This window comes from Hydrogenophaga sp. (assembly GCF_018780075.1).
GTDB lineage: Bacteria > Pseudomonadota > Gammaproteobacteria > Burkholderiales > Burkholderiaceae_C > Hydrogenophaga.
The window spans coordinates 1-56,524 of sequence record NZ_JADMKB010000054.1 but is presented as its reverse complement, the minus strand read 5'-3'; the positions used below and the strand labels follow the sequence as shown (position 1 = coordinate 56,524).

The following is a 56,524-nucleotide window of genomic DNA, read 5'->3' as shown; positions in this document are numbered from 1 at the left end:
CCTGCTGCTCGGCGCTGGCGGCGGGCATCGCCAGCAGGCGGCGGTGGGCGTCGCCCTCGTAGCAGACGCGCACACGTTCGCCGTCTTCGATGCTCTCGAAGCCCACACCGTGGCGCCGCGCCACGTCGAGGTGGGCGGTCAGCATGGCCTGGTCCTGCGAACGTTGCGCGCCTTGCGAGGCGCGCTCGGCGAGGCGTTCGGCCTGGCGGCCGATGGCGTCAAGCACGTTGGCGCCGTCGGCACCTTGCAGCGCGGCGGCAGGCAGGGCCTGGATCGCGGCGGCCGCGAGCGCCAAGCCCAGGGTTTCTGAGCCTGGCTGTTCGCTCACGAAGCCCAGCAGCGCCAGCAGCTCGGGCGCGGCCTGCTCGCCGTTGCCCACGCGCAGCAGTTGCGAGCGCTTCACGTAACCGCCGCGCTCGCGCTGGTGGTCCCAGACCTGCACGAAGTCGCCGCGCTCGGCGCGGATCTCCATCACCTCGCCGCGCCAGAGCACGGTCTGTGCGGCGGCGCTGTCGCGCGGCGCGGCGCGCAGGGTGACGGCGTCGCGGGTGACGAGGGCCACCCCCGCCACCGGCTCGGCGGCGCGGGCCGAGACACACACCACACCGGCCAGCGCCGCGACCACCGCGGCGGCCAACAGGAAGTTGCCAAGCTGTTTCATGGTCACTGCTCCGCGCTGTCGGCTTGCGCTTCGGTCGAGGCGGTCTGCGCCTGCGCCACGCTGCCCAGCAGGTTGTTGCCGATGAAACCCCCGGTGTGGGGCGAGGCGATGATGACCTGCACCTTGTCGCTCAGGCGGTCGGCCATGGTCTTCTGGATCAGCAGCGGGTGCTTGGTGATCAGTGCGCCCTCGGCCGCCATCTGCTCGGCGTTGGCCTTGCCCACGCGGGTGAGACGGTAGGCCTCGGCGTCGGCGAGCTTCTGCCGCGCCTCGGCCTCGCCCGCGGCCTCGATGCGGCGCGCCTGGGCTTCGCCCTCGGCCTGCTGCACGCGGCTCACGCGCTGGGCCTCGGCTTCGAGCTTGCGCTGCTCGATCTGGCGCTGCTTGAAGGGCAGCACGTGTTTCATCGCCTCTTCCTGCGCCTTCGCGGCGATCACCTGTTCGCGCCCGGCGGCTTCGGCGGCGATCTCGCGGCGGGCCTTGTCGGCGCTGGCGGTGAGTTCACTTTCTTTCACCTGCTTCTCGCGCAGCTCCAGCGTGTAGCGCATCTTCTCGGCCGAGAGGCCTTCGGTCAGCAGCACCTCCATGCCGCGGCGGTAGTCCTCGGGCAGGTCGATCTTGCCGATGTGGATGGAGCGCAGCAGCAGGCCGTCGGCCGCCAGCTTGACGCGGACCTGCGCTTCGATGTCCTGCTCGATCTGGGTGCGCTGCGACGAGAAGATTTCGCGCACGGTGTGGCGCGCGATGATCTTGTAGACCGTGGCCTGCACCGCCGGCTCGACGATCTGGGTGTCGAGCTGCGCCGGCAGCGACGCGGCCCTGGCCGCCGTCAGGCGCGCCGGGTCGATGGCGTAGCGCACGCTCAGGTCGAGTCCGATGGACAGGCCCTCGACCGACTGCGCGGGCGAGGGGCCGTCGGCGCTGGCCATGCTGGCGGCGTGCCAGGTCTGGTCCTGCAGCGGGTAGCGGGTGACCTGGTACAGGCCGGGCAGGGCCCACACCGGGCCGCTGCGCCAGACGGTGGTGTCGCCGGTGAGCTGGTTGGTGCGCAGCGCGAGGTGGCCGGGGGCGAGCTGCTGCACCGGCGGGTGCTTCACGATCACGTAACCGGCGCCCAGCGCCGCCGCCGTCACGCCCAGGGTCAGCAGGACGGGGCGCAGGGACACAGAAGGCAGGGCGCGCAGCGGGCGCACAGCGGACGCGTCGTCGCCCGACGACACCCCCGGGGCGGCGCGGCGGACCAGGCGGGCCAGGGCGATCCGGACGGAACGGGTCAGGGACTTGAGACGCAGCAACATGGAATTTCTCCTGTGAACCGGAGCCGCCCACCGTGGGCTTCTCCATGACCTGCATCGTTCCGGGAAGGCGCGGAAGTCTCAATGCGGTCGCCGGGTGGTTTCGCCGCCGGCCCCGGAAGAAAAACTCACAGCGGCCGGCTCGGTGGCGCTTCGATAATGGGCGCCATGCACACCATCGCCGTCATCGAAGACGACCGCCCCACCAGCCACCAGCTCGCGGGCTGGATCAGCGCCGCGCGCCCCGAGCTGACGGTCCACCAGTGGTTCGACCGCGACAGCGCCGAGGCCGCGCTGGCCCGCGAGCGCTACGACCTGGTGGTGCTGGACATCGAACTCGGGCGCGAGCGGCACGCGGGCGTGGCCATCATCAACACCATCAACAAGCTGCACCAGGGCACGCCGGTGCTGGTGGTCTCGGCCATGCCGGCCGCGATCTACCGCAGCATCATGAAGGCCCTCGACGCCTGGGACTACCTGCAGAAGACCAGCTTCGACGAGGCCGAGTTCGTCGAGACCTTTCTCGACATCCTGCGCACGGCCAAGGCACAGAAAACCGCCGAGCCCGCGCCGGCCGCCGACGAGCTGAGCCTGGACCCGCTGTGGCAACGAAGCCCCACCTGGCGCGGCCAGCGCATCAACCTGCCGCTCACCGCGCAGCGCATCCTCGCCACGCTGGTGCAGAAAAAGGGCCAGACCGTGAGCTACGAGGAGCTGTACGAGGTGGTCAAGAGCGGGCGCAACCGCGACAACGTGCGCAAGCACGTGAGCAGCATCCGCGACGCCTTCCGCGACCTCGACCCAGCGTTCGACGCCATTGAAAACGTCCCCATGCGCGGCTTCCGCTGGACAGGGAAATGAACACCCCCTGCGCCGCTTCGCTCGCCTTGCAGGCCGCGGCATCGCCAGAGGCGATACCTCTTCGTCCCGTCCAAGCCTGCGCAGGCAGGCTTGGGAGCCGCGGTCCTCAGCCCCCTCTCTCGCCTTCGGCGGGAGGGGGACCGCACCCGCGGCCCGGCAGAGCCGGTTCCGCGGTGCGACTGGACGGATGCCAGCGCTCCGACGGCCGCCGGGCCAATTGAAATGAAATTTGGCCCGCTGGATCTTCCTTCGCTGCCCGCGCTGGCGCTGCCGCGGCTGCCGCTGTCGGCGTTCCGCCGCCGCATCGTTTTTCACGGGGTGTTCCTGCTGCTGGCGCTGGCCGTGGTGGTGCTGGCGCTGACGCTGCTGGCCGAAGAGAAGCAGCGCGCCCGCGAGCGCTACGAGGCGGGTTTCCGGCAGACGCTCTCGACCATGGCCGCACAGCTGCGCCACCCCACGGGGCAGCTCGCGCTGATCAACGCCGACGCGGCCGCGCCCTCGGGCGCCGGGCTCACGCCGGTGGTGCTGCCGTTTTCGGCGCTGGACTATTCCGACCCGTTCAAGGCGCGGCAGGCGGTGGAGATGAGCGGTTGCGCCGTGCACTGGCCCGACGACGGCGGGCAGCTCTGCGTGGGCGTGGGCAACAGCGCCTACGCGGGCGGCGTGGTCTACCTGGTGGCCGACCTGGTGCTGCCGCCGGCCGTGGCGCGCGAGCCCGGCACGCTGGACCTGGGCGTGGTCAGCCACGCGGTGATCCGCGCCGACACCGCCCAGGGCACGGAGCGCTGGGTGGCGCCCTTCGAGGCCCCGGGCGACGCGCCCGCGCAGGACGGCGAGGGCGGCCTGCGCGGGCGCCTGACCGGCTTCCGGGGCGAGGGCGCTGCGCTCGTGAAGGGCTCGCTGCCGGTGCGCGATTTCCGGGGCTGGCTGTGGCAGGAGCCGGGCTGCGCCCTGCCGGCCGAGGCGCTGCCCGGCTGCACGCGGCGCACGCTGCTCTCGCTGCGCGTGCCCATCGAAAGCTGGCGCCAGGCGCTGTACACCGCGCTGTCGCGCCACTGGCCGCCGGCGGACCTGAACCAGACCCGGCTGCGGCTGCAGTGGCTGGGCGCGGACGGGCGGATGCTGTTTGACAGCGCGCGCGCCGACGCGGTGTTGCCCTTTTCGCTGCAGCACCTGGGCTCCACGCTCGCGGGCGGCGAGGTGCTGCGCATTGAGCGCCTGGGCAGCGGGGCGCCGCAGCTGGTGACGCAGCTGCGCGGGCAGGACAAAGGCATCGAGGTGGCGGCGCCCTGGCTCACGCGCCTGATCCTGCGGCTGCCCTCGGCCGACACCCGCACGCAGGTGCAGGCGCAGGAAACCGTGGCCACCTCCAGCGGGCGTTACCAGCTCAGCCTCAGCGGCGAGCTGGCCAGCGTGGACCGGGACTTGAGCGCGGGCGCCACGCGCATGAGCGGTTTCGTGGGCGCGATGCTGGCGGCGATCGCGCTGGCCTGGCTGGTCATCGAAGTGGGCCTGATCCGCCGCGTGGCCACGCTCACGAAACGCGCCGCCGCGCTGCGCTACAACATGCAGGACCCGCAGATCGAGCGCCGCCTGGGCGAGCTGGACGTGAGCGACCTGGGCGGGCGCGACGAGCTGGGCATCCTGGCCAACACGCTGGCCACGCTGCTGGAGCGCATCAAGGAGGGCGCGCGGCGCGAGCACATCCGCAACGAGCAGGAGCGCGACATGTGGCACGCCGTGGGCCACGAGATCATGTCGCCGCTGCAGTCGCTGATGGTGCTGCACGGCGACGCCGCCGACCCCAGCCACCGCTACGTGCACCGCATGCAGCAGGCCGTGCGCGTGCTCTACGGCAGCGCGTCGCCGAGCGAGGCCATCACCTCGGCCTCGGTCGAGATGGACACGCTGGACCTGAACCATTTCCTCACGCACGTGGCGGTCAACGCGCCCTACGCGGGCATCCAGAACGTGGTCTTCGACGCCGCCGGCGCGCCGGTGTGGGTGCAGGCCAGCGAGCACTCGCTGGAGGACGTGGTGACCCACGTGCTGCGCAACGCCGACCGCTACCGCCCGGCGGGATCGCCCATCACCCTCACGCTCGACGACCGCGGCGCCATGGCCGGCTTCGCCATCCACAACACCGGCCCGGCCATCGACCCCGAGCGGCTGGAGTCGATCTTCGAATACGGCGTGACCGACGCCAGCGCGCCCGGCGAGAGCCGGGGCCAGGGCCTGTTCGTGGCGCGCACCTACATGGCGAAAATGGGGGGCACGATCACCGCCGCCAACGCCAACGCCGACGGCGGCGTGCGCTTCGTCCTTCAACTGCCCCGCGCCACCCCACGAGCTTCCGCATGAACCGCATCGCCGTCATCGACTTTGAAACCACCGGCATCTCACCCGGCATGGGCGACCGCGCCACCGAGGTGGCCATCGTGATCACCGAGGGCGACCGCATCGTGGACCGCTACCAGAGCCTGATGAACGCGGGGGTGCACATCCCCGGTTTCATCACGCAGCTGACCGGCATCACCAACGCCATGGTGCAGGCCGCGCCGCCGGCGGCGACGGTGATGGTCGACGCGGCACGCTTTGTCGGCGAGGTGCCGATGGTGGCGCACAACGCGTCGTTCGACCGCCGCTTCTGGCAGGCCGAGCTGGCGCTGTGCGGCCAGCCGGCGTTGCAGCCCTTTGCCTGCACGGTGCTGCTGTCGCGCCGGCTCTACCCCGAGGCGCCGAGCCACAAGCTGGGTTCGCTGGTGGACCGCTTCGGCCTGCCGCGCACCGGCCAGGCCCACCGCGCGCTGGCCGACGCCGAGATGGCGACCGAGCTGCTGCACCGCATGCGGCACGACCTGCGCACACGCCACGGCGTGGCCGACCCCGACCACGGCTACCTGATGGGCCTGCAGCGCTGCACCAAGGCGGCCGTGGCCAAGCTGCTGGCCCGCCCCGCCGCGCCACGCGGTTCGCGCCCCCGCTGAGCCGCCCTCGCGTCGGGCGAGAGCGCCCAGCGAGCGCGCGAACCGCGCCGCCCATCCGCCGGTGGGCCTTCCCCCAAAGGCCCGTGCTACGATTTGCGCCATGCAACGCCGCACGTCCCTGTCCACCCTATCGCTAAGCCTAGTGCTCGGCCGGGGTCTGCCTGCGTTCGCCTTTCCTGTTGCCTGAAGCGCAACACCCGACTTCCCCCTGACCCCGGCCCACGAACCAGCCTCCATGACCATGGAGGGCTGCAGGGGATGTCGCCTTTGTTTTTTCAGATCCCCCGATTCGTGGAGCCGTTCATGATTGCCCAGCCCGCCCGCAAGTACCAGGCCTTTGCCCCCGTCGAATTGCACGACCGCACCTGGCCGTCCCAGTCCCTCACCCACGCCCCCGTCTGGCTGTCCACCGACCTGCGCGACGGCAACCAGGCGCTGTTCGAGCCCATGAACGTCGAGCGCAAGATGACGCTGTTTCAGGAGCTGGTGCGCATCGGCTTCAAGGAGATCGAGGTGGGTTTTCCGGCGGCCTCGCAGACCGACCACGACTTCGTGCGCCGCCTCATCGACGAAGACCTGGTGCCCGATGACGTGACGCTGATGGTGATGACGCAGGCGCGCGCCGATCTCATCGAACGCACGGTGGACGCCGTGCGCGGCGCACCGCGCGCGATCGTGCACCTCTACAACGCCACCGCCCGGGTCTGGCGCCGCGTGGTGTCCGGCATGAACGTGACGCAGGTGATGGCCTTCGTGCAGGACCACGTGTCGCTCCTCAAGCGCCTCACCGACGCCCGGCCCGAGACGCGCTGGACCCTGCAGTACTCGCCCGAGACCTTCAGCGCCACCGAACTGGAGGTGTCTCTCAAGGCCTGCCAGACGGCCATCGCCGCCTGGGGCACCGGGCCGGGGCGCGAGGTGATCATCAACCTGCCCAGCACGGTGGAAAACGCCACGCCCAATGTGTTCGCCGACCAGATCGAGTGGATGCACCGGCGCCTGAGCCCGCGCGAGCACATCGTGCTCTCGGTGCACCCGCACAACGACCGCGGCACCGGCGTGGCCGCGGCCGAGCTGGCGATGCTGGCCGGGGCGCAGCGCGTGGAAGGTTGCCTGTTCGGCAACGGCGAGCGCTGCGGCAACCTCGACCTCGTCACGGTCGCGCTCAACCTCTACACCCAGGGCATCCACCCGGGCCTCGACTTCTCCGACATCAACGGCGTGGCGCGCGTGGCGGAGGCCTGCACGGGCCTGCCCATCCACCCGCGCCACCCTTACGCGGGTGACCTCGTGTTCACCTCGTTCTCCGGCTCGCACCAGGACGCGATCAAGAAAGGCTTCGCGGCGCACGATCCCGAGGGCCTGTGGCAGATCCCCTACCTGCCCATCGACCCGGCCGATCTCGGCCGCACCTACGACAGCGTGATCCGCGTCAACAGCCAGTCGGGCAAGGGCGGCATCGCCTTCCTGCTGGAGCGCGAACGCGGCGTGGTGATGCCGCGGCGCCTGCAGGTGGCGTTCAGCGCGGTGGTGCAGCGCCACACCGACGCCAGCGAAACGGAGATGAGCGGTCCGGCGCTGTGGGCGCTGTTCCAGGCCACCTACCTCGACCCGGGCATGGCGCAGCCTGCGGCGGCGCAGGCCATCACCTGCCATGCGCACCGGCTGTCGGAGGACGGCCAGGGCATCGAGCTGGACGTCACGATCGAAGGCGTTCGCCAGACGCTGCAAGGGCAGGGCAACGGCCCGATTGCCGCGACCGTGGACGCCCTGGGCCTGCCGCTGGAGGTGCATGGCTACGAGGAGCGGGCCACCGGCGCGGGCGCCCAGGCGCAGGCGCTGGCGATCGTGGAAGCGGGGCTCGCCGGCACCCCGGGCGCGACCTTCGGCGTGGGCCTGGACAGCAACATCGTCACCGCCTCGGTGCGGGCCGTGTTGAGCGTGGCCAACCGGCTGGTGGCGCCGCCCCGGACGGTACCGGCGGTGGCCGCTACCGCGGAGGGCTGATCTGATGGGGCGGCACGCTGGGCCGGCGACGGCCCATCCGTTACGCTTGGCACCCATGACCCGCCGTGTCCTGCCCAGTCTCGCCCTGACCGCCGCCCTGCTGATCGCGGGCTGCGGCAGCACGCCACCCTCGCGCGGTCCGGCGTACCACGCGCTCTCGGCCGAGCAGTCGAGCGACATCGCCATCCACGCGCTGGGCCTGGTGGGCACGCCCTACCGCTGGGGCGGCAACACGCCGGAGAGCGGCTTCGACTGCAGCGGGTTGATCGGCTACGTGTACAAGCACCGCGCCGGCGTCGCCCCGCCGCGCACGGTGGCGCAGCTGTCCGGCTTCGGCGAGTCGGTGGACGCCGATGACTTGCGCACCGGCGACCTCGTGATCTTCGGCAGCGGCCGGCCTTTTCACGCCGGCATCTACGTGGGTGAAGGCCGCTTCGTGCACGCGCCGTCCACCGGCGGCACGGTGCGGCTGGACCGCCTGAACAACGCCTACTGGGCACGCCTGCCCACCGCCTACCGCCGTCCCTGAGGCCGGCCCATCAGCGCTTTGCGCTGCGCTGTGGGGATCTTTTCTTTCGAGGCATGTGTGCAGAGCCGAGGGTGCGGGCAGACGTTCTCCGGCCCACGCTCGCGGGCTGGCGCGCCTGTTCGTTTGCACCCTTTCGCGAACACCTTGTGGGGTTTGCTTGCGCGCTGGCAGCCGCGAATGAGGCGTGGGCCGGAGAACGCAGATGGCGCCATCGGCCTGGCGCGAGGTCTTCGCACGCCCAGCGCAACGGGCGACACGACACCCCACGAGAAGCAAGATTCAGTCGCCCAACAACCCCGCCAGCGACAGGTTGCCGGTGACCGCCGGCAACGTCGGGGCCTGCCACTGCAGGCCGCTCTCCTGCGCCCAGCGCTGCAGTTCACCGCTGGCGCCGCTGCGCTGGACCACGCGGTTCACTGTGTCCAGCAGGTCGGCTTTGCCCGAGAGCGCGACCCAGCCCAGGTTGATGCCCAGCGGCCGCGCCGGGCCCGCCTGCAGGGTGCTGGCGGGCCGGCGCAGGCGGTGTGCGTCGAAGGCCGCCGTGGGCACGAGCATCGCGTCCACGCGACCGCTCTCCAGCGCCGCCCAGACGTCGTCGCGCTGGCCCATCGACACCATGCCCGGCGTGAGCGCGCCGCCCCGGTACATGGCCACCAGCGTGCCTTCGAGCGTGCCGGCCACAGCGCCGACCTTGCGCCCAACGAGATCGCCCAGCGAACGCGCGGCCGGATCCCCGGCGCGCTGCACCAGCGCCAGCGCGGTGCCCTGGTAGGGCTGGCTCGCCACCAGCGTGCCCAGCGTTTCGAAGGGCCGCTCGCGGGCGCGCTTGGCGCCGGGGTAATCGGGCGTTTTGAAGCGTTCGCGCGTGGGCGGTCCGAGGTCGGACTTCAGCAGCGGGAACCCGCTCGCCAGATCGCACAGCCCGGCCGACAGCAGGGCGTTGACCTCGTGCGTCAGCATCGCCTCTTTCTCCAACTCCGGCTCGAAGGGCAACACCTTCAGCTCGCGCCCCAGCTCTCGCGCCACGGCCTCGGCGATCTTCACGTCGAAGCCCGTGACCTGCCCCTTGCGCGCCAGCGAAAACGGCGGGTTGTCTTCGGCCATGCAGACGGTCAGCGGCTCAGCGCTCGCGAGCGCGCCCACAGCCGACAAAGCCACGGCCACACCCCAACGCCGCGAACGAAGAAGCACCGCCAAGAAGCGTCGCGGAACCGGCTTCGCCGGGCCGCTGACGCTGCCCCCCTTGAGGGGGGTGACGCCGAAGGCGGCGCGGGGGGTGTTTCCTGCTTGGCGGAGGGTGCTCACAATTCTTTGCCTCCACGGGTCGCGACGTAGGTCCACAGCAGCTCGATGGACTCCAGCTCCAGCGCCCCTTTGAACGACGGCATGTTGCCCTTGCCGTTGATCACGGAGGTGTAGAAACGCTCGCGCTGCTCGGTCGGGAACTTGCGCAGGTCGTAGACGGTGGTACCGGCGTTGACCATGTTGCGACCGTGGCACTGCGCGCAGGTGCGGTGGAACTGCTCACGGCCCTTCTCCACCGCCTCGGCGGTGAAAGGGACGGCGGGTGGAACGCTCACGGCCTGGGCATCGGGCGTGCCGGCCGACTGCGCCAGCACGGAGCCCGACAGCATCAGGGCCAGTGCACAGAAAACAAATCGAATCATCAATCGGGTTCCAGAAAGAAGAGCGCCGCGGTCGCACCGACCGGCGCACGTGTCTGCGTCAAGGATGCCGTGGAACCGGCTCCGCCGGGCCACAGGCGTCACCCCCCGGGGGGTGACGCCGCAGGCGGCGCGGGGGGGACGTGGTTACTCCAAAGCGAAGGTCCACACCGAGCCGCCCGCCGGGACCTGGCTCATGCGCTCGTCGCCCAGCAGCGCCCACACGCCGCCGGCACCCGAGACGATGCTCACGTACTGCTTGCCCTTGTGCTCGAAGGTCACGGGCAGGCCGATGATGCCGCTGCTGGTCTGGAACTCGTAGAGCTTCTTGCCCTTGACCGCGTCGACCGCGATGAACTCGCCCGTGGCCGCGCCGGTGAACACCAGGCCGCCGGCGGTCGAGAGCGTGCCGGCCATGCTGGGCTGGGCGGGCCAGGGCATCTGCCACTTGCTCTTGCCGGTCATCGGGTCGATGGCGCTCAGATACCCGTGCGGCTCGTTCTTGGGCATGTTCACACCGCGGAAATTCACGCCCAGGTACCACTCGCCCTTCTTGTACTCGGGCTTGGCCAGCTGGTAGGGCCAGCTCATGTTGAGCGTGTTGGCGTAGGCCAGACCGGTCGCAGGGTTCCAGGACATGGGCGTCCAGTTCTTGCCGCCGACCACGCTGGGGAAGATTTCCACGTCCTCGCCTGCGCGGGCCTTCTTGTCGATCTCGGTGGGCACCGGGCGACCGGTCTTGAGGTCGATGCGCTCGGCCCAGTTGACCTTCACGTAGGGGTTGGCCGCCAGCAGCTCGCCGTTGGCGCGGTCGAGCACGTACATGAAGCCGTTGCGGTTGGCCTGGGTGAGCACCTTGCGGTCCTTGCCGCCGATCTTCATGTCGACCAGCATGCCGACCTCGGTGGCGTCGTAGTCGTACGGGTCGTTGGGGCTGAACTGGTAGTGCCACACGAGCTCACCGGTCTTGGGGCGGATGGCCACGACCGAGGCGATGTAGAGGTTGTCGCCCTTGCGCGCGTTCGGGTTCCAGGGGCCGCCGTTGCCGGTGCCCCAGTAGACGATGTCGAGGTCCGGGTCGTAGGCGCCGGTGAGCCAGGTCGGCGCGCCGCCCTTCTGGTGGGTGTCGCCGGGCCAGGTGTCGCCGCCTTTCTGGTCGGGCGCTGCGGTGGTGTAGAACTTCCAGAGGTGCTTGCCGGTGGCCGGGTCCCAGCCGTCGATGAAGCCGCGCGTGCCGTACTCGCCGCCCGCGATGCCGGTGATGACGACGCCGTTGGCGATCAGCGGCGCGCTGGTCATGGCCTGGCCGTTCTGGTAGTCGGCGGCCTTGCTCTTCCAGAGCTGCTTGCCGGTCTTGGCGTCCATGGCCATCACGTGCGCGTCGAGCGTGACGCGGTAGAGCTTGCCGTCGAGGATGGCGGCGCCCCGGTTCAGGATGCCGCAGCAGGCCATCTTGAACACGTCCTGCGGCAGCTCGATGTCCTGCTTCCAGATCTGCTTGCCGGTGGCCGGGTCGAGCGCCACGGTGCTGTTGTGCGTGGTCACGTACATCACGCCGTTGTGCACGATGGGCTGCGACTCCTGGCCCTGCGGGTTGTTCAGGCTGTAGGCCCAGACCGGGCGCAGCTTGCCGGCGTTCTTCGCGTTGATCTGCTTGAGCGGGCTGTAGCGCTGGTTGTTGTAGCCCATGCCATAGGTGAGCACGTCGCCGGGCGTGGCGTTGTCGCGCTGGAGGTCCTGAAGGCTCTGGGCCTGGACCGAGCCGATGAGGGCCGCCAATGCGACGCCTCCCAGAATCCGGGATGTCGTGACCATGCGTTGTCTCCTGTGGGGATGGTGGAACCGTCGTTGTTGTGAAAGCCCTCTCATTTTGGGAAATTGCACCTTTGCGCACACGCCCGGGTTTTCCCGGTCATGGAAGTGTTCTGCCGTGGAACACCCGCTGCCCCCGCGACAGCGCTGCGGGTTTACCCGCTTGTTTCAGGCCGCCCCGCTTTGGAAGCTCGGGCTCTCCGCCCCCCTGTTCCCCACACCCATGCGCACCGCACCCCGCACGCTGTCCACCGAAGGTCTGCCCGCGCAACCGTTTTTCCAGACCCCGGAGCAGCGCGCCGCGCTCGCGCGCCAGCGCTTCTTCGACGAGGATGTGCGCCCTTCGGGTCTGGTGAGCGAGGCGGTGATCCAGTCGTGGGGCCGCAGCCGGTCGCTCGGCCACACCCGCCACAAATGCCCCTCGCTGGACCCGGTGAGCCGCGCCTCGCTCAACGCCACGCTGGCGCGCAACCGCGAGCTGCTCGATGCGGCGCAGCTGGAACTGAACCAGCTCGAAGCGTCGCTGACGGGCACCCAGTGCCGCGTGCTGCTGACCGACGCCACCGGGGTGATCGTGCACGTCACCCACGGTGCGCGCGAGCCCGGGCAGGGCACGCTGGACGTCGCCTCGCGCGTGGGCGTCAACCTCGCCGAGGGCCACATCGGCACCACCGCGCCCGGCATCGTGGTGCGCACCGGCCTGGCCAGCACGGTGCTGGGCTGCGAACACTATTACGACATGTTCCAGGACATGCGCTGCGCGGCCGCACCCATCCGTGACGTGCAGGGCCGGCTGGTGGGCGTGCTCGACCTGTCCACCGAATCGCGCGGCTTCGGCTTTGACGCGGCCTCGGTGGTGGGCGTGTTCGCCACCTCGATCGAAAACCGCCTGCTGCAGGCCCAGTCGGACCGGCACCTGGTGCTGCATTTCCAGGCCGCACCGGCCTTGCTGGGCACGCCGATGGAGGGGCTGGCCGGCGTGTCCACCGACGGCGAAGTGGTCTGGCTCAACGCCACCGGCCACAGCCTGCTGGGCCGCAGCCCCACGCAGCCGCCAGGCGGCGTGGGCGAGCTGCTCGGGCTGGAGATGCGGCAGCTGCTGTCGCTGTGTGGCGCGCACAGTGCGCGCCTGGTGCAACTGCCCAGCGGGCTGGGCATCTGGATGAAGGCCGAACTGCGTGTGCCCGACGGGGTGGACGTCCCACACGGCGTCGGCTGGTCGGCCGCTCCGGCACCCGTGGCACCGGCGACGTCGGTACCGCACGAACGCGACGCACCCGCGCAGCGCCATGAAGCCGATGAGGCCGCCGAGGCGAACGGTACCGCGCCTGCGCCGGCCGCAATCCCGCCCGAAGGTGCGCCGTCGCTGGCCGAAGCCCAGCAGGCGCTGATCGTTCGCAGCCTGCAGGCCAACGGCGGCAACGTCGCCAGGACCGCCCGCCAGCTGGGTGTTTCCCGGGGCCTCGTGTACCGGCACCTGCGCAAACCGGCGGCTGATTGACGCCACCGGGTGCACCGGGTGGGCTGCGACAATCTCGGCATGCCCCACCACGTCCACACCGCCACCCCCCTGTCCACCCACGACACCACCCGCGTGGACGACCTGCGCATCGGCGCGGTGCGCCCGCTGATCACGCCCGCCCTGCTGCAGGAGTGGCTGCCCACGCCGCCGGCCGCTCAGGCGCTGGTGGAGGGCAGCCGCGCCGCGCTCTCGCGGGTGCTGCACGGGCAGGATGACCGCCTCATCGTCGTTGTCGGCCCCTGCTCCATCCACGACCACGACCAGGCCATGGCCTACGCGCAGCGGCTGAAAGAACAGGCCGAGGCCTTGAAGCACGAGCTGCTCCTCGTCATGCGCGTGTATTTCGAAAAACCCCGTACCACGGTGGGCTGGAAGGGCTACATCAACGACCCGCACCTGGACGGCAGTTTCGCCATCAACGAAGGGCTGGAGCTGGCGCGCCAGCTGCTGCTGGACGTGCTGGCCGCGGGCCTGCCGGTCGGCACCGAGTTCCTGGACCTGCTTTCGCCACAATTCATCAGCGACCTCGTGAGCTGGGGCGCCATCGGCGCGCGCACCACCGAGAGCCAGAGCCACCGCCAGCTCGCCAGCGGCCTCTCGTGCCCGGTGGGTTTCAAGAACGGCACCGACGGCGGCATCAAGGTCGCGAGCGACGCCATCCAGGCCGCGCAGGCACCGCACGCCTTCATGGGCATGACCAAGATGGGCCAGGCCGCGATCTTCGAGACGCGCGGCAACGCGGACTGCCACGTCATCCTGCGCGGCGGCAAGGCGCCCAACTATTCCAAGGCCGACGTGGACGCGGCCTGCGCGCTGCTCCGGGCGGCCGGCCTGCGCGAGCAGGTGATGATCGACGTCTCGCACGCCAACAGCAGCAAGCAGCACCGCAAGCAGATCGAGGTGGCGGCCGAGGTGGCGCAGCAGATCGCGGCGGGCGACGCGCGCATCACCGGCCTGATGATCGAGAGCCACCTCAACGAAGGCCGGCAGGACATCGTGCCCGGCCAGCCGCTGCAAGCCGGCGTGAGCGTGACCGACGCCTGCATCGGCTGGGAGCAGACCGTGCCGGTGCTGCAAGGCCTGGCCGCGGCGGTGCGGGCCCGGCGCGCGCTCACACCGGGCTGAACCACCGCTCGCCCTGGCGGGCGGCTGCGTCAATGTCGACAGGGGGTTTCGCCCCCGACGCCCACGTTCTGGCTAGAGTGCCGTCGGCCCGGGCAACGCCTGGGCCTTCGTTCATTCAGACACAGGAGGGTTGCATGCCAGTTTTCGATCTCAGGGGCCGCAAGGCCTTGGTCACCGGAGGCGCGCGGGGCCTCGGCGCCGGCATGGCGGTGGCGCTGGCCGCCTCCGGGGCCGCGGTGATGATCGGCGACGTGCTGGAGGACGAGGGTCGGGACACGGCGAGCGCATTGACCGCCACCGGTGCCCAGGCCGCGTTTGTGCAGCTGGACGTGACCGACGAAGCCGGCTGGCTCACGGCCGTGAGCGCCACGCACGCCGCCTTCGGTGGTTTCGACATCCTGATCAACAACGCCGGCATCGAGGTCACCGCCCTGGTGACCGAGATCGACCCCGACACGCTGCGTCGCATGCTCGACGTCAACATCGTGGGCACGGCGCTGGGTCTCAAACACGCCTTTCGCGCCATGCGCCCGGGCGGCATCGCCGGGCAGGGCGGCGTGGTGGTCAACGTGTCGTCGGTGGCGTCCACCATTGCGTTCCCCGCGATCGCGGGCTATTCGGCCACCAAGTCGGCCGTGGACCGGCTCACGCGCGTGGCCGCGATGGAGTCGGGCAAGCTGGGGTACGGCGTGCGGGTGAACTGCGTCTACCCGGGGCTGGTGCCGACCGACATGGGCATGCAACTGGCCGGCGACGTGGTCACGGCCGGGCTCTTCGCCACGCCGGAAGAGGCCGTCGGCGCCATCATCGGACAGACACCACTCGGTCGCCTGGGCACCGTGAGCGACATGGCCGACGCGGTGGTCTTCCTGTGCTCCGACGCCTCGCGCTTCATCACCGGCGCGGGCCTGCCGGTGGACGGCGGCATGGGCATGTGAGCCCGGCCGCCGTCGAAAGGGGCGGCTCGATCAGCGCGGCTTGCGCGGAACGATCGGGCCGCGGCCTTCGATGTGGCGGAAATTGATCCGGCCCTTGGTCAGGTCGTAGGGCGAGAGTTCGAGCGAGACCCGGTCACCCGCGAGGATGCGGATGTGGTTCTTCTTCATCTTGCCGGCGGAGTAGGCGATCAGCTGGTGACCGTTGTCCAGCGTCACACGAAAGCGCGTGTCGGGCAGCACCTCGTTGACGATGCCCATCATGTCGATCAGTTCTTCCTTGGCCATGTGTGGCTCCTTTGCTTCAAATACAAATCTGAGGCGCCGCAACGGCACCGGGTCGGGCACGGGCGCGCAGTGCGTCGTTCACCCAGTCAATGCCCTGTGCCACGGCGTAGTCGGCCGCGGCGTCGTGGGTCGCGAAATCATCGTGGAAACGCATGACACGGGCGGTACAGGCGCTGCCGGAGCCGCTAGCGATGGACACCTGAGCGGCAAAACGCCCGCTGTCCAGCGGGCGAGAGCCAGCCGCAATACGGTACTGGCCCAGGGTGAGAGAAGAAAGACCTTGCGAAGGCGTGGTCGTGGAAATCGTATGAATCATCAAAAACATCAAAGGGCTGGGACCACCGCCAAAGCAGCAGAACCCGTCAGCGCCCATACAAACACATGTGGCAGCCCCAGGCGCCGGGGTGCCCAACTGAAAAACCAGGGACCGCCATGTTGCAAGACCAAGCAGGCAACCCGTCGGGACCAGCGCACGACCCTCGGCAGGGGCATCGGCACAACAGCAGGGAAAGGTTTTGCGACGTTACCGCCCTCGAAGGAGGGAGCGGAGCAGGCGCGGCTCGCGATGGAGGGGCTGGACCGGCCACCCCTCTGCCGGGGGTGGTGCGCCAGGGCATCTTCAGACGCTTGACGTGCTCGGTCGCCCAAGGCGAACCCGCTAATGTACCACGATGCGGAATATCTGTGTCAACAACGCAGGCGGAAATGCCGATCCGTGGCGGTTCTTCGCTCAAAACGCACCCGGTCCTGTTCACCCGGCGGCAAAGGCTGCCGGGCGTAGGCGTCCAGCGCGGCGATCTCTTCCTTGAGGCGCTTGCAACGCCAGGCCTTGTCGTCGTCGGGTGCCCGGGCCGCCACGGTCGCGCCGCCTTGAGGGGCCGGTGGGGGGGAAAGATCGGCCATGCGGTGGTCCGCAAAGGCAATCTGGTCGGCCAGGGGCATGTCGGCCGGCACGGTGTAGGCCCGGACCACGTAGGCGCCGCGGTGCTGGCAATGCACGCGGGACCAGAATTGCTCCGCCCCTTTGCAGCGGTAGAGCGTGATGCTCTCACCGCCAGCGTTGAGCGGGTCGGAGACGTCCACGCCACGGGACGTCGATCCGCCCGGGCAAGGTTGGTCGGTGTAGAGCACCAGGCCTGTGCGGTCGCAACGCTGCGGGCCCGCCGGTGGGGGGGCTGCGTTTGAGGTGTCGGGTGCGGGCGCCGAAGCGGCCGCAAGCGGGGCCGGCGGGCCGGGGGTCAATTCCGCGGTGACCCTCTGGGGTGACGGCGACGGAGCGGGCACGGGGGTCTTTGGCGAGACCTGCCAGTTGAACGCCGCGTAAGCGCCGAACACCAGCGCCGCGAGCACGAGACCGATGGTCAGGCCGCTGGGTCCGTCGTTGGCCGGCGGACGGAACAGGGTCGGGGCGTCCGGTCCCTCCTGGTGTGCGCTCCCGCGGTCTGGCGCAACGCTCATTCTGCGGTCACCACCTTCACCACCTGCCCCAGCGGCGGGTCGGCGCGGCCATAGGTGCCGTTGAGCAACTGCAAGCGCTTTTCAGACACGACCGACTGGCGCGCCAGCTCGGCGAAACCGCCGCGCGGGAAAGGCACGAGCCGCACGGCCCAGGGGCGGGCGGCCTGCCGGTCGGCGGCGTTCATCGCCCGGAACGATTTTTCGGCGGCCATCATCCCGGGCATGGCGCGCTGGCGCGCGGCCGGGTCGGCCGAGAGGTAGAGCATCACGAAGGTGTTCTGCTTCGGCCCGGTCACGAGCGTGGCTTCAAGCGCCTGTGATTGGCCGTTGCCCCCCTTGCGCGCGCCCACGAAATGGGTGGCCGCGAACCCGTTGATCTGGCCGCGCGTCGTGGTGCCTTCGCTGGGCTGGAGGGCGTTGCGGATGATGTCGTCGTGGGTGTTGCCGGCGTTGGGCGGCACGGCCAGCACGCGCAGCGCCGCGTCGCCCTGGGGGCTGGTGAAAGTGAGGGCGTCGGCGGCGTTTTCGATGCGCCAGCCGGTGGGTGCAGCCATGGTGATGCCCATGGCGGGGTGGTAGAAATTCTGCCCGCGCGTGAGGCCTTGCTCGGGACTTTCGCCGAAGCGCAGGCCCTCGATCAGCTGCATGAAACGCTGGCTGCCATCGGAGGCGTAGGTGCCCTGGTACTTGGCGGCGTTCTGGCGGATGGATTGCAGGCGCTGGTCGTTGCTGGGGTGGGACGAGAGCCAGCTGTCGCGCTCTGGCACGGGCTGGCCGGCGGCACGGGCTTCGTCGATGGCGAAGGCTTCCTGCAGCTTGAGCACGCGGATGACGTCGATCATGTGGCGCGGGTCGTACTGGCTGCGCGCGAGGTATTCGGCGCCGAGCGCATCGGCCTGCAGCTCCTGCTCGCGGCTGTATTTCGCCACGTAGCCGGCGGCCACACCCTGGGCCATCTGGCCGAACATCTCGGTGCCACCGCTCACACCAGCCTTGCTTTCGAGCACGGCGCCGAGCACGGTGGCGGCGAGCACGCCCAGGCCGGCCGTCTGCTGCCGTGTGGCGCGCTGGGCGCCGTGGCGCGCGGTGACATGGCCGATCTCGTGGCCGATCACGCCGGCCATGTCGGCCTCGTTTTCCATGTAGGCCAGGATGCCGCGCGTGACGTAGACGTAGCCGCCGGGCAGCGCGAAGGCGTTGATCTCCGGGCTGTCGAGCACGGTGAAGGTCCAGGGGATGTGGGCGCGGTGCGATTGTTTTGCCAGCTTCTGCCCGACCTCGTTCACATAGGCCTGCAGGCGGGTGTCCTGGTAGACGCCGTACTCCTTCAGTACCTCGGCATGGGCCTTCTGGCCTTCGGCGAGCTCGGCGGACTCGTCCATGGTGGTGCGCTCGGCCTGGCCGGTGACAGGGTTGACCACCGTGGTGCCGCAGCCGGCCAGCAGGCCCAGCGCCAGCACAAAGGGAAGCATGTGTTTCACGATCATCGGCGGTGACTCCTCGGTGGGGGTGGGGCGGGACCGGGCGTCAGTCGCCGTCGGGCAGATCGCGCCCCTTGCTGCTGCGCCAGATGGCGCGCACCAGCCACAGGCCGCCGGCAAACGCACTGGCGAAGCCGATGAAACCGAACGCGGGCAAGCCGAACAGCGTGGGGCCGCCCTGCACCGTCATGACGATGGACGAGCCGATGATGAGCGCGGCGATCACCAGCGCCATGGTCAGGCGGTTGGCGGCGCGGTCGATCTGGTCACCCACGCGCTTGAGGTGCGCGATGTCGATGCCCACATGCACCTTGCCGCGGCGCGCGTTGCGCAGCAGGCGCGACACGTCGTGCGGCAGCTGCTCGGCCACGGCCAGCGTGCGCCGCAAGGTCTGCCACGCGCGGCCCGCCACCACCTTGGGCTCGTAGCGCGCGCGCACCACCTTCTTGAGCAGGGGCAGGGCCTCGCTGGTCATGTGAAAGCCCGGGTCGAGCCCGCGGCCCATGCCTTCGAGCGTGATGAAGGCCTTGATGAGCAGGGCCATGTCGGACGGCAGGCCGAGGTGGTGCTCGCGCAGGATGGTGGTCACGTCGGCCAGCATCTGGCCGAGGTTGAGCTCGGCCAGCGGCGCGCCGTGGTACTGGTCGACAAAGGTTTCGATCTCGGTTTCGAGCAGGCTCAGGTTGAGGCCGTGGTCGTCGCCGGTCCAGTCGAGCAGCACGTCGGCCACCGTCTGCGGGTTGCGCTCCACCAGGCCCAGCAGCAGCTGCAGCAGCTCCTCGCGCCGGTGCGCCGAGAGGCGGCCGACCATGCCGAAGTCGATGAAGGCGATGCGGTTGCCGTCGAGGTAGAACACGTTGCCAGGGTGCGGATCGGCGTGAAAAAAACCGTCTTCCACGATCATCTTCAGCACGGCCTGCGCGCCGCGCTTCGCGAGCAGGTTGCGGTCCAGCCCTTCGGTGTCGAGCCGGGCCAGGTCGTGGCCGGCGATGCCGCCCACGAAGTCCTGCACGTTGACGCGCTCCTTGGTGTGCGCCCAGTGCACCTTGGGCACCACGATCCAGGGCAGGGCGACCATGTTGGCGGCGATGCGCTCGGCGCTGCGGCATTCGCTGGCCAGATCGAGCTCGCGCTGCAGCGAGCGCGCGAGTTCGCGCACCAGCTGCTGCGGGCGGTAGGGCTTGAGGGCCGGCAGCTCGGCTTCGGCCAGCGCGGCCAGGCGCGCGAGCAGGCGCAGGTCGGCCTCGATGATGTCGGTGATGCCGGGGCGGCGTATCTTGACGATCACCTCGCGGCCGTCGTGCAGCTGCGCACGGTGCACCTGCGCGATGCTCGCAGCGGCCAGCGGCTCCACATCGAAGCGCGCGAACACGTCTTCGGGCTCACCGCCCAGGTCTTCGCGCAGCTGGGGCCGCAGCTGCTCCAGCGGCAGGGCGGGCACGTTGCTGTGCAGCTTTTCGAACTCGGCGATGTAGTCGGGGCCGAACAGGTCGGCGCGGCCGGCCAGGATCTGACCCAGCTTGACGAAGGTGGGGCCGAGCTCTTCGAGCGTGAGGCGCAGCTGCACCGGCGGTTCCAGACGGGCGAGGTCGGCGGCGTGGTCCCACTTGATGGCGTGGCCCGCCTGCTCCAGCCGGTCCGCGAGGCCAAGGCGGCGCACGCTGTCGCCAAAGCCGTGCCGGATCAGCACGCCGAGGATGGCGTTCAGACGGCCCATGTCGCGGGCGGCACCCAGGGTTTCGATCAGCATGCGGCCATGATAGACCGGCCCATCGGTCTGCCGAAGCCGCTCAGGCCACCGGCTGCAGCGCGGCGAGCTGGGCCAGGAAAGCCGGCGGTACCGGGGCCGGTTTGCGCGCCGCGCGGTCAATGAAGACGATGCCGATCTTGCCGCGCGCCACCTCGCGACCGGTCTCGACGCAGTCCATGCAATAGACCAGGTCGAAGCCGCAGCGGCTGACGTCGTGCGGCAGCATGCGCACCCGCATGGTTTCACCGTGAAACCCCTCGGACTTGTACTGCGCCACGAGGTCGCCCACCACGATGGGGCAGCCCGCCACATCGGATTCCCGGTGGCCGAGCGACTGGAAGAAACGCACCCGCGCCTCGGACACCAGGGTCAGCAGCTGGGCGTTGTCCAGGTGCCCGCCCTGGTTCACGTGGCTGATGTAGATCTGGATCTCCGTCGCGAAGACGAAGCGGTCGGGCAAATCGAACTGGATGCGGGGCATGCGGAAAATGAAAACGGGGCCTTTGGAGGCCCCGGGACTCACTTGCGGTCGGGCAGCTCGATCTTGACTTCCAGCACGTCGAGGTTGTCCTGGCGGTCGAGCTGGACCTTGATGTCGTCCTGGTTGATCTTGATGTACTTGCTGATCACAGCCACCAGCTCGCGCTGCAGCGCCGGCAGGTAATCGGGCTCCGAAGCGCTGCGACCGCTGCGCTCGTGCGCCAGGATGATTTGCAGCCGCTCCTTGGCGACACTGGCGGTCTTCTTTTTCTCGCCCAGAAAGAAGGACAGAAAGGACATGGCTCACTTCCCCCCGAACAGGCGCTTGAAGAAGCCCGGCTTGTCGGCGTCGATGAAGCGCAGGGGCTTCTCGCCGCCGAGGAATCGGTCGATCACGTCGCTGTAGGCCTCGGCCACGTCGGTGCCCTTGAGGTGGATCGCCGGCATGCCCTGGTTGGACGCGGTCAGCACGTTCTCGCTCTCGGGGATCACGCCGATCAGCTTGATGCGCAGGATGTCCTGGATGTCTTCCAGGCTGAGCATCTGGCCGTCGGCCACGCGCGTCGGGTTGTAGCGCGTGATCAGCAGGTGTTCCTTGATCGGCTCCTTGCCTTCGATGGCGCGCTTGGTCTTGCTGCCCAGCATGCCCAGGATGCGGTCGGAGTCGCGCACGCTGGAGACTTCAGGGTTGGTCACGATCAGCGCTTCGTCGGCGAAGTGCATGGCCATGAGCGCGCCGGTCTCGATGCCGGCGGGCGAGTCGCAGACGATGTATTCAAAACCCATCTCCGACAGGTCGGACAGCACTTTTTCCACGCCGTCCTGCGTGAGCGCGTCCTTGTCGCGCGTCTGGCTGGCCGCGAGCACGAACAGGTTGTCGCACTGCTTGTCCTTGATCAGCGCCTGGTTCAGGTTGGCTTCGCCCTGGATCACGTTGATCAGGTCGTACACCACGCGCCGCTCACAGCCCATGATCAGGTCCAGGTTGCGCAGGCCGACGTCGAAGTCGATCACGGCGGTCTTGTGGCCGCGCAGGGCGAGGCCGGAGGCGAAGCTGGCGCTGGTGGTGGTTTTGCCCACGCCACCTTTGCCGGAGGTGACGACAACGATTTTGGTCATGGTGAGGGGGTCTTTCTGGATCGGGGAGGAATCGGGGGTCGGAGGCATCGGCCTCAGACCGAGATGGCGTCAACAACGAGCTTGTCGCCGTCGGGGCCGGGTGTGAGGCGCACCTGGGCGGGTTTGCCCTGCACCTCGGGGGGCAAGGGTTTCTCGCTGGTGCGGTAGATGCCGGCGATGGAAATCAGCTCGGGCGACATGGCGAGTGCGAAGATGCGCGCGTCGGCGTTGCCGCGCGCGCCGGCGATGGCTTTGCCGCGCAGCGGGGCGTAGACGTGGATGTGGCCGTCGGCGATCACCTCGGCGCCGGGGTTCACCATGGCCATGACCACCAGGTCGCGGCCGCGCGCGTAGACCTGCTGGCCCGAGCGCAGGGGCTTGTCGATCACCATCGCGCCCGCGGCGGGCGCCGGGGGTGCGGCGGGCTCGGGCGCTGGCGCCACCTCGACGGGCGCGGCCGGCATCGGGCGGTGCACCGTCGCGTCGGGCGCCGCGATCAGGCCAAACGACGCGGCTTGGGCCATCTGGTCGGCATCACCGCCGCGCACGGCCAGCGGGCTCAGGCGGTGCGCCTGCAACAGCCCGACCAGCGCTGCGAAGTCGACGGCGGCGCCGGGGTCGGCGGCCTGCAGGGGAAAGAGGTCGATGACCAGCGGATCGTGGTCAAAAAAGTCGGGAATGTCGCCGAAACGCTGGGCGAACTCGGCGCTCAGGCGGGACAGGTCGGCCGATTTGAGCAGCAGGGCCACCAGCGGCAGGTTGGCGCTCTTGATTTCGAAGGCGGTGGGAGCGCTGGCGCTGAGGATGGTGGACATGTATCCGTGCGGAGGCTGGATGACGCCGGAGACCCTCCGGCGATGCAGCGGGCAGTTTACCAGCCACCCCCTGCGCTGTTGGCACGGGCGCGTGTCCACATGTGACGGGGGTCGGCGCCGGCGTGCCGCAGGACAAACGTCAAGGCCAACCGGCCCCGGACCGCCCATACTGGCGTCGCATGACACCCGCCGCCGCGCCACCCCGCACCACACCCGCCTTCCGGACCTGGGTGCGCATGACGCGCCCGGCCTTTCTGCTGCTCACGGTGGTGGGCTGTGCGCTGGGCACGGCCACCGCCGCCGCCTGCGGTTGCGGCTTGGACCCCTGGCTGGCGCTGGCCGCCACCGGGCTGGCGGTGCTGGCCCACGCGGCGGGCAACGTGCTCAACGACCTGCACGACGCGCGCAACGGCGCCGATGCCACCAACACCGGGGGCATTTTTCCGTTCACGGGCGGTTCGCGGCTGATCCAGAACGGGCACGTGAGCGAGCGCGACACCGCCGATCTGGCCAAAGGCCTGCTGCTGCTCCTGGTGCCCGCCGGCCTGCTGCTGGCGGTGAAGACCGGGGGCGGCGTGTTGGGGCTGGGCATGGCCGGGCTGCTGCTGGCCTGGGCGTATTCGGCCCCGCCGCTCAAGCTGATGTCGCGCGGCCTGGGCGAGCTGGCGGTGGCGCTGGTGTGGTTTCTGGTCGCGATCGGGGCCGATTACGTGCAGCGGCGCCAGTTTTTCGTGATCCCGGCCAGCGCGGCCCTGGGTTTTGCGCTGATGGTGGCGGCGCTGCTGCTGATCAACGGGTTTCCCGACGCGCGCGCCGATGCCCGGGTGGGCAAACGCACGCTGGTGGTGCGGCTGGGCCCCACCTGGGCCGCCGGGCTGTACACCTGGCTGGTGGTCTGTGCCCACTCATGGCTGGTGCTCAGTGTGGGGCTGTTGATCCCGCCCCGGGAAGCCCTCTGGGGCCTGGTGTCGCTGCCGTTCTCGCTGGGCGCCACGTGGCTGCTCTGGCGCCACCGCCACCAAACCGAACGCCTCAAGCCTGCGCTGGCGCTGACCGTGGCCGCCACCCTGCTGCACGGCCTGGGTATGGCAACCGGTTTTGCGCTGCTGGCTCGCCTTCACTGACGTTCGGCCAGTTTGACACCGCGCGGGGGTGACCGGCGTCAGCTCGGGGCACGTCTTAACGCCAGACCAGCGGTTTTTTGCACAAAGCTGTGCATAACTTTTTAAGAAGCATGTAGTTATCCACATCGCCTGGACACATTCGCGAGTTGTCCCCGTTGGGGCGCGCCAGCAACAGGGCCCTCTGCACACGGTTTCTGGCGACGCAAGTGCTTGATTCCGCGAAAGAAAAGCCGCTTGTCCACAAAAAATGACGCCCTCTACTACTACGACTATTTATAAATAAGACAGTAAGAGCTAGTAGCAGAACAACCCGAAAACCGAAACCCCATCGTTGGCCTGAACACTGTTTTTTGAAAAACGGGGCTTCGACAGGTTCCGAAGTCCCCTCAGAGGGTTCTGCACAAGGCTGTGTATAAATTTCCAACAACCCATTGGTTATCCACAGAGTGTGGGCAAAACCGGGATTTGTCCCCGTTTCAAGACACGGGCAACAGCCCCCGCTCAACAGCCTTTTTTGCGGTGCAAGTGCTTGAAAAATTTCAGGAAAACCCGCTTGTCCACAAAAAAACGCGCCCTCTACTACTACTGCTATTTTTATTAAAGCTATAGAGAGATAGCAGAGGGATAAAAAAAACGCCCACAAGGCTTGCCTTGGGGCGTTTTTAAACGGCGTTCAGTTTTTCATGGGGTGTTGACCACCCCTGCGCATGAAGCAACGCCACCAGGGCACCGCCGGGCCGGCTTCGCCGGACGGCCAGTGCCGCCCCCTAGGGGGGTCGCGCAAAGCGCGGCAGGGGGGCTTTCAAAGCGTGTGCGTGACCAGCTTGAAGTCCGGGTCTTCCGGGAAGGGCTTGATCTGGTAGCCCAGGCCCTTCATGAGCTTGAGCATGCCGGGGTTGTTGGCCAGCACCAGGCCCTCGATCTCGGCCAGTCCTTTGTCCCTGGCCTCTTCCATGATGCTGAGCATCAGGCGCGAGCCCAGACCCTTGCCGTTGAAGTCGTCGGCCACCACCAGCGAGAACTCGCAGCTCGACTTGTCGGGGTTGGTGATGTAGCGCGACACGCCCACGATGCGTTCGGTCTCGACCATGTCGCCGTCTTCGCCGGCCTGCCGGGTGCGGTGGATCGCCACCAGCGCCATTTCGCGGTCGTAGTCGATCAGGGTCAGGCGCGAGAGCATGGAGGCCGGCAGTTCGGTCATGCTGGAGACAAAACGGTAGTAGCGGCTCTCGGGCGAGAGGTTCTGCACCAGGTCCTGCAGCATCTGCGCGTCGTCGGGGTGGATCGGGCGGATGGTGTACTCGCCGCCGCCGCGCAGCGGCCACACCTGCTCGTAACGCGCCGGGTAGGGGAGGATGGCCAGGTGGGCGTAGTTGCGGGCCGTGGCGGGCGCGCTCTCGATCACGATGCGCGCGTCCACCGCCACGGCGCCGTTTTCGTCCACGATGATGGGGTTGATGTCCATCTCGCGCAGCTGGGGCAGCTCGCACACCATTTCCGAGACGCGCAGCAGCACGTGCTCCAGCATGTCCATGTCCACCGCGCTGGCGCCGCGCCACTCGCCCAGGGTCTCGGCCACGCGCGAGCGCTCGATCAGGCGGCGCGCCAGGAACTGGTTGAGTGGCGGCAGCTCCATGGCGCGGTCGTTGATCAGCTCGATCATGGTGCCGCCGGCGCCGAAGGCGATCACCGGGCCGAAGGGGTCGTCGGTCACCAGGCCGATGCAGAGCTCGCGCCCGCGCTTGCTCTGCGCCATCTTCTGGATCGTCACCCCGTTGATCTTGGCGCCCGGCTGCAGCTTGGCCACGGCCTGCAGCATGGTGTTGTAGACGTCGCGCACGGCGGTGGCGTTCATGACGTTGAGCGCCACGCCGTTGACGTCGCTCTTGTGGCTGATGTCGGGCGAGTCGATCTTGAGCGCCACCGGGTAACCCAGCTGGGTCGCGATCATCATGGCCTCGTTGGCGCTGCGCGCCAGGATGGTCTGGGTGACCGGGATGTGGAAGGCCGAGAGCAGGGCCTTGGACTCCATCTCGGTCAGCACCTTGCGGCGCTCGGTCAGCACGTTTTCGATCAGCAGGCGCGCGCCCTCGATGTCGGGCTGGGCCAGGGTGGACAGCGGCGGCGGCGTCTGCTGCAGCAGCTGCTGGTTCTGGTAGAAGCTGGCGATGTTGCCGAAGGCGCCCACGGCGGCCTCGGGCGTGCGAAAGCTCGGGATGTTGGCCTTGGCCAGCACCTCACGCGCCTCGCCCACCGAGGCGTCGCCCATCCAGCAGCACAGCAGGGGCTTGCTCAGCTGCGTTTTCAGCTCGGCCATGGCCTGGGCCACGTCGGCGGCGTTCACACCGGCCTTGGGCGAATGCACGACCAGCACACCGTCCACCGAGCGGTCGCGGCCGGCGGCGTCGATGGCCGCGCGGTAGTGCTCGGCGGTGGCCTCCTCGGACACGTCGATCAGGTCGTGGAGCGTGGCCAGGGCCGGCATCTGGGGCTGCAGGGCCGCGACCGCCTCGGGCGAGAGCTTGCCCAGCTGCAGACCGATCTCGCTGGCCCAGTCGGCCGCGAGCACGCCCGGGCCGCCGCCGTTTGTGACGATGGCCAGGCGCTTGCCCACCGGGCGGTAACGCGAGGCCAGGCATTTGGCGGCGGAAAACAGCTCGACGAAGGAACGCACGCGCACCGCGCCGGCGCGGCGCAGGGCCGAGTCGAACACGTCGTCGCTGCCCACGATGGCGCCGCTGTGGGTCTGCGCGGCCTCGTTGCCGGCGGGCTTGCGGCCGGCCTTCAGCACCACCACCGGCTTGGCGTTGGCCGCCGCGCGCAGGGCGCTCATGAAGCGGCGCGCGTTGGAGATGCCTTCCATGTAGACCACGATGCTGTGCGTCTGCGCGTCGGAGGCCAGGAAGTCGAGCACCTGGGCGATGTCCACCGCCGTCTTGGGCCCGAGCGAGACCACGGTGGAAAAGCCCACGCCGTTCTGGCTCGCCCAGTCGAGGATGGACGAGGTGAGAGCGCCCGACTGCGACACCAGGGCCAGCGGGCCGACGCGGGTCAGCGGGCCGGCCACGCTGGCGTTCAGGCCGATGCGCGGGCGCTGGAATCCCAGGCTGTTGGGGCCGAGCAGCTGCATGCCGTGGCGGCGCGCCACCTGGTGCATGTCGGAGGCCACATCGGCGTTGGCGCCGCTGCCGATCACCAGCGCGGCCTTGCACTTGATGCGCCCGGCGATCTCCAGCGCCGCCACCGCCTCGTTGGGTGGCAGGGCAATGATGGCGAGGTCGGCGCGCGTCTGCGCCAGCTCGGCCAGCGTGCCGCTGGTGTGGATGTCGAGAAAAACGAACTTGCCGGTGAAGCGCTGCGCGGTCAGCGCGGCGGTCAGGTTGCGCGCGTGGGCGGTCTGCCCGTCGGGGTTGTCGTGGTGGCCCACGAAGACCGCGATGGTGTCGGGTTGAAACAGCGGGGTGAGGTAGTGTTTGTCCATAGGAGGTGTTGTTGTCAACGGAGCGCGTGACCGGATTCAGCACACGCCGAAGATCCGGCTCTGCCGGTCCCAGGGCGTGGTCTCCCCGGGGGGGAAGACGCGAAGCGGCGCAGGGGGGCGCATCAATCTGCACCGATCAAAACCCTGACATGTGCGGCCACGCTGCGCGCCAGGGGGCTGAGCACGTAGCCGCCCTCCAGGCACGAAATCACGCGGCCCTGGCAGTGTTTGTCGGCGACTTTCATCAGTTCTTTGGTGACCCAGGCGTAGTCGGCCTCGACCAGGCCGAGGTTGCCCATGTCGTCTTCGCGGTGGGCGTCGAAGCCGGCCGAGATGTAGATCAGCTGCGGCGCAAAGGCGTCGAGCGCGGGCAGCCACTGGCTGGTCACCGCTTCGCGGAAGGCGTCGCTGCCGCTGCGGCTGGGCAGGCCGACGTTGACCATGTTCGGACCGACAGCGTTTTCGCCGTTGAAGGGGTAGAGGCCTTTTTCGAAGATGGAGCACATCAGCACCCGCTCGTCGCCGCGGAAGATGTCTTCGCTGCCGTTGCCGTGGTGCACGTCGAAGTCGATCAGGGCCACGCGCTCCAGGCCGTGCACGTTGAGCGCGTGGCGCATGCCCACGGCGACGTTGTTGAAGAAGCAGAAACCCATGGCGGCCGAGCGCTCGGCGTGGTGGCCAGGCGGGCGCACGCAGCAGAAGGCGGTGGGCGCGTCGCCCGCGAGCACCAGGTCGGTCGCCTGCACCGCCGCGCCGGCCGCGCGCAGGGCGGCGGTCAGTGTCTGGGGGCACATGTTGGTGTCGGGGTCCACCGCGTGCAGGCCCTCGGCCGGTGAGGCCTCGAAGATCTCGCTCACGTAGAGCGAGGCGTGGGCGCGGCTGAGCTGCTCTTTGGTGGCCAGCGGCGCGTCGTAGGGAATCATGTAGTCGAGCAGCCCCTTGACCAGCAGATGGTCGTTGATGGCGCCCAGGCGCTCGGGGCATTCCGGGTGGTGCGCGCCCATGTCGTGGCGGGCGCAGTCGGCGTGGGTGATGTAGGCGGACAGCATGTCGTTGTGGTCTCCTCGGGCGGTGATGAACGGCCAGGTGGCTGCGCACCCGTGCCGATTGACTTGCATCAATCTAGACCCGAATGCTGACGCGCGTCTTGATGCAGGGCAACAAGACTTTTCAAAGCGATGGTTCGGGAGCGCGACCGCCATCCAGAACGCGGCCAAACGCACATCGGCCACTGAACGGAAATGCGAAACGGCACTGGACTGTTCAAAAACAGTTGCCGGAGCGCGTGCCTTCGTCGCAGGATGCGGTGGAACCGGCTCCGCCGGGCCACTCGCATCGCCCCCTGGGGGGTGACGCCGCAGGCGGCGCGGGGGGGGGGCCTACCGAAGCCCCGTCAGGGACCCAGCCACCAAACGTTTGAACGGTGTGAAGCGTTCACCCGCCTGCACCAGCACCTGGCGCAGCACGCGTGCCGGGGTCTGTTCGCTCGTGTAGAGCGTGGCCAGGGCGTGCGTGGCCATGTAGAGGCCGCGGCTGGCGCGCTGGTGGGTCCGCTGGTAGCGCGCCAGCAGCTCGGGCGAAGCGATGTCCTGGCCACGCTGCTGCGCCCGGATGAGCGCCCCGGACAGGGCCTCGATGCTGCGCAGGCCGAGGTTGAAGCCGTGCGCGGTGACCGGGTGCATGCCCACGGCGGCGTCGCCCACCACCGCGAAGCGCTGCGCGACCAGGCGGCGGGCCCAGACGCCCACCAGCGGGTAGGCGTGGCGCGTGCTGGCCAGGGTCATGGGGCCCAGCAGGCCGCCGAAACGCTGGGTCATCTCGCGGTTGAAGGCGTCTTCCGGCAGGTCCATCAGCGGCTGCAGGGCCTGGCTGGGCAGGGTCAGCACGACGGACGAGCGCGGCAGGCCGGTCTGCGGGCAGGGGTTCATGGGCAGCAGGGCCAGGGTCTGGCCGTGGTCGAACCACTCCCACGCGGTCTCGTGGTGGGGCAACGCGTGCGTCATGTTGCAGACCAGCATGGTGCGGCCGTGGTCGTGCATGTCGGCGGCGATGCCCATGGCGCGGCGGGTGCTGGAGTGGCGGCTGTCGGCCGCGACCACCAGCGCGGAGGTCAGCGTTTCACCGCTGGACAGGGTGAGCTGCGCTGAGTGGGCGTCGGTCTGGATGCGGGTCACCTGCTCGCCGCAGCGCAAGGTCGGCTGGCCCGGACCCTCTGCCATCGCCGCCTCGAACGCGGCGCGGCGGATGTGGTGATTGGCGACCAGGAAGCCCAGCTCGGGTTGGGTGCTGAGCGCGTGGCTGATCGTCATGCGCGACTGCCGCGTGCCCACGCCACCGTCGATCACCAGCGCGTCCTTCAGCGGCGCGATGTTCGCGTCGCCGAGCAGCGGCCAGAGACCGAGGCTGCGCAGCAGCGCTGCGCTGTGCTGGGTGAGGGCGATTTCGCGGCCGTCGAAGGCGGGGTGCTGCAGGGCGTCGAGAGATTGCTGTTCGATCAGGCAGATCCGCAGACCGCTGTCGCGCAGGGCGCGCGCCAGGCACAGGCCCGCCGGGCCGGCGCCCACGATGATGAGGTGAAAGTCCATGGCGGGGCAGCTTACGCGCCGACCCTGCGCCGGGGCTTGACTCAGGTCAAGCGGGCAACGCCCGCCGGGCGCCCACAAAAAAGCCCCGGACGGGCCGGGGCTTGGGAGCGGCGCTGAGCGGATCAGCCGCGTTTCTGCATCGGGCCTTCACAACCCGGCTCACCACCCTGGCCGCGCATGCCGTGGTGACCGCCGTGGCCACCTTGGCCGCCCATGCCGTGTTCACCCTTCATGCCAGCGCGGTGGAAGCCGTTGTGGCCCTGGGTGTCGAACACCTTTTGCTGCTCGGGCGTGAGCGCGGCGTAGAAGGTCTTGACGGCGTCGATGCGCTTGGTCATCTGGGCGTCGCGCTCGGCCTTGTGGGCCTGCATCTTGTCCAGGCGCTGCGGCGTGGTCAGCTTGGACCAGTCTTCGCCGGCGGTCTTGCCCATGCGCGGTGTGGGCGTGGTGCTGGCCACGTAGGCGTTCCAGGCGGGTTCCTGGGCCGCCGTGATCTTCAGCGTGGTCTTGAGTTGCGCCTGGTGTTCGGCGTGGCGCTTTTGCATCTGCTCCATGCGTTGGGCCATCTTGCCGGCCATGTCGCCCTGGCCCTTGCCCGCTTCGGTGGCGCGCTGGGCCATGTGCTGGGTGTGCATGTCGGGTGACATGCCCGGGCCGCCGGCGTTCTGGGCGATGGCGGTGGCCGAGAGGCCGACGAAGGCGGCCGCGAGCGAGGCGGCGATGAGGGTGCGTTTGTTGAACAGTTTCATGGATCACTCCTGAGAGGTGGAAAAAGCCGTTCCAGGGATCTCAGCGAGGGGCTGTCTCTGGAATGGCTCCAGTGTGGAAGTGCCGTGTAAGCGCTTTGCGGCCTTGTGCTGCGGGTTTGTAAAGATATGTTCCGTTTTCGCAGCGGCGGAGCCCCAGTCTGCGCCGAAAGGCGCGGGACGCGTGGGGGTCAGCGATCCGGCGCCGGGCCGCCCCAAGCCGGATCAGCCCCCTCGGGGGGCAGCGACCCGCGCAGCGGCGGAGTGTGGGGGCATGGTTTCGTCGCCGGGCCGCCCCAAGGCGAAACAACCCCCTTGGGGGGCAGCGACCCGCGCAGCGGCGGAGCGTGGGGGCGACATCCCTCAGGGATGGGCCAGGTCGTCCAGGATGGGACAGTCGGGGCGGTCGTCGCCGGGGCAGTGGCAGACCAGCTCGCCCAGGGTGCGCTGCATGGCCTGCAGCGCGGCGATGCGCTGGCCCAGCTCGTCGAGGTGCTTCTGTGCGATGCGCTGCACGCTGGCGCTGCTGCGGCGCCGGTTGTGCCACAGGCCCACGAGCTCGGTGATCGCGTCCAGCCCGAAGCCCATGTCGCGCGCGCGGCGGATGAAGCGCAGGCTGTGCACGTCGGCCAGGCTGTACTGGCGGTAGTTGCTGTCGGTGCGCGCCACCTCGCCCAGCAGGCCCAGCGATTCGTAGTGGCGCAGCATCTTGGGCGAGATGCCGCTGAGCGAGGCGGCGGTGCCGATGCTGACCGGCCAGGCCATGCCGCCGTCGAGCGCGGGCTCATCGACCGCTGACGCTGCGCCAGTCTTCATGCCGCGACCGCGTAGCCTTCTTCGCGGATCGCGGCGGCGAGCGCCTCGCGTGGCTGATCGCTCTGCACCTCGACGCGGTTCTGGCTGCGGTCGATCGTCACTTCGGCTTTCGGGTCCAGCGTCTTGATGGCGGTGGTGACCGCTTTTTCGCAGTGGCCACAGGTCATGCCTTGCACGGTGAGGGTCTGGTTCATGGTGAAACTCCTGGGTTGAAAACCCGATGCTGCAGCTTGACATGGTGTCAAGGTCAAGCCTTGGTCGCCGGAAGATACACCTTGTGGCTTGACCTTGCCATGGGGGTAAAGCTTATAACTCAGGGATTCCCCCCGCGCCGCTTCGCGTCACCCCCCAGGGGGTGATGCCTGTGGCCCGGCAAAGCCGGTTCCCCGGCATCCTCGAATGAAGACACGTGCGCCGGAGCTGGACTTCCTTTCTTCTGAGAGGCCAGCTGCTTGCTACCCCTCTGATTTGTTTCCATGAACACAGCCACCTTAGAAACCTCCGACCCCTCCGCCTTCCAGATCGACCTGGGCATTGGCGGCATGACCTGTGCCTCCTGCGTGTCGCGGGTGGAGAAGGCCCTCAAGAAACAACCCGGCGTGAGCGAAGCGACGGTGAACCTGGCCACCGAGTCGGCGCGCATCCGTGTGAGCGGCAGCGACGCGACCCACGCGACCGCCCTGCTCAAGCGCGCGATCCGCGACGCCGGCTACGAGCCGCGTGCCATGGACGCGATGGACCACGAGGAGCGCGAGCGCTGGCACGGCATTCCGCTGGACCTGCTGCCGGTGCTGATGGGCGCGCTGCTGTCGGCGCCGCTGGCGTTGCCCATGGTCGGTGACCTGTTCGGGAAGCACTGGATGCTGCCGGCCTGGGTGCAGTTCGCGCTGGCCACGCCGGTGCAGTTCTGGCTCGGCGCGCGCTTCTACAGGGCGGGTTGGCACGCGCTCAAGGCGCTCACCGGCAACATGGAGCTGCTGGTGGCCATCGGCACCACGGCGGGCTGGGCGCTCTCGACCTGGCTGTGGCTGAAGGCCGAGCCGGGCGAGATGGTGCACCTGTATTACGAGGGCTCGGCGGTGGTGATCACGCTGGTGCTGCTGGGCAAGTGGCTGGAAGCGCGCGCCAAGCGCCAGACCACCAGCGCCATCCGCGCGCTGCACGCGTTGCGCCCCGAACGCGCGCACCTGCTGCCGGACGGCATCAAGCGCATCGAGATCACCGACGTGGCGGTGGACGAGCTGCTGCCGGGCGACATCATCCGCGTGTTGCCGGGCGAGCGTTTCGCCGCCGACGGCGAGCTGCTGCTGGGCCAGACGCAGGCCGACGAATCCATGCTCACCGGCGAGGCCATGCCGGTGCCTAAGCAGCCGGGCGACCACGTCACCGGGGGTTCGCTCAACGGCGAAGGCTCGGTCGAGGTGAGCGTGCGCGCGGTGGGCGCGCAGAGCGTGCTGGCGCACATCATCGCGCTGGTGCAGGACGCGCAGGCCGGCAAGGCGCCGGTGCAGCGGCTGGTCGACCAGGTGGCGGCGGTGTTTGTGCCGGTGGTGCTGGTGATCGCGCTGGTCACGCTGGGCGCCTGGCTCTGGAACGGCGCGCCCGTGGAAGTCGCGCTGCTGCACGCCGTGTCGGTGCTGGTGATCGCCTGCCCCTGCGCGCTGGGCCTGGCCACGCCCGCGGCCATCATGGCCGGCACCGGTGTGGCGGCGAAACACGGCATCCTGATCAAGGACGCGCAGGCGCTGGAGATCGCGCACCGCGTGGACACGGTGGCCTTCGACAAGACCGGCACGCTCACGCTCGGGCGTCCGCGCCTGCTGTCGATCGAGGCGGTGCCGGGGGTGGACGAAGAGGCGGTGTTGCGCGCGGCGGCCGCGCTGCAGGCGCAGAGCGCCCACCCGCTGGCCCGTGCGGTGATGGACGCGGCCGGTGCACGCGACTGCCTGCCCGCGCCCGACGCGGCCCAGGACGTGCAGGCCGTCACCGGGCGCGGCAGCCTGGGGCGGGTGGGCGGCGTCACGCTGGCGCTGGGCAGCCTGCGCTGGATGGACGAGCTGGGCGTGCCCATGGGGCCGCTGGCGCTGGCGGTGCACCAGCGCCAAGGCGCGGGCGCCACCGTGTCGCTGCTGGCCAGCCAGACCGACGAGACCTCGCCCTGGACCCCGCTGGCCTTGCTGGCCTTCGGCGACGAGCCCAAGCCCGGCGCCCGCGAGGCGCTCGCGCAGTTGCGCGCCAAGGGCATGCGGCTGTTCATGGTGTCGGGCGACAACCAGGGCGCGGCCGACGCCATGGCGCGCACCCTGGGGCTCAACGCCGACGGTGGCGAGGTGATTGCCGAGGTCTTGCCGGGCGACAAGGCGGCGGTGGTGCAGCGGCTTCGGGAAGGACGGACCGACCCGGCGCCGGGCCGCCCCAAAACCGACCAGCCGCTGGAGGGGGCCGCGACCCGCGAAGCGGTGCAGCGCGGGGGCCATGTCGTGGCCATGGTGGGCGACGGGGTGAACGACGCGCCCGCGCTCGCCGCGGCCGACGTGGGCATGGCCATGGGCGGCCGCGAGGGCGGCTCCGACGTGGCGATGCACGCCGCCGGCATCACGCTGATGCGCGGCGATCCGATGATGGTGGCCGCCGCGCTCGACATCTCGCGCCGCACCGTCAGCAAGATCCGCCAGAACCTGTTCTGGGCCTTCGCCTACAACGCGGCGGGCATCCCGCTGGCCGCGCTGGGCTACCTGAGCCCGGTGCTGGCGGGCGCGGCGATGGCGCTGAGTTCGGTGAGCGTGGTGAGCAACGCGCTGTTGCTCAAGCGGTGGAAGCCGGGGCGGTGAGGGGAACCAGGCGCTGGCTCAGTGGCGGACGGCTTCGGCCGTGCGCTCCGTTGCCGGCGTGGGCCCAGTGACCGGTGCCTCGACCAGGGGCCGTGCGGGCACATGACCGTTGAGCGCCTGCTGGGTGTCGAGTTCGCGCATCTGCTTGAAATCGTTCAGAAACAGGATCTTCTGCCCATCGTTGCGGAGCTGGATGTGGGTGACTTCGCCCAAGGCCGCGCGGTGCTCCAGCAGGTAGTTCCGGGACGACTCGGCGATGTGGGCGATCTGGTTGTTGGTGAAGCGCCCACCCGCTTGCAGTGAATCGATCATGCGGTCCAGCGCGGCACTGCTTTGGGCGTCCAGTGCCGGCGCCAGGCCCAGTGCTTTCAGGGTGGCGTGGTCGCCGAAACCAGAAGGCGCCAGCCGGTGCTCGCGCTGAAAGTCGGTGAGCGTGCGCTCGGTTCCTGCGCCGAAGCCGCCATCGTCTTTCAACGCCTTGCCCTCCCGCTGCAGGGCCTGCTGAAGCAGCCTCACATCGTCGCCCTTGTCGCCGCGGTCGAGCACCGACGGGTCGTTGACGTCGCGCCGATAGGCGGCGAGAGCGGTCTGGATCTCGGGGATGTTGTTTTCATCGGAGGGTCGGTAGCCACTGCTCGCAACCTGGCGGTGCGCCTCTTCCATCGCGACGGCGTTGCCGGGTTTCTGGAAGTTCTCCTGGTATTGGCGGGCGAGTTCGCCGGCTTTGTCACCGTGATAGCCCTTGTATTTCTTGGTGCTCGAATCGACGACCTGAATGATCCCTTCGTAGTCGGCACCGCTTTTGAGGGACTCGACCAGCTTGTTGTATGTCAGAGGGTGTTGGTTGGCAGATTTGGCCAAGATGCACATCACCTCGAATTTGCGCTCTTCGGAGATGTTTGACCCATAGCGGTCGATCACCTGCTGTGAAGAGTCTGCGATCGCTTGGATCTGCGGAAAGTCGATGTTTTGATGAATCCATTGCTTACCGGTGTCCGAACTGGCCCAGGCATTGAACGTGGCACGGTGTTCGTCTGAGATGAACCGGATCTCTGTTCGGCCCTCAAGACCGTTGCCATGGGAGAGTAGGTCGCTGCGCAACGCAGCCAGCCCTGTGGCATCTCTTGGAAAAGGCAGCTGGTTTTCTCTGGCGAAAGCAGATGCGCGGCCAATGATGGCGTCAACATATGTCGTTTCGCCCGGATTCGAGGCTCGCTGCTTCACGGACCCAAGAGGCCATGTCCCGCGTTGTCCAAGATCCACCTGAATCGTTCCGAGGGAATAGCCACTGTTGGCAATCACCGAGGACGGATCGCCCCATTTGTTCGCAGCCACGGACAGCCGGAACGCCGCGTTGCCACCTTCTGTGCCTCGCCCCACCACAAAGTACATCGCGCCGTTACGTTGCGCGGGGTCTTTGATATCAATTTGACGCATGTTTTCCCTCCTCTGATTTTCAGTTTCTCAGCCCACATGCGATTTCAAAGATCAAGGTGGTGGTACAGCTGCTGGCGACGCTGGGTGATCCACAGGATCTTGTTGGTGCCGACGGTCAGGTCTGAATCGCCTCCCAGTGGGTCATAGAAGGACACCGAAAACCGGCTTTCAGCATCCAGAAACACTTCCCATGCCTTCTGTGATTTGGCCAGTTCAACACGCTGTGCTTCATTGAGTTTGGCCGACAGGCGTCCAAAGAGTTGGTTCATCTGGGTTCGTTGCCACTTGATCTCTTCGTTGATGCAGTTGCCTTGCTCCAGCCGCCCATTGGCTTTTTTCATGCACTCCAGGTAAGTCTTGCTCTCCAGCTGGCCCAGTGCGGGTGGGGCTTCAAGCGTTTCGTTGGCCACCGTGGCGCAGCTGGCGGCACCGAGGGACAGGGCAAGGAGGGCGATTCGGATCGGCTTCATGGTGTGGGTGTGTGACAGCAGAGACAGGGCCAGCGGCGGCCCGGAGTGGGCGAAAATGCTAACACTTTGGTTTGCAACCGGATGTAAAAGCAACCCCTGTCAGGGGCAGGCTCAGGGGCAGGCTTGACATGGGTCAAGGCTGAGGGGAGCGTGCTCGGGCACAGTCCCGGAACCATTCACCGACCGAACGGTCGGGACCGCCTGCCGGAGACAACACCATGACCCACGAAGCCCTGCGCGTCATTCGCGAAGAACACGCCACCCTGGCCGCCATGTTGCAGTCGCTCATGCAGATGGTCCGGCGCGGGCCGGTGCACGAGGGGCAGGACGATTCGGCGCGGTTCTTCGATGTGCTGCGGGCCATGCTGTTCTACATCGACGAGTTCCCCGAGACCCACCACCACCCCAAGGAATCGGACCTGCTGTTTCCCCGGGTGGTGCGCGCCGCGCCCCATGTCATGGCCACCATCGACCAGCTGGAGCGCGATCACGCCAGCGGCGAGGCGCGGGTGCGCAAGATCATGCACCTGCTGCTGGCCTGGGAGCTGCTGGGCGAGGCGCGGCGCCCGGTCTTCATCGACGAGGTGACGCGCTACGTGGATTTCTACCTGGAGCACATGCGGCTGGAAGAAACCATCGTGCTGCCCGAGGCCGAGCACCACCTGAGCGAGGCCGACTGGCACGCGCTCAACGCCGCCTTTGCGACCAACCAGGACCCGCTGAACCACCGCGTGCCGCGCGACCCGCAGTTCGACCGCCTGTTCACCCGCATCGTGATGATGGCGCCCGCGCCGGTCGGCCTGGGCCAGTAGGCGCTCCCCGGCGGAGGCGGCCCGCGCTGTCCCGCAGACCACACGCGGGCGCGCCGCCCTGGCCCACAATGGCCCGGCCATGCCACGCAGCACCCTTTCCGCCGCCCTGACACCCGAGCCCCCGGACCGCACGCCCTACGTGCGCCTGGCGCTCGCGCTCTCGCTCGGCGCCGCCGTGTCGCTGGGCATCACCCGCTTTGCCTACGGCCTGCTGCTGCCGCCCATGCGCGACGACCTCGGCTGGAGCTACACGCTGGCCGGCGCCATGAACACCGCCAACGCCGTGGGCTACCTGATCGGGGCGCTGGCCATGTCGTGGCTGCTGCGGCGCACGTCGCCCACGCGCGTGCTGATGGCCGGCGCGCTGTTCGCCACCCTCTTCATGGCGGCCAGCGGTTTTTTCACGAGCGCGGGGGCGCTGATGGGGCAGCGTGCGCTGGCGGGTGTGGCGAGCGCGCTGGTGTTCAGCACTGGCGGTTTGCTGGCGGCGCGCCTGGGCGCACGCCAGCCCGCGCGCAGCGGTTTCCTGCTCGGGCTCTACTACGGCGGCACCGGCCTGGGCATTGTGGCCTCGGCGCTGGTCGTTCCCCTGGTCTTGCAGGCGGCCCGGGGGCAGGCCCACGCCTGGGCCTGGGCGTGGTGGGCGCTGGCGCTGGTGTGTGCGCTGGCCACCGCGCTCATGGTCTGGCCGGCGCGGGTGCTCGCGCGGCACGAGGCCGCCACCCCGGCGCAGGCCGCGGCGGCAGGGACGCCGGACCGGCGCGTGTTCCGCCTGAACGACTTTGCCTTCGGCCTGCTGGGCTACGCGGGCTTCGGCGTGGGCTACATCGGCTACATGACCTTCGTGATCGCGCTGCTGCGCGAGCAGGGCGCCAGCCCGGGCGCGGTGACCGCGTTCTACGCGCTGCTGGGCGTGGCGGTGGTGGCGTCGTCGCGCATCTGGGCGGGGCTGCTGGACCGCCACCGGAACGGTCGCGCGCTCGCCCTGCTCAACGCCCTGCTCGGTGTTGCCGCCATCCTGCCCGCGCTCACCAGCGCCTGGCCGCTGGTCATGGCCTCGGGCCTGCTGTTTGGCGGGGTGTTCCTCTCGGTGGTGGCGAGCACGACGGCGCTGGTGCGGCACAACCTGCCGCCCTCGCAATGGGCCGCGGGCATCAGCGCGTTCACGGTGGTCTTCGCGGCCGGCCAGATCGCGGGCCCCACGGTGGTGGGGCTGATCGCCGACGGTGCCGGCGGCCTGGCGCGTGGCCTGGTGTTTTCGGCGGTGGCGCTGTGGGCGGGCGCGGCGCTGGCCTGGCGTCAGCGGGCGCTGTGACCGGTCGGGGTCAGGGTGCGCACACGGGCTCGAATTCGGCCCGGACGGACAGGCCCTGGCTTGCCGTGACGCGCGCCGTGGCGCTGGTTGCGCCGATGCCCTGCCAGCGCTTGAACGCGTAACAAGGCTTGGCCACCGCTTCGAGTTCGAGTGGCACCCCGGCGAAATAGGTGCCGGTCCACGCGCCGTCCTGGCCGCTGCGCTCCGACAGGTCGCGGGTCTGGAGGGAGTTGACCCGGATCGAGCCCTGCGTGGCGTCGGGCGAGGCCACCGTCAGCTGGTAGGTGCCTGTCAGCCCGAACTGCCCCATCAGCTGCGCGCGCTGGATGGCGGGGCGCTGCTGCACAAAGCTGCGCATCTTCTGCACGTGCTGATCCCATTCGTCCACTGTGGCGGGCACTTTCCAGCGCGCCAGGTGGCGCGGCATCTCCGGCCGGATGTGGTCCTGCATGCGCTGGATGACGGCGGAGGTGCGCCGGGGGTCGAACACGGTGTTGAGCAGGTCGGCGAATCGGTTGATGAAGCGGGCCTTGAAGTCCGGGTTCTCCATGAGCCTTCGCAGCAGCAGGGTGGACCACTCGACACCATCGAGATTCTTGGTGCCTCTCGGGTCCAGCGCGCCGGCCAGGGTGTTGGTGGCGGGCATCGTCAGGGCCAGGTCGGCGTCGTACTGCAGCCAGCGCCAGCGCCCGTCGAGCACGCCTTTGCTGGTGTATTGGGCGCTGTCGCCCCGGTAGCGCCAGGCCTTGACGTTGTTGTGCGGCCAGTCCACGTTGCCCATGAAGATGTTGGCGATCTGGTAGTCGATGAAGCTGTCGATGTCGATCAGGCTGCCGGCCTGCCGGTACGACGCCTCGCGCCGCAGATCGGACTTCTCGAAGAAGGTCATCACCTGCTTCCAGTGCGCCGGGTCGCCCTCGATCACCGCGTTGTTCTCGACCAGCTCGATGTCCTTTTCGGGGATGGCGTACTTCTCGGAGAAGTAGTCGGTGTCGAAGTGCTCGCGCACGTTCAGGATGCCCCAGTACTCGCCGTTGAGAAAGGTCACCACCGGCTGGTAGCCCTGGGTCTCGATGTTCAGGCTTTTCACCACGGCCTGCGCGGCGGCGTCCTTGAACATGGTTTTCTGGAAGTCGTTGCCCGAGTTGCGCAGGATCAGCTTCTTGTGGTTGTAGTCCTCGCCGAACACCGGGTGCTGGAACTTGTTTTTGCCATAGCGTTTGCGGGCGTAGAGCCGCAGCGATTTGCTCGCGTTGGAGCGGCTGAAGCCGCCGTGCACCCGCACGCCGACGCGCTGGTCCATGCGGGCTCTTTCAGGCTCGTCGGTGGCGGAAAAAAACTGGAAGTGGGCGGGCGTGTCGTCGCCCCGCGCGTGCCAGTTGGCGGGGGCGTTGCCCCCGCGGATGGGTTGCCCCGGGTGCTGGCGGCGAAAGTCGTCGAAGGCCTTGCCCGCCACCAGGATCCCTTTGTCGTGGTCGAACAGCAGGTCCTCCTGCGCCACCAGCGAGACCACGGGCAGGGTGAAGGTGTCGCGCGGCATGACGAAGTAGGTGGCGGTGGCCACGGCGCTGCGCGCGCCGCCCTTTTTGACCGCCATGGCCCGGAGCACCGTGCCTTTGAGCAGGCGCGCCTGGGGGCGCGGGGCGATGGTGGGCAGCTGAACCGGCCCCGGCAACGCCCGGTTGATCGAACCGACCAGCCCGTTCAGGCGCTGTTCGCCGGCGCTCAGGTCCGCCAGGGGGGTGACGTAATAGGGCTCGACGTCGTGGTGCGTGGTCGAGATCCGGGCGATCCGGTCGGGCTGCGTCGAGCGGTCGGCGATGGCGATGCGGTGTTTGTAGCGGAGGCTCTGGTAGGTCTGCTCGTGGAACGCGCCGAACGGGTCGCCCGGCTCTCTGGGGTACTGGAGCTTGTAGCGGTAGGTGGTGCCGTTGACGTTGCCCGGGTCGGGCTCGGAGCCGTCGAGCGTGTAGTACACCGCCACCGTCGGATCGGGGTGCGACAGGCCGACGCTGATGTCGGCCTCGTAGAAGCCGCTGTCGTGCGAAAAGCGGGGCTCGTCCAGCGGCAGGGGGTTGGCCGTGGGCTCGCTGGCGCTGAAATCGACGCAGGCCGACAGCAGCAGCGCGGCGAGCAGGGCGATGGCGGGGCGGTGGAGGGTCATACAAGGGGGGTCGAGCGACCGCCGGGGCTGGGCCGGCCGCGGGGGCACATCAGCCCAGTGCCGCGATCTTTTTGAGGGTGGGGGTGAAGCGGCTGGACCGCTGCGCAGGCGAGGTGAGCGACAGACCCACGCAGTACTTGGAGCACAGCGACGCGGGCCGCGCGCCCAGGTCCTTCAGCACGCGGTCGGTCGCCGACACGCCCTTGGGCGACTTCACCTCGACCACCCAGAGCGATCCGCTCAGGGCGATCTCGCGGTGGCTCTGGGCGAAGTGCAGCTGGTTGTCGAGCGTGACCCGCTCGGGGCTGGCCTGGGCGATCAGGGTGGTGCGCTGGTAGCGCACCTGCAGCGTCTTGCGGTAACGGTGCGGCAGCTCGCGCTGGTGGTGGTCTTTCGCCACCGACTTGAGGTATTGGTCCAGCTCGGCGGGCAGTTCGTGCGATTCAAAATGCGCCGGGGTGATGGCCCGGCGCAGCTTGGACGTTTCGCCCCCGTTGCCCTTGAGCTTGACCTCCATGAAGAACTGCTGCGTGTCTTCGTAGTGCCGGTAGCGCACCTTGAGGCGCTTGCGGCGGTTCTGGTTGTGGTCGCGAAAGCAGTGCAGCGAGTCCGAATCGAAGTAGGCGCTGTGGTAGCTGAAGGCGGTCTTGCCGCCAATGTCCAGCGCATCGAAGCGGTCGCCGACCTGTCCCAGAAAACCGAGCACCTGCGCCCCGGTCAGCAGGTACTTGTTGTCCTTGCGGGTCATCAGCGCGGCGCGCTGGTTGAGCTCGGCGAGGCCGATCCGCTGGAACGCGGCGAGGCGGTCTTCGATGGGGCTCATTTGGGGCGGAAGTCCACTTCGGCCTGGATGACCTCGGTCACGTAGCACACGCTGCGCACGCGGTAGGACAGCACCTCCACCCCCAGGCGCTCCGACAGCAGCGTCTTGAAGCCCTCGGGGTTGGACATGAAGTTCTCGGGGATCGAATCGAGCTTCACGTCGATCTGGTTGACGGACTTCAGGATCTCGGGGTGGTCGATGATGAACACGCCCAGCAGCACGGCGGCGGTCAGCATCGCGGTCAGCGTCAGGCTGGTGCCGTCGATGGCCGAGATCACGGCGATGGAGATGCTGCCGAAGAAGTACGCCATGTCCGATTTGCTGATCGGCTCGGAGCGCAGCGTGAACAGCGCGAGGATGGCGAACAGGCCGAAACCGGCGGCCATGCCGAACTCCAGGTTGGAGAGGATCGCCAGCACCGCGAAGATGAAGATGTTGAAGAGCGCCGCCGAGATCGCGGTTTCCTTGTGTTTGTACCGGGGGTAATAGATCAGGAAGATCAGGATCAGCATGGCCCCCAGATCAAACAGGAACCGGGTCAGCAGTTCGACGTAATTCATCAGGTTCATGGGTGGCGCTCGGTGGGAGGGGCAGGTCCGTTCGGACCGGCTCACTGGGACGGGGAGGGTGCAGAACCCCGTCTTCGGGCGGGTCTGCGGGTGCACGCCGGCCTGTGCTGGCGTGGTTCGCGGCCCGCGGCAAAAAACCCGAAAGTTTAAGGTGCCGTTAAGGTGACCGTGGCAACGCCGGTGGCGGTGCCGTGAACAGTGTGGCGGCCTGGCCATGAAAAAGGGGCTCCGCGGAGCCCCTGGTGGTTTCAATCGGCGGCGGCGTACTTGGCTTACTTGATCAGCCCCTCGGCCTTCATGGCCGCCAGCACCGCCGGGCGGGCGCCCACGCGGGCGCGGTAGGCGGTCAGGTTCGCCAGGGCGCTGATGTCCAGGCCGACGGGCTTGGCCCAGTTGGTGACGGTGAACAGGTAGCCGTCGGCCACGGTGAAGGTGTCGCCCATCAGGTACAGCTTGCCGGCGAGTTCGCCGTCGAGCCAGGTCAGGCGGCTTGTTAGGCGCTGGACGGCGAGGGCCTTGGCTTCGGCAGGCATGGCAGGGTTGAACATGGGGCTGAAGCTTTTGTGCAGCTCGGTGCCGATGAAGTTGAGCCAGCTCTGCAGCTGGTAGCGGGCCATGCTGCCGTTGGCGGGGGCGAGGTGCTTCTCGGGCGCCTGGTCGGCGATGTACTGCACGATGGCCGGGCCTTCGCGCAGGGCTTCGCCGCTGTCGAGCACGAGGTAGGGCACATAGCCCAGCGGGTTGATGGTGTAGTAGTCGGTGCCGTCGGGCAGCTGGTGGGTTTTGGTGGGCGCGGGAATGGCCTCGAACGCCAGGCCGGCTTCGTGCAGGGCGATGTGGGGCGAGAGCGAGCAGGCGCCGGGGGAGTAATAGAGCTTCATGGTGTGTCCTCGGGGGTGTGATGGATAGGCGCTGCGCTGGGGCAGGGCTGGAGGCATTCTGGCCCAAGGGCGGAGGCGGCGCTCGCGGGTGGGTGGACGTCGGGGTGGGGGGCTAATTGGACTCACGATGTGGCTGTGTCTTTGGTATCTTATGGATCCAATTTGCCCGCCTGCCGCACCAAGGACCCCCATGGCCACCGGTCACTTCGCCTTCGCCAGCAACACCAACCGTTTCCTCGCCTGCGAGCCGCTGGCGGACCAGCCGTTCGCCATCGCCGGTGTGCCGTACGACGGCGTGGTGACCAACCGGCCGGGCGCGCGCTTCGGGCCGCAGGCCATTCGCGCGGCGAGCCTGATGCTGTGCGACGGCATCCACCCGGTGTTCGACGTGTCGCCCGCCGCGCACCTGGGCGACGCGCTGGACATGCGCCTGCCCAACGCCTCGCCGCTGCCCGAGGTGCGCCGCGCCATCGAGTCGCAGGCGGCGGCGCTGATGGCGAAGCACCACTGCGTGTTCCTCGGCGGCGACCACTCCGTCACGCTCTCGCTGCTGCGCGCGGCGAAAGCGCGGCACGGCGAGGCGCTGGCCTGTGTGCACTTCGACGCGCACTGCGACACCTGGAGCGACCATTTCGGCGAGCCCTCGGGCCACGGCACCTGGACCTACGAGGCGCTGCAGGAGGGCCTGATCAGCCCGGCGCACACGGTGCAGATCGGCATCCGCTCCAGCGGCGAGCGCGCCGCGCGGGAGTACGTGGCCGACCAGGGCGGGCAGATCTTCACGGCGCGCGCGCTGCGCGGGCGGGACGGCGCGGGGCTGCAACCCGTGATCGACGCGATCCGCGCGCGCATCGGCCAGCGGCCGTGTTACCTCACGCTGGACATCGACGTGCTCGACCCGGCCTTCGCACCCGGCACCGGCACACCCGAGCCCGGCGGCCTGACGAGTTCGCAGGTGCTCACGCTGATGGAAGAGCTGGCCGACCTGCACTGGGTGGGCATGGACTGCGTCGAGGTGGCCCCGGCCTACGACCACGCCGAACTCACCAGCAACGCGGCGGCGACGTTCGTGTGGACCTACCTGAGCGCACAGGTGGCGCGCCATCTCGGCACGAGGGCCTGACCATGTTCCAGCGTTCCCTGGTCGGCTCTGACACCCAGCTCAACCAGACCAGCTACTACGAGGCCAGCGTGCAGCGGCCCGAGCCCTGCCCGCCGCTGCAGGGCTCGGTGCAGGCCGACGTGGTGGTCGTGGGCGCGGGCTTCGCGGGGCTGAGTGCGGCGCTGGAGCTCAGCGCACGCGGCCTTTCGGTGGTGGTGCTGGAGGCCGACCGCGTCGGCTCGGGCGCGAGCGGGCGCAACGGTGGCCAGGCCATCGTGGGTTACGCGAGCGGGCAGGGGCCGTTCGAACAACAGCTCGGCGCGGCCGATGCGCAACGCGCCTGGGACATGTCGGTCGAGGCCGTGGAGCTGATCGAGCGGCGCATCGCACAACACGGCATTGATTGCGACTGGCGCCGTGGCTACACCTACGTGGCCGACTCGCCGAAAAAGGCGCGCGCGCTGCGCGAAGAGTGTGACGACCACAATGCCCGCGGCGTCGCGAGCGAGTGGGCCGAGGGCGCCGACGTGGCGCGCTTCATTCACAGCCCGCGCTATGTGGCCGCCTTTCACGAAACCACCTCGGGCCACCTGCACCCGCTGAAGTACGCGCTGGGCCTGGCGCGCGCGGCGCAGGCGGCGGGCGTGCGCATCTTCGAGGGCTCGCCGGTCACTGCGCTGACACGCGGCAGCCGCCTGGTGGCGGGCACGCCGCAGGGGCAGGTGACGGCACGCTTCGGCGTGCTGGCGGGCAACTGCATGCTGCCGGAATACGGGCCCAAGGTGGCGCCCGAGATCGCGCCGCGCATCATGCCCGTGGGCACCTACATGATCGGCACCGCGCCGCTGGACCCGGCGCTCTGCGAGCAACTGATCCCCAACCTCGCGGCCGTGTGCGACAACAACTTCGTGCTCGACTACTTCCGCTTTAGCGCCGACTTGCGGCTGCTGTTTGGCGGCCGCGTGAGCTACACGGCCATGACGCCGCCCAACCTGAAGGGCCTGATGGCGCAGCGCATGGGCGAGGTGTTCCCGGCGCTCCGAAACGCACCGGTCGAGTTCGTCTGGGGCGGCTTCGTGGACATCAGCATGAACCGCGCGCCCGACTTCGGGCGGCTGGGCGACAACCTGTTGTACCTGCAGGGTTTCAGCGGCCACGGCGTGGCGCTCACCGGGCTGGCCGGCCAGCTGGTGGCCGAGACCATTGCGGGGCAGGCCGGGCGCTTCGATGTGTTCGCCCGCCTGAAGCACCGCGAGTTTCCGGGCGGGGCTTTGATGCGCACGCCCAGCCTGGCGCTGGGCATGTTGTGGCACCGGTTGAAAGACGCGCTGTGACCGTTCGGGCGACAGCGCGGCCTCATCACTGCTGGCGAGGTTCGCCCTGTTCGTTCACCGTGATGCGCTGGCCCGGGGCGCTGGTCATCTGCACGCGGTGGTCTTGCCCGCGGAAGTTGTAGGACACGTCCCAGAACGCGGGCCGTGCGCCGCCGGGCACGTCGCGGCAGCGCTGCACGTCCTGCGTGGCGGGCTGGCCGTCGCGGCCGACGTTCGCACCCAGCGCGGCGCCGGCGATCACGCCGCCCACGGTGGCGATGTCCTTGCCGCTGCCGCCGCCCACCTGGTGGCCCAGGATGCCGCCGATGAGCGCGCCCGCGAGCGCGGCCGGCACGTTGGCGTTGGTCTGGGCCTGTCCCAGCTGTTCGCGTTCCACCCAGCATTGCTGCCCGGGCGTGGCCAGCACGGCGCGGGCCGAGGTCACCTCGGCCTCATACAGACGCTCGCCACCGCGGCGCCGGCTGTCGTAGACCGCCACCGGCTCGGGCGCCTCGCGCCGGTTGTCCGAACGGTTGTCGGTGCGGTCGCTGCGCTCCACGGCGCGCGCCGAAGAGATGCTGTTGTTCAGGCCCATGGCGGCGAGTGAGGGGTAACGCCCCGGGCGCAGCACCACACAGTCGCCCCGGTAGCGGTTGTCTTCGCACACCTCCCATCGCGCGCCGATCACCACGGCCGAGGTGGCGCGGTCGTTGAAGCCATGGCGCCGGAAGCGGGTCACCGGGTCCGTGGTGGTGAAGGACTCACCCCCGAAATCGCGGCGTTCGTAGAACGTGGCCTGGGCCGACAGGGGCAGGGGCGCGTAGCGGTCGTCGTCCACGCGGGCGTTGCGGGCGAGGACCCGGGCGGACGAGACGCGGTCGTTCAGGCCCATGGCCGCGAGCGAGGGGTAGCGCCCCGGGCGCAGCACCACGCAGTCGCCCCGGAAGCTGGTGTCCTCGCACACCTCCCAGCGGTTGCCGACCACCACCACCGACGAGCTGCGGTCGTTGAAGCCGTAGCGGTCGAACCGGTTGACCTGGTTGTTGGCCTGCATGGATCGGCCCTGGAAGTTGCCGTTCTCATAGAAGGTGGCCTGGGCGGCGGCGGGCGCGGCGAACGCGATGCAGGCCAGGGCCAGCAAGGTGCTTGAAGGGGTGTTCATGACAAGTCTCCGTTGGGGTTTGTCACGAGCTTGCGCGGTCCCGGGGGCGTTGTCTGTGCGCTGGCACACGGGCCGCGCACCGGGGGTGCGGGCCGCTACCGCAGCGTTTTCCGAACCACCAGCTTGAGCCCCGACCAGACGTCCGAGACCGCGCAGACCTTGATGTCGACCCAGCCCAGGGGCAGCGCGAGTTCGCGGATGGTGTCTTCGGTGATGTCGGTGGGCACTTTGGACGCCTTCTTGGGCCAGGAGACCCAGAGCGCGGCCGTGGGGTTCAGCCGCTGGCGCAGGTCGCTCAGCTGTCGCGCCAGCTCGGCTTTTTCCGTGGTGAAGAGGTGGACAAGATCGGTCTGGGCATGGGCCTGCGGTTCAAAGACCAGCCCGTCCGGCAGCGGGTGGAGCCAGGCCTCGTAGCCGTCCGGTGCACCGATCACGCACACGCGCCCCGAGGGCTTGAAACCCAGTTTCTTGACCAGCGGCGTTCCGGAATAGCCGGGGGTGCTCATGTCCGACCTCAGGCCGCGGGCGCTGCAGCGCCCTCCAGGTACGGCGCCAGATGGGCCATGGCCCGCTCGACATAGGCGTCTTTTTCGCCCACGGGCGCCACGTAGTGCAGGGCCGCCCGGGCCGCCGCTTCACCCTCGGTGCGGGCAATGACCCAGGCCGCGAGGTAGGGTGAGGCCAGGCAGCCGCCGGCGGTGGCGACGTTGCCCGCCGCAAAGAACGGCTGGTTCAGCACCTCGACACCGGCGGCCTGCACCCAGGGCTTGGTGGTGAGGTCGGTGCAGGCGGGCACGGCGCCGAGCAGCCCGAGTTTGGCCAGCACCAGCGTGCCGGAGCACTGCGCGCCGATGAGCTGGCGCGCCGGGTCCAGGCGCAGGGCCGACATGATCGCGGGGTTGTCCACCACCTCCCGCGTCTGCATGCCGCTGCCCATCAGCACGGCGTCCGCCGTCGCCGCCTCGGCCAGCGTGGACTGCGCGTGCACCACCACGCCGTTCATGGAGGTGACGGTGGGCTCGGGGCAGCAGATCGACACGCGCCAGCCCGGCCGCTTGATGCGGTGGAGCACGCCGAGGGCGATGAAGGAATCGAGCTCGTTGAAGCCCTGGAAGGTGAGGATGGCGATGTGCATGGGGCTGCCTTCTGTGGATTGAAATGGGGGCCAACCCGGGTTCAGCGGGGGGGGCCGATCTGCCGCACCGCCGCCGCCAGCACCGGCCCGCAGCGCTGGATCTCGCTCAGCGGCGCGTAGCCGTAGCCGATCACCAGTCCCTTGAGGTCGTGGCGCGCCAGGCAGTAGGCCGAGAGCGGGCGCACGGTGAGGCCTTGCTGGGCGATGCGCTGGGCGAGGGCCTGGTCGTCCACCTGCGCGGGCAGGCGCAGGCAGAGGTGCAGGCCCTGTTCGGCGCCGCTGATGAAGGTGTCCTGCGTCAGCACGGGTTTGAGCGCTTCGAGCAGCGCGGCGCGGCGCTCGCCGTAGCTCTGCCGGGCGCGGCGCAGCGCGCTGCTGAAGTGGCCCATCTCGATGAACTCGGCCAGCGCGGCCTGCAGCGGCATCTGGCCCGGGCGGTTGAGGTCGTAGTGGGCCTGTTTGAAGGCGACCACCAGCGGTTTGGGCACGATGAGGTAACCGAGCTTGATGCCGGGGTAGAGCACCTTGGAGAAGGTGCCCATGTAGAGCACGCGGCCGTCCACGTCGAGCCCCTCCAGGCTGCTGATGGGCGGGCCGGAGAAGCGGTACTCGCTGTCGTAGTCGTCTTCCAGCACCCAGGCGCCGTGGGCGCGCGCGGTGGAGAGCAGCTGGTGGCGCCGCGCCAGGCTCATGACCGCGCCGGTGGGGTACTGGTGCGAGGGCGTGAGGTAGATCAGCCGGGGCGGGTGGGCGTTGTCGGCCGCGCCGGGGTGGATGCCTTCGTCGTCCACCGGCACCGGGTGGATGGACAGGCCCGTGGCCATGAAGGCCTTGGCCGCGCCCCAGTAGGCCGGGTCTTCGACCCACACGGTGTCGCCGTGGTCGGCGAGCAGGCGGGCGCAGAGTTCGAGCGACTGCTGGGTGCCGGTGGTGACGATGACCTGGTCCGCGTCGAGCTGCACGCTGCGGAACACGCGCAGGTAGTCGGCGATGGCGCGGCGCAGCGGCGCGTAGCCGCCCGAGTCGTTGTAGTCGAGCATGTCCGGGTAGGTCATGCGCCAGTGTTTGTTCTGCAGGCGCTGCCAGAGCGTGAGCGGGAAGGCGCTGAAGTCGGCGATGCCGGGGGTGAAGGGCTGCACTTCCAGCTGGGTGGCGCAGAAGGTGGTGGCGAGCGCCTGGCCGCGCGCCGAGAGCCGCCCGGGCGCGGGGGTCGGCGCACCGCGCGCTTGGGGCCGCGCGGCGGCGCCGGCGTTCACCCGCGGCACGTTGTCGTTCACGTAGGTGCCGCTGCCCACGCGGCTCTCCAGGTAACCCTCGACGCTGAGCTGGTTGATCGCGGCGACCACGGTGTTGCGCGAGAGGTTCAAGTCCTGCGCGAGGTCGCGGCTCGACGGCAGTCGCTCACCCGCCCCGAGCTTGCCGTCCAGCATGGCGCGGCGCAGCGCCTCGTAGAGCTGACGGTGCAGCGGCAGGGCGTCGTGTGCGCCCAGGCGGGTCATCTCGGTCAGTAGAAACTCAGACAGCATGTGTGTTGGAGGATGAGGTGTTTTGACCGGGCACGCCGTGGAACCGGCTTTGCCGGGCCACCAGCGTGGTCCCCCTTCCAGGGGGAAGACGCGAAGCGGCGCAGGGGGTAGCTCTAATTGGCACCATGAGGTGGCGCCAACTGGCTCCGATTGTGATCCAATTGTCTCGCCACAATCAAGCCGAAGCGATTGGAGATTCCATGAACAAGCCGCCGCCCTGCATGGTCTGGCTGCCTGCCGACCACCGCCTCATGGGCGACCACGGGCACCAGATGCCGTTTCTGCTGCTGGGCGACAAGTACGCCCGCGCCGTCAAGGTGGGGGCCCAGGCCCAGCCGGTGATGTTTCCGCTGGCCGACGCCGAGCAGATTCCCGACCTGTTGCCCCTGGTGGACGGCGTGATGCTGACCGGCTCGCCGTCCAACGTGCACCCCTCCCACTTCGACGAGGACGTGGCCGACCCCAGCCTGCCGCTGGACCCGGTGCGCGACTCGCTCACGCTGGCGCTGGTGAAGGCCTGTGTGCACGTGGGTGTGCCGCTGCTGGGCGTGTGCCGCGGCTTCCAGGAGATCAACGTGGCGCTGGGTGGCACGCTGCACCAGCGCGTGCACGAGGTCCCGGGCCTGACGGACCACCGAGAGCCCAAGACCGCGCCGTTTGACGAGCAGTACGCGCCGCGCCACGCCATCCGGCTCGCGCCGGGCAGCGTGTTCGAGACCTGGGCCGGCGGTCCCGAGACCCTGGTGAACTCGCTGCACGGCCAGGGCATCAACCGCCTGGCCAGCGGGCTCGAAGCCATGGCCCATGCGCCCGACGGTGTGGTCGAGGCCTTTGCGGTGAAGGGCGCGCGCACCTTCGCCTACGCGGTGCAGTTCCACCCCGAATGGCGCTGCTGGGAGACGCCGTTTTACGCCGCGATCTTTGACGCCTTCGGCCACGCCTGCCGCCAGCGCATGAACCTGCGGCTGCAGGCGGCCGACCTGGCGCGCAGCCGCGCGGGCATCGGCGCCTGATTTCGACCCGACAGACAACCACAACGACAGACAAGGACCGGCACATGACAGCCCCCACCGTTCAAACCTTCAACGACCTCGAAAACTGGCTCAACCAGCACCGCGTGACCGAGGTCGAGTGCCTGGTGCCCGACCTGACCGGGGTGGCGCGCGGCAAGATCCTGCCGCGCGAGAAGTTCACCGAAGACCGCGGCATGCGCCTGCCGCAGGCCATCGTGGGCATGGGGGTGACGGGGGAGTTTCCCGAGAGCGGGCCGTACTACGACGTGGTGGACCCGACCGACAAGGACATGCAGCTGCGCCCGGACCCGAGCACGGTGCGCATCGTGCCCTGGGCCACCGACCCGACCGCGCAGGTGATCCACGACTGTTTCGACCACGAAGGCAAGCTCGTGCCGTTCGCGCCGCGCAGCGTGTTGCGCAAGATCTGCGACCTCTACGCCGCCGAGGGCTGGGACCCGGTGGTCGCCCCCGAGCTGGAGTTCTACCTGACCGCGCGCAACACCGACCCGAACACGCTGCTGAAGCCACCGATCGGCCGCAGCGGCCGGGCCGAGACCTCGCGCCAGGCTTATTCGATTGACGCGGTGAACGAGTTCGACCCGCTGTTCGAAGAGATCTACGACTACTGCGACAAGATGAAGCTCAACGTGGACACGCTGATCCACGAGGCCGGCGCGGGGCAGATGGAGATCAACTTCTTCCACGCCCACCCGCTGGGCCTGGCCGACGAGGTGTTCTTCTTCAAGCGCACGGTGCGCGAGTCCGCGCTGCGCCACGACATGTACGCCACCTTCATGGCCAAGCCGATCGCCGGCGAGCCGGGCTCGGCGATGCATGTGCACCAGAGCATCCTGAGCAAGGCCACCGGCAAGAACATCTTCAGCAACGAGGACGGCACGCCCTCCGAATCGTTCTACCACTACATCGGCGGCCTGCAGCGCTACATCCCGGCCGCCATGGTGCTGGTGGCGCCGTACGTGAACAGCTACCGCCGCCTCTCGCGCCACACCGCGGCACCCATCAACATCGAGTGGGGCCACGACAACCGCACGGTGGGCATCCGCTCGCCAATCTCCAGCCCCGAGGCGCGCCGCGTGGAGAACCGCGTGATCGGTGCCGACGCCAACCCCTATGTGGCGATGGCGATGACGCTGGCCTGCGGCTACCTGGGCCTGAAGAACAAGATCAAGCCCAAGCCCGAGATGAAGGGCGACGCCTACCTCTCGCCCTATGCGCTGCCGCGCAGCCTGGGCGAAGCGCTGGACTGGCTGCGCCGCGAGACCGACCTGCACGATGTGCTGGGCAAGGAATTCATCACCATCTACACCGAGATCAAGGAGCTGGAGTTCGACGAGTTCATGAAGGTGATTTCGCCTTGGGAACGCGAGCACCTGCTATTACACGTGTAACCCCCCGCGCCGCCTGCGGCGTCACCCCCCAGGGGGCAACGCTGGCGGCCCGGCAAAGCCGGTTCCGCGGCGTTCTCGAATCAAACCCTTCGTTCGTGAGACTGTGATGAACACTTCCACCCTCATTGCCCCCCCCGCCCTGGTCCGCCGCGCCGAGCAGCAGGACACGAAAGCCATCCAGGCGCTGGACAGCGCGCACTACCTGCACCCGTTCACCGACCACGGCGACCTGGCCACGCGCGGCTCGCGCGTGATCACGCGCGCCGACAACATCTACGTGTGGGATTCCGAGGGCCACAAGATCCTCGACGGCATGAGCGGGCTGTGGTGCGTCAACGCGGGCTATGGCCGCAAGGAGTTGGCCGACGCCGCCTACCAGCAGATGATGACACTGCCGTTCTACAACAGCTTCTTCCAGACCACCAACGTGCCGGCGGTGCAGCTGGCCACCAAGCTGGCGGCCCTCGCGCCCAAGGTCGGCGGGCGCAGCTTCGAGCACGTGTTCTTCTGCAGCAGCGGCTCGGAGAGCAACGACACCAACGTGCGCATGGTGCGCCGCTACTGGGACCTGCTGGGCCAGCCGCAGCGCAAGGTGATCATCAGCCGCAACAACGCCTACCACGGCAGCACCATGGCCGGCGCCTCGCTCGGCGGCATGAGCGGCATGCACGCGCAGGGCGACCTGCCGATCCCGAACATCACGCACATCGAGCAGCCGCACTTCTGGGACAACGCGCTGCCGGGCGAAAGCCGGGCCGACTTCGGCCGCCGCGCGGCGGGCTGGCTGGAAGCCAAGATTCTCGAAGTGGGTGCGGACAAGGTGGCCGCCTTCATTGCCGAGCCGGTGCAGGGCGCGGGCGGCGTGATCATCCCGCCCGAGACCTACTGGCCCGAGATCCAGCGCATCGTCGACCAGTACGGCATCCTGCTGATTTCCGACGAGGTGATCTGCGCCTTCGGCCGCCTGGGCCACTGGTTTGCCTACGAAAAGTTCGGCTACCGTCCCGACCTCGTGACCTTCGCCAAGGGCGTGACGAGTGGCTACATCCCGCTCGGCGGCGTGATGGTGGGCGACCGCGTGGCCAAGGTGCTGATCGAGCAGGGCGGTGAGTTCAACCACGGCTACACCTACAGCGGCCACCCGGTGGCCTGCGCGGTGGCGCTGGCCAACCTGGAGCTGATGGAGCGCGAGAACCTGGTGGGCCGGGTGAAGGACGACATCGGCCCTTACCTGGCCGAGCGCTTCGCCGAGCTGAAACAGCACCCGCTGGTGGGCGACGCCGAGACCTGCGGCTTCGTGGCCGGCCTGGTGCTGGTGAAGAACCAGGCGACGCGGCAGATGTTCGACCCGGACCTGTCGGTGGGCATGATCTGCCGCGGCCACTGCTTCAAGAACGGGCTGATCATGCGCGCCGTGGGCGACCGCATGATCATCGCGCCGCCGCTGGTGATGACGCGCGCCCAGATCGACGAGATGATGGTGCTGATCCGCCAGTGCCTGGACGCCACGCTGGACGACCTGCGCAGCGCCGGTCAGCTGGCCTGACGCTTGCCGAGGCCCGATTCTTTGTTACAGTGTTTCGCTGCCCCAAACTGGGGATAAAGTTGGTCTGCAAATTGCTTGCCGGTAGGGCGTGCAGCGCAGCCGGTGTGTTTGTATCAACCGTCGGGTTTCATCCCGTTTTCAGGAGCGTTCCTCACCATGAAGAAACAAGTTCTGGCCCTGGCCATCTCGGCGATCCTGCTCGCTGCCTGCGGTAAGAAAGAAGAGCCGGCGCCGGCAGCGGCCCCGGCCGAACCGGTCGCTGCAGCGCCCGCGGCCCCGGCTGCGCCCGCCGGCCCGGTGTACGACGACGAGAAGGTCCTCAACATCTACAACTGGCCCGACTACGTGCCCGAAGGCATGATCGCCGCCTTCGAGAAAGAGTCCGGCGTCAAGGTCAACTACGACACCTTCGAGACCAACGAAGCCCTGCACGCCAAGCTGGTGGCGGGCAACACCGGTTACGACATCGTGGTGCCCGGCACCGTGTTCGCCAAGGGTCAGATCGAAGGCGGTCTGCTGCAGCCGCTGAAGAAGGACCAGATCCCGAACCTGGCCAACATGGACCCGGCCATCATGGCCACGCTGGTCAAGGCCGATCCCGAGAACAAGCACCTGATTCCCTGGGCCTGGGGCTTCACCACCGTGGGCATCAACAAGACCAAGGTCGAGAAGGCGCTGGGCGGCATGCCCATGCCCGAGAACGCCTGGGACCTGGTGTTCAAGCCCGAGTACACGAGCAAGCTCAAGTCCTGCGGCATCGCCTACCTGGACTCGCCCACCGAGATCATCCCGGTGGCGCTGCACTACATCGGCAAGGACGCCTACTCCAACGACCCGGCCGACTACAAGCCCGCCGGCGAGATGCTGGCCAAGGTGCGCAAGGACGTGCGCCTGTTCAGCTCGACCATGATCGACGACATCGCGGGCGGCAAGGCCTGCGTGGCGATCGGCTGGTCGGGCGACGTGAACATCGCCGCCGGCCGCGCCAAGGAAAACGGCTCCAAGGACGTGATCGAAGCCCTGCTGCCGAGCACCGGCGCGCTGATCTTCTTTGACACCATGGCCGTGACCAAGGACGCCAAGCACCCGAACAACGCGATGGCCTTCATCGACTTCTACCTGCGCCCGGAGAACGCCGCGGCCATGGCCAACGAGATGAGCTACCCGACCGGCAACAAGGCCGCCATGGACAAGATCAACCCCGAGATCGCCGGCAACAAGACCATCTTTGTGGAGTCCGACTACTTCGCCAAGATGATCCCGCCGAGCAGCTTCACCAACGAAGCGCGTGAAGCCATGGCCAACGCCTACAACAGCTTCAAGAAGGGCAAGTAAGCGTTCCGGTTTTCACCAGACCTGATCCAGGGCTGTTCGTACACACCGTATGAACAGCCCTTTTTCTTATCTGTACATCACAACAACAAGGACTGAACATGGCTGAGACGGGCACCCAGACGGGTTATCTGGTCACCGAGAAACTGGTCAAGCGCTTCGACGAGGCGGTGGCCGTGGACGAGGTGTCGCTTTCCATCGGCAAGGGCGAGATCTTTGCCCTGCTGGGCAGCTCGGGCTGTGGCAAGTCCACGCTGTTGCGCATGCTCGCCGGCTTCGAGAAGCCGACCTCGGGGCGCATCCTGCTCGGCGGTCAGGACGTCGCGGCCATGCCGCCCTACGAGCGACCGGTCAACATGATGTTCCAGTCCTACGCCCTGTTTCCCCACCTCAACATCTGGGAGAACGTGGCCTTTGGCCTCAAGCGCGAAGGCCTGCCCAAGGCCGAGGTGCAGCAGCGCACCGACGAGATGCTGGGCCTGGTGCAGCTCACGCCCTACGCCCAGCGCAAGCCGCACCAGCTCTCGGGCGGGCAGCAGCAGCGCGTGGCGCTGGCGCGCAGCCTGGCCAAGCGGCCCAAGCTGCTGCTGCTCGACGAGCCTCTGGGCGCGCTGGACAAGAAGCTGCGCGAGCAGACCCAGTTCGAGCTGGTCAACATCATCGAGAAGGTGGGCGTGACCGTGGTGATGGTGACGCACGACCAGGAAGAGGCCATGACCATGGCCAGCCGCATCGCCATCATGAGCAAGGGCCGCGTGCTGCAGGTGGGCACGCCCGAAGAAATCTACGAGCACCCGCGCAACAAGTTCGTGGCCGACTTCATCGGCAACGTGAACCTGTTTGCCGGCAAGCTCACGGTGGACGAGCCCGACCGCTGCGCGGCCACCACCGCCATCGGCGAGGTGCACGTGGGCCATGGCGTGAGCGGCACGCTGAACATGCCGGTGTCGATCGCCGTGCGGCCCGAGAAGATCGAGATCAGCAAGACCCGGCCCGAGCGCGCGTCGTTCAACCTGTTCCAGGGCAAGGTGAAAGAGATCGGCTACCTGGGCTCCTACACCACCTACATCCTCAAGGCCGGCGACGGCTCCAAGGTGCGCGTCACCGAAGCCAACACCACGCGCCAGGACCTGTCGGACATCACCTGGGAAGACGACGTGTATTTCTGGTGGGACGACAACGCGGCGGTGGTCTTGAGGGACTGATAGCTGTCAGTCTCCCCCCGCGCCGCTTCGCGTCACCCCCCGGAGGGGGGCAACGCTGGCGGCCCGGCAAAGCCGGTTCCGCGGCGTTCTGGGTTCGGATGCCTTGCTCTCCTAGGTTTGTAGTTTCTGGAGGTTCTTGATGGCCACTTCATCGCTTCCCATGCCCGGCAAGCGCTTCGTCATCGGCGTGCCCTACGTCTGGCTGTTTGTCTTTTTCCTGCTGCCGTTCCTGATCCTGCTGTACATCAGCTTCGTGGACCAGGGCGAGAGCATCAACCCGTTCAAGCCGATCTGGGACCCGGTGACGGGCATCCTGAGCCTGAAGTACGAGAACTACTGGACCATCTTCCGCGACGCGGAAGGCGGCGAGCTGTTCAAGACCATCTACATCGAGGCCTACCTGCGCTCGATCTGGTACGCGCTGTGGACCGCCGTGCTGTGCCTGGTGGTCGGCTACCCGTTCGCCTACTTCATCGCGCGTTCGCCGGCCAGCGTGCGCCCGGCGCTGCTGATGATGGTGATGCTGCCGTTCTGGACCTCGTTCCTGCTGCGCGTCTACGCGTGGAAGGGCATCCTGGCGGATCAGGGCGTCATCAACCAGCTGCTCATGGGCATCGGCATCATCAATGAACCGATCCAGATGCTCTACACCAACGTGTCCATGCTGGTGGGCATGACCTACGTGTACCTGCCCTTCATGATCCTGCCGCTCTACGCCAACCTGGTGAAGATGGACTTCCGCCTGCTCGAAGCGGCCTACGACCTGGGCACCTCGCCCTTCAAGGCCTTCTGGCTGGTGACGGTGCCGTTGTCCAAGGCCGGCATCGTCGCGGGCTTCATGCTGGTGTTCATCCCCGCCGTGGGCGAGTTCGTGATCCCTTCGCTGCTCGGCGGGCCGGAGAACATCATGATCGGCCGCGTGGTCTGGGACGAGA

Annotated in this window: 50 protein-coding genes (1 of these 50 cut by a window edge); 20 read left to right on the top strand and 30 right to left on the bottom strand. The window is 68.6% G+C overall.

The annotated features are described in order from the left end of the window. Both IV088_RS11630 and IV088_RS11625 read right to left on the bottom strand, forming a co-directional pair. On the bottom strand, positions 1–661 hold the 5' end (the start) of the coding sequence (locus IV088_RS11630) for a hypothetical protein (protein ID WP_291101989.1). The gene continues 845 nt to the left of window position 1, outside the view; only the first 661 of its 1,506 coding nucleotides appear in the window; its start codon is at positions 659–661; its stop codon lies beyond the left edge, outside the window. A gap of 2 nt (positions 662–663) precedes the next feature. After that, entirely contained in the window at positions 664–1,959 is a 1,296-nt protein-coding gene (locus tag IV088_RS11625; RefSeq protein ID WP_291101988.1) for an SPFH domain-containing protein, read from the bottom strand. Between the two features lie 165 nt (positions 1,960–2,124). On the opposite strand from IV088_RS11625, the gene IV088_RS11620 reads away from it, so the two are divergent. The 5 genes from IV088_RS11620 to IV088_RS11600 all read left to right on the top strand — a co-directional run bounded on the left by IV088_RS11620 (position 2,125) and on the right by IV088_RS11600 (position 8,340). After that, positions 2,125–2,817, top strand: a complete 693-nt coding sequence (locus tag IV088_RS11620) for a response regulator (RefSeq protein ID WP_291101986.1) — start codon at positions 2,125–2,127, stop codon at positions 2,815–2,817. A gap of 222 nt (positions 2,818–3,039) precedes the next feature. Then, positions 3,040–5,178: a HAMP domain-containing sensor histidine kinase gene (locus tag IV088_RS11615; protein ID WP_291101984.1), complete on the top strand. Its 2,139-nt coding sequence runs from the start codon at positions 3,040–3,042 to the stop codon at positions 5,176–5,178. After that, positions 5,175–5,804: a PolC-type DNA polymerase III gene (locus tag IV088_RS11610; protein WP_291101982.1), complete on the top strand. Its 630-nt coding sequence runs from the start codon at positions 5,175–5,177 to the stop codon at positions 5,802–5,804. Before IV088_RS11615 ends, IV088_RS11610 begins: the two co-directional genes overlap by 4 nt. 303 nt (positions 5,805–6,107) lie before the next feature. After that, entirely contained in the window at positions 6,108–7,811 is a 1,704-nt protein-coding gene (gene leuA / locus IV088_RS11605) for a 2-isopropylmalate synthase (protein WP_291101980.1), read from the top strand. A 55-nt stretch (positions 7,812–7,866) separates the two neighbouring features. Further along, positions 7,867–8,340 carry a C40 family peptidase gene (locus tag IV088_RS11600; RefSeq protein ID WP_291101978.1) on the top strand — a complete coding sequence of 158 codons (474 nt, stop codon included), beginning with the start codon at positions 7,867–7,869 and terminating at the stop codon, positions 8,338–8,340. 279 nt (positions 8,341–8,619) lie between these two features. Here the strand turns inward: IV088_RS11600 and IV088_RS11595 are convergent, their stop codons facing one another. The 3 genes from IV088_RS11595 to IV088_RS11585 all read right to left on the bottom strand — a co-directional run bounded on the left by IV088_RS11595 (position 8,620) and on the right by IV088_RS11585 (position 11,819). Beyond that, on the bottom strand, positions 8,620–9,498 hold the full coding sequence (locus tag IV088_RS11595) for an ABC transporter substrate-binding protein (RefSeq protein WP_291101976.1): 879 nt from the start codon (positions 9,496–9,498) through the stop codon (positions 8,620–8,622). A gap of 143 nt (positions 9,499–9,641) precedes the next feature. Continuing rightward, positions 9,642–10,007 carry a c-type cytochrome gene (locus tag IV088_RS11590; protein ID WP_291101974.1) on the bottom strand — a complete coding sequence of 122 codons (366 nt, stop codon included), beginning with the start codon at positions 10,005–10,007 and terminating at the stop codon, positions 9,642–9,644. Positions 10,008–10,151: 144 nt separating this feature from the next. Next, positions 10,152–11,819, bottom strand: a complete 1,668-nt coding sequence (locus IV088_RS11585) for a PQQ-dependent dehydrogenase, methanol/ethanol family (RefSeq protein WP_291101972.1) — start codon at positions 11,817–11,819, stop codon at positions 10,152–10,154. Between the two features lie 220 nt (positions 11,820–12,039). Here IV088_RS11585 and IV088_RS11580 point away from each other — a divergent pair, with 220 nt between their 5' ends. The 3 genes from IV088_RS11580 (at position 12,040) to IV088_RS11570 (ending at position 15,401) form a co-directional block, all read left to right on the top strand. Further along, on the top strand, positions 12,040–13,317 hold the full coding sequence (locus IV088_RS11580) for a GAF domain-containing protein (RefSeq protein ID WP_291101971.1): 1,278 nt from the start codon (positions 12,040–12,042) through the stop codon (positions 13,315–13,317). 39 nt (positions 13,318–13,356) lie between these two features. Next, positions 13,357–14,463, top strand: coding sequence for a 3-deoxy-7-phosphoheptulonate synthase (locus tag IV088_RS11575; RefSeq protein ID WP_291101970.1), 1,107 nt, complete (start codon positions 13,357–13,359; stop codon positions 14,461–14,463). Between the two features lie 134 nt (positions 14,464–14,597). Next, positions 14,598–15,401 carry an SDR family oxidoreductase gene (locus IV088_RS11570; RefSeq protein WP_291101968.1) on the top strand — a complete coding sequence of 268 codons (804 nt, stop codon included), beginning with the start codon at positions 14,598–14,600 and terminating at the stop codon, positions 15,399–15,401. 30 nt (positions 15,402–15,431) lie between these two features. Here the strand turns inward: IV088_RS11570 and infA are convergent, their stop codons facing one another. The 9 genes from infA to minC all read right to left on the bottom strand — a co-directional run bounded on the left by infA (position 15,432) and on the right by minC (position 22,789). Then, entirely contained in the window at positions 15,432–15,686 is a 255-nt protein-coding gene (gene infA / locus IV088_RS11565; RefSeq protein WP_077330802.1) for a translation initiation factor IF-1, read from the bottom strand. Positions 15,687–15,702: 16 nt separating this feature from the next. After that, positions 15,703–16,011 carry a hypothetical protein gene (locus tag IV088_RS11560; RefSeq protein ID WP_291101966.1) on the bottom strand — a complete coding sequence of 103 codons (309 nt, stop codon included), beginning with the start codon at positions 16,009–16,011 and terminating at the stop codon, positions 15,703–15,705. Positions 16,012–16,373: 362 nt separating this feature from the next. Beyond that, positions 16,374–17,144, bottom strand: coding sequence for a hypothetical protein (locus IV088_RS11555; RefSeq protein ID WP_291101965.1), 771 nt, complete (start codon positions 17,142–17,144; stop codon positions 16,374–16,376). After that, the gene (locus tag IV088_RS11550; protein WP_291101964.1) at positions 17,141–18,631 is read right to left on the bottom strand and encodes a M48 family metalloprotease; all 1,491 of its coding nucleotides are present in this window, start codon (positions 18,629–18,631) and stop codon (positions 17,141–17,143) included. Before IV088_RS11550 ends, IV088_RS11555 begins: the two co-directional genes overlap by 4 nt. A 40-nt stretch (positions 18,632–18,671) precedes the next feature. Beyond that, a complete protein-coding gene (locus tag IV088_RS11545; protein ID WP_291101963.1) occupies positions 18,672–20,375 on the bottom strand; it encodes an AarF/UbiB family protein in 1,704 nt (567 codons plus the stop codon). A gap of 40 nt (positions 20,376–20,415) precedes the next feature. After that, positions 20,416–20,856, bottom strand: coding sequence for a thioesterase family protein (locus IV088_RS11540; protein WP_291101962.1), 441 nt, complete (start codon positions 20,854–20,856; stop codon positions 20,416–20,418). A 38-nt stretch (positions 20,857–20,894) separates the two neighbouring features. Then, complete coding sequence (minE, locus tag IV088_RS11535; RefSeq protein WP_236963033.1) at positions 20,895–21,155, bottom strand: cell division topological specificity factor MinE; 261 nt, start codon at positions 21,153–21,155, stop codon at positions 20,895–20,897. Between the two features lie 3 nt (positions 21,156–21,158). Beyond that, a complete protein-coding gene (gene minD / locus IV088_RS11530) occupies positions 21,159–21,974 on the bottom strand; it encodes a septum site-determining protein MinD (protein WP_291101961.1) in 816 nt (271 codons plus the stop codon). A gap of 53 nt (positions 21,975–22,027) precedes the next feature. Continuing rightward, complete coding sequence (minC, locus tag IV088_RS11525; protein ID WP_291101960.1) at positions 22,028–22,789, bottom strand: septum site-determining protein MinC; 762 nt, start codon at positions 22,787–22,789, stop codon at positions 22,028–22,030. A 179-nt stretch (positions 22,790–22,968) separates the two neighbouring features. Here minC and IV088_RS11520 point away from each other — a divergent pair, with 179 nt between their 5' ends. Then, on the top strand, positions 22,969–23,913 hold the full coding sequence (locus IV088_RS11520) for a prenyltransferase (RefSeq protein ID WP_291101959.1): 945 nt from the start codon (positions 22,969–22,971) through the stop codon (positions 23,911–23,913). A gap of 802 nt (positions 23,914–24,715) precedes the next feature. Here IV088_RS11520 and IV088_RS11515 read toward each other — a convergent pair. From IV088_RS11515 to IV088_RS11490, 6 genes are all read right to left on the bottom strand, one after another. Beyond that, complete coding sequence (locus IV088_RS11515) at positions 24,716–27,394, bottom strand: GNAT family N-acetyltransferase (protein ID WP_291101958.1); 2,679 nt, start codon at positions 27,392–27,394, stop codon at positions 24,716–24,718. Positions 27,395–27,516: 122 nt separating this feature from the next. Beyond that, positions 27,517–28,443 carry a histone deacetylase family protein gene (locus tag IV088_RS11510; protein ID WP_291101957.1) on the bottom strand — a complete coding sequence of 309 codons (927 nt, stop codon included), beginning with the start codon at positions 28,441–28,443 and terminating at the stop codon, positions 27,517–27,519. A 330-nt stretch (positions 28,444–28,773) separates the two neighbouring features. Continuing rightward, positions 28,774–29,979 (bottom strand): 5-demethoxyubiquinol-8 5-hydroxylase UbiM, encoded by a 1,206-nt coding sequence (gene ubiM, locus IV088_RS11505; RefSeq protein WP_291101956.1) that lies wholly within the window; start codon positions 29,977–29,979, stop codon positions 28,774–28,776. Between the two features lie 122 nt (positions 29,980–30,101). After that, the gene (locus IV088_RS11500) at positions 30,102–30,728 is read right to left on the bottom strand and encodes a Spy/CpxP family protein refolding chaperone (RefSeq protein ID WP_291101955.1); all 627 of its coding nucleotides are present in this window, start codon (positions 30,726–30,728) and stop codon (positions 30,102–30,104) included. Between the two features lie 360 nt (positions 30,729–31,088). Continuing rightward, positions 31,089–31,541: a Cu(I)-responsive transcriptional regulator gene (cueR, locus tag IV088_RS11495; protein ID WP_291101954.1), complete on the bottom strand. Its 453-nt coding sequence runs from the start codon at positions 31,539–31,541 to the stop codon at positions 31,089–31,091. Further along, the gene (locus tag IV088_RS11490; RefSeq protein WP_291101953.1) at positions 31,538–31,735 is read right to left on the bottom strand and encodes a heavy-metal-associated domain-containing protein; all 198 of its coding nucleotides are present in this window, start codon (positions 31,733–31,735) and stop codon (positions 31,538–31,540) included. Before IV088_RS11490 ends, cueR begins: the two co-directional genes overlap by 4 nt. A gap of 282 nt (positions 31,736–32,017) precedes the next feature. Here IV088_RS11490 and IV088_RS11485 point away from each other — a divergent pair, with 282 nt between their 5' ends. Next, entirely contained in the window at positions 32,018–34,372 is a 2,355-nt protein-coding gene (locus tag IV088_RS11485; RefSeq protein ID WP_291101952.1) for a cation-translocating P-type ATPase, read from the top strand. A gap of 18 nt (positions 34,373–34,390) precedes the next feature. Here the strand turns inward: IV088_RS11485 and IV088_RS11480 are convergent, their stop codons facing one another. Continuing rightward, entirely contained in the window at positions 34,391–35,809 is a 1,419-nt protein-coding gene (locus tag IV088_RS11480) for a peptidoglycan-binding protein (RefSeq protein ID WP_291101951.1), read from the bottom strand. A 44-nt stretch (positions 35,810–35,853) separates the two neighbouring features. Continuing rightward, on the bottom strand, positions 35,854–36,279 hold the full coding sequence (locus IV088_RS11475; RefSeq protein WP_291101950.1) for a lysozyme inhibitor LprI family protein: 426 nt from the start codon (positions 36,277–36,279) through the stop codon (positions 35,854–35,856). Between the two features lie 218 nt (positions 36,280–36,497). On the opposite strand from IV088_RS11475, the gene IV088_RS11470 reads away from it, so the two are divergent. Together IV088_RS11470 and IV088_RS11465 are read left to right on the top strand one after the other, a co-directional pair. Next, entirely contained in the window at positions 36,498–37,091 is a 594-nt protein-coding gene (locus IV088_RS11470) for a hemerythrin domain-containing protein (RefSeq protein ID WP_291101949.1), read from the top strand. A gap of 79 nt (positions 37,092–37,170) precedes the next feature. Beyond that, positions 37,171–38,406, top strand: a complete 1,236-nt coding sequence (locus IV088_RS11465) for a YbfB/YjiJ family MFS transporter (RefSeq protein ID WP_291101948.1) — start codon at positions 37,171–37,173, stop codon at positions 38,404–38,406. Between the two features lie 10 nt (positions 38,407–38,416). Here IV088_RS11465 and IV088_RS11460 read toward each other — a convergent pair whose 3' ends face one another. The 4 genes from IV088_RS11460 to gstA form a co-directional block, all read right to left on the bottom strand. After that, positions 38,417–40,570, bottom strand: coding sequence for a CotH kinase family protein (locus tag IV088_RS11460; protein WP_291101947.1), 2,154 nt, complete (start codon positions 40,568–40,570; stop codon positions 38,417–38,419). A gap of 49 nt (positions 40,571–40,619) precedes the next feature. Further along, a complete protein-coding gene (locus IV088_RS11455) occupies positions 40,620–41,393 on the bottom strand; it encodes a polyphosphate polymerase domain-containing protein (protein ID WP_291101946.1) in 774 nt (257 codons plus the stop codon). Beyond that, positions 41,390–41,962: a DUF4956 domain-containing protein gene (locus IV088_RS11450; RefSeq protein WP_291101945.1), complete on the bottom strand. Its 573-nt coding sequence runs from the start codon at positions 41,960–41,962 to the stop codon at positions 41,390–41,392. Before IV088_RS11450 ends, IV088_RS11455 begins: the two co-directional genes overlap by 4 nt. 272 nt (positions 41,963–42,234) lie before the next feature. Next, positions 42,235–42,843 (bottom strand): glutathione transferase GstA, encoded by a 609-nt coding sequence (gene gstA, locus IV088_RS11445; protein WP_291101944.1) that lies wholly within the window; start codon positions 42,841–42,843, stop codon positions 42,235–42,237. Between the two features lie 190 nt (positions 42,844–43,033). Between gstA and speB the strand changes: the two genes are divergently transcribed. Together speB and IV088_RS11435 are read left to right on the top strand one after the other, a co-directional pair. After that, positions 43,034–43,966: an agmatinase gene (speB, locus tag IV088_RS11440; RefSeq protein WP_291101943.1), complete on the top strand. Its 933-nt coding sequence runs from the start codon at positions 43,034–43,036 to the stop codon at positions 43,964–43,966. A gap of 2 nt (positions 43,967–43,968) precedes the next feature. Beyond that, entirely contained in the window at positions 43,969–45,279 is a 1,311-nt protein-coding gene (locus IV088_RS11435) for an FAD-binding oxidoreductase (RefSeq protein ID WP_291101942.1), read from the top strand. 25 nt (positions 45,280–45,304) lie between these two features. Here IV088_RS11435 and IV088_RS11430 read toward each other — a convergent pair whose 3' ends face one another. The 4 genes from IV088_RS11430 to IV088_RS11415 form a co-directional block, all read right to left on the bottom strand. Beyond that, positions 45,305–46,420 (bottom strand): beta/gamma crystallin-related protein, encoded by a 1,116-nt coding sequence (locus IV088_RS11430; protein ID WP_291101941.1) that lies wholly within the window; start codon positions 46,418–46,420, stop codon positions 45,305–45,307. A 95-nt stretch (positions 46,421–46,515) separates the two neighbouring features. Beyond that, the gene (locus IV088_RS11425; protein WP_291101940.1) at positions 46,516–46,926 is read right to left on the bottom strand and encodes a DUF3052 family protein; all 411 of its coding nucleotides are present in this window, start codon (positions 46,924–46,926) and stop codon (positions 46,516–46,518) included. 8 nt (positions 46,927–46,934) lie between these two features. Continuing rightward, positions 46,935–47,555 carry a DJ-1/PfpI family protein gene (locus IV088_RS11420; protein WP_291101939.1) on the bottom strand — a complete coding sequence of 207 codons (621 nt, stop codon included), beginning with the start codon at positions 47,553–47,555 and terminating at the stop codon, positions 46,935–46,937. 41 nt (positions 47,556–47,596) lie between these two features. Then, a complete protein-coding gene (locus IV088_RS11415; protein WP_291101938.1) occupies positions 47,597–49,081 on the bottom strand; it encodes a PLP-dependent aminotransferase family protein in 1,485 nt (494 codons plus the stop codon). 200 nt (positions 49,082–49,281) lie between these two features. Between IV088_RS11415 and IV088_RS11410 the strand changes: the two genes are divergently transcribed. The 6 genes from IV088_RS11410 to IV088_RS11385 all read left to right on the top strand — a co-directional run. After that, positions 49,282–50,094, top strand: coding sequence for a gamma-glutamyl-gamma-aminobutyrate hydrolase family protein (locus IV088_RS11410; protein WP_291101937.1), 813 nt, complete (start codon positions 49,282–49,284; stop codon positions 50,092–50,094). 44 nt (positions 50,095–50,138) lie between these two features. After that, positions 50,139–51,506 carry a glutamine synthetase family protein gene (locus tag IV088_RS11405; protein WP_291101936.1) on the top strand — a complete coding sequence of 456 codons (1,368 nt, stop codon included), beginning with the start codon at positions 50,139–50,141 and terminating at the stop codon, positions 51,504–51,506. 106 nt (positions 51,507–51,612) lie between these two features. Further along, entirely contained in the window at positions 51,613–53,052 is a 1,440-nt protein-coding gene (locus IV088_RS11400) for an aspartate aminotransferase family protein (protein ID WP_291101935.1), read from the top strand. 156 nt (positions 53,053–53,208) lie between these two features. Then, entirely contained in the window at positions 53,209–54,387 is a 1,179-nt protein-coding gene (locus tag IV088_RS11395) for an extracellular solute-binding protein (RefSeq protein WP_291101934.1), read from the top strand. Positions 54,388–54,485: 98 nt separating this feature from the next. Next, positions 54,486–55,589 (top strand): polyamine ABC transporter ATP-binding protein, encoded by a 1,104-nt coding sequence (locus IV088_RS11390; RefSeq protein ID WP_291101933.1) that lies wholly within the window; start codon positions 54,486–54,488, stop codon positions 55,587–55,589. Between the two features lie 139 nt (positions 55,590–55,728). Beyond that, positions 55,729–56,524, top strand: a 796-nt coding sequence (locus IV088_RS11385) for an ABC transporter permease (RefSeq protein ID WP_291101932.1), incomplete at its 3' end; no start/stop codon positions are given.

Bases quoted from the DNA above. Each gene is read 5' to 3' on its own strand.
- IV088_RS11625 (WP_291101988.1), bottom strand. From the start codon at position 1,959: ATGTTGCTGCGTCTCAAGTCCCTGACCCGTTCCGTCCGGATCGCCCTG.
- IV088_RS11620 (WP_291101986.1), top strand. From the start codon at position 2,125: ATGCACACCATCGCCGTCATCGAAGACGACCGCCCCACCAGCCACCAG.
- IV088_RS11615 (WP_291101984.1), top strand. From the start codon at position 3,040: ATGAAATTTGGCCCGCTGGATCTTCCTTCGCTGCCCGCGCTGGCGCTG.
- IV088_RS11610 (WP_291101982.1), top strand. From the start codon at position 5,175: ATGAACCGCATCGCCGTCATCGACTTTGAAACCACCGGCATCTCACCC.
- leuA (WP_291101980.1), top strand. From the start codon at position 6,108: ATGATTGCCCAGCCCGCCCGCAAGTACCAGGCCTTTGCCCCCGTCGAA.
- IV088_RS11600 (WP_291101978.1), top strand. From the start codon at position 7,867: ATGACCCGCCGTGTCCTGCCCAGTCTCGCCCTGACCGCCGCCCTGCTG.
- IV088_RS11590 (WP_291101974.1), bottom strand. From the start codon at position 10,007: ATGATTCGATTTGTTTTCTGTGCACTGGCCCTGATGCTGTCGGGCTCC.
- IV088_RS11585 (WP_291101972.1), bottom strand. From the start codon at position 11,819: ATGGTCACGACATCCCGGATTCTGGGAGGCGTCGCATTGGCGGCCCTC.
- IV088_RS11580 (WP_291101971.1), top strand. From the start codon at position 12,040: ATGCGCACCGCACCCCGCACGCTGTCCACCGAAGGTCTGCCCGCGCAA.
- IV088_RS11575 (WP_291101970.1), top strand. From the start codon at position 13,357: ATGCCCCACCACGTCCACACCGCCACCCCCCTGTCCACCCACGACACC.
- IV088_RS11570 (WP_291101968.1), top strand. From the start codon at position 14,598: ATGCCAGTTTTCGATCTCAGGGGCCGCAAGGCCTTGGTCACCGGAGGC.
- infA (WP_077330802.1), bottom strand. From the start codon at position 15,686: ATGGCCAAGGAAGAACTGATCGACATGATGGGCATCGTCAACGAGGTG.
- IV088_RS11560 (WP_291101966.1), bottom strand. From the start codon at position 16,011: ATGTTTTTGATGATTCATACGATTTCCACGACCACGCCTTCGCAAGGT.
- IV088_RS11555 (WP_291101965.1), bottom strand. From the start codon at position 17,144: ATGAGCGTTGCGCCAGACCGCGGGAGCGCACACCAGGAGGGACCGGAC.
- IV088_RS11550 (WP_291101964.1), bottom strand. From the start codon at position 18,631: ATGATCGTGAAACACATGCTTCCCTTTGTGCTGGCGCTGGGCCTGCTG.
- IV088_RS11545 (WP_291101963.1), bottom strand. From the start codon at position 20,375: ATGCTGATCGAAACCCTGGGTGCCGCCCGCGACATGGGCCGTCTGAAC.
- IV088_RS11540 (WP_291101962.1), bottom strand. From the start codon at position 20,856: ATGCCCCGCATCCAGTTCGATTTGCCCGACCGCTTCGTCTTCGCGACG.
- minE (WP_236963033.1), bottom strand. From the start codon at position 21,155: ATGTCCTTTCTGTCCTTCTTTCTGGGCGAGAAAAAGAAGACCGCCAGT.
- minD (WP_291101961.1), bottom strand. From the start codon at position 21,974: ATGACCAAAATCGTTGTCGTCACCTCCGGCAAAGGTGGCGTGGGCAAA.
- minC (WP_291101960.1), bottom strand. From the start codon at position 22,789: ATGTCCACCATCCTCAGCGCCAGCGCTCCCACCGCCTTCGAAATCAAG.
- IV088_RS11520 (WP_291101959.1), top strand. From the start codon at position 22,969: ATGACACCCGCCGCCGCGCCACCCCGCACCACACCCGCCTTCCGGACC.
- IV088_RS11515 (WP_291101958.1), bottom strand. From the start codon at position 27,394: ATGGACAAACACTACCTCACCCCGCTGTTTCAACCCGACACCATCGCG.
- IV088_RS11510 (WP_291101957.1), bottom strand. From the start codon at position 28,443: ATGCTGTCCGCCTACATCACCCACGCCGACTGCGCCCGCCACGACATG.
- ubiM (WP_291101956.1), bottom strand. From the start codon at position 29,979: ATGGACTTTCACCTCATCATCGTGGGCGCCGGCCCGGCGGGCCTGTGC.
- IV088_RS11500 (WP_291101955.1), bottom strand. From the start codon at position 30,728: ATGAAACTGTTCAACAAACGCACCCTCATCGCCGCCTCGCTCGCGGCC.
- cueR (WP_291101954.1), bottom strand. From the start codon at position 31,541: ATGAAGACTGGCGCAGCGTCAGCGGTCGATGAGCCCGCGCTCGACGGC.
- IV088_RS11490 (WP_291101953.1), bottom strand. From the start codon at position 31,735: ATGAACCAGACCCTCACCGTGCAAGGCATGACCTGTGGCCACTGCGAA.
- IV088_RS11485 (WP_291101952.1), top strand. From the start codon at position 32,018: ATGAACACAGCCACCTTAGAAACCTCCGACCCCTCCGCCTTCCAGATC.
- IV088_RS11480 (WP_291101951.1), bottom strand. From the start codon at position 35,809: ATGCGTCAAATTGATATCAAAGACCCCGCGCAACGTAACGGCGCGATG.
- IV088_RS11475 (WP_291101950.1), bottom strand. From the start codon at position 36,279: ATGAAGCCGATCCGAATCGCCCTCCTTGCCCTGTCCCTCGGTGCCGCC.
- IV088_RS11470 (WP_291101949.1), top strand. From the start codon at position 36,498: ATGACCCACGAAGCCCTGCGCGTCATTCGCGAAGAACACGCCACCCTG.
- IV088_RS11465 (WP_291101948.1), top strand. From the start codon at position 37,171: ATGCCACGCAGCACCCTTTCCGCCGCCCTGACACCCGAGCCCCCGGAC.
- IV088_RS11460 (WP_291101947.1), bottom strand. From the start codon at position 40,570: ATGACCCTCCACCGCCCCGCCATCGCCCTGCTCGCCGCGCTGCTGCTG.
- IV088_RS11455 (WP_291101946.1), bottom strand. From the start codon at position 41,393: ATGAGCCCCATCGAAGACCGCCTCGCCGCGTTCCAGCGGATCGGCCTC.
- IV088_RS11450 (WP_291101945.1), bottom strand. From the start codon at position 41,962: ATGAACCTGATGAATTACGTCGAACTGCTGACCCGGTTCCTGTTTGAT.
- gstA (WP_291101944.1), bottom strand. From the start codon at position 42,843: ATGAAGCTCTATTACTCCCCCGGCGCCTGCTCGCTCTCGCCCCACATC.
- speB (WP_291101943.1), top strand. From the start codon at position 43,034: ATGGCCACCGGTCACTTCGCCTTCGCCAGCAACACCAACCGTTTCCTC.
- IV088_RS11435 (WP_291101942.1), top strand. From the start codon at position 43,969: ATGTTCCAGCGTTCCCTGGTCGGCTCTGACACCCAGCTCAACCAGACC.
- IV088_RS11430 (WP_291101941.1), bottom strand. From the start codon at position 46,420: ATGAACACCCCTTCAAGCACCTTGCTGGCCCTGGCCTGCATCGCGTTC.
- IV088_RS11425 (WP_291101940.1), bottom strand. From the start codon at position 46,926: ATGAGCACCCCCGGCTATTCCGGAACGCCGCTGGTCAAGAAACTGGGT.
- IV088_RS11420 (WP_291101939.1), bottom strand. From the start codon at position 47,555: ATGCACATCGCCATCCTCACCTTCCAGGGCTTCAACGAGCTCGATTCC.
- IV088_RS11415 (WP_291101938.1), bottom strand. From the start codon at position 49,081: ATGCTGTCTGAGTTTCTACTGACCGAGATGACCCGCCTGGGCGCACAC.
- IV088_RS11410 (WP_291101937.1), top strand. From the start codon at position 49,282: ATGAACAAGCCGCCGCCCTGCATGGTCTGGCTGCCTGCCGACCACCGC.
- IV088_RS11405 (WP_291101936.1), top strand. From the start codon at position 50,139: ATGACAGCCCCCACCGTTCAAACCTTCAACGACCTCGAAAACTGGCTC.
- IV088_RS11400 (WP_291101935.1), top strand. From the start codon at position 51,613: ATGAACACTTCCACCCTCATTGCCCCCCCCGCCCTGGTCCGCCGCGCC.
- IV088_RS11395 (WP_291101934.1), top strand. From the start codon at position 53,209: ATGAAGAAACAAGTTCTGGCCCTGGCCATCTCGGCGATCCTGCTCGCT.
- IV088_RS11390 (WP_291101933.1), top strand. From the start codon at position 54,486: ATGGCTGAGACGGGCACCCAGACGGGTTATCTGGTCACCGAGAAACTG.